The sequence below is a fragment of the Ruminiclostridium papyrosolvens DSM 2782 genome (genome assembly GCF_029318685.1).
Taxonomy (GTDB): Bacteria; Bacillota; Clostridia; order Acetivibrionales; family DSM-1351; genus Ruminiclostridium; species Ruminiclostridium papyrosolvens.
Map to the genome: position 1 here is coordinate 634386 of NZ_CP119677.1, position 57671 is coordinate 692056.

The 57671-nt window shown below is 36.8% G+C and carries 53 protein-coding genes and 1 pseudogene (2 of these 54 cut by a window edge); 41 read left to right on the forward strand and 13 right to left on the reverse strand.

From position 1 onward, the window contains the following. The 6 genes from P0092_RS03020 to P0092_RS03040 form a co-directional block, all read left to right on the forward strand. Positions 1–1408, forward strand: partial view of a CIA30 family protein gene (locus P0092_RS03020; protein WP_004618982.1) — the 3' portion only. Its footprint begins 335 nt before the window's first position; the window shows 1408 of its 1743 coding nt (coding positions 336–1743); the start codon falls outside the window, past its left edge; it ends in the stop codon at positions 1406–1408. Between the two features lie 321 nt (positions 1409–1729). Continuing rightward, positions 1730–2200: an NUDIX domain-containing protein gene (locus tag P0092_RS22200; protein WP_479692052.1), complete on the forward strand. Its 471-nt coding sequence runs from the start codon at positions 1730–1732 to the stop codon at positions 2198–2200. 33 nt (positions 2201–2233) lie between these two features. Continuing rightward, positions 2234–2641 carry an NUDIX hydrolase gene (locus P0092_RS22205; protein WP_479692051.1) on the forward strand — a complete coding sequence of 136 codons (408 nt, stop codon included), beginning with the start codon at positions 2234–2236 and terminating at the stop codon, positions 2639–2641. Between the two features lie 14 nt (positions 2642–2655). Continuing rightward, positions 2656–3327, forward strand: coding sequence for a cysteine hydrolase family protein (locus P0092_RS03030; RefSeq protein ID WP_276187062.1), 672 nt, complete (start codon positions 2656–2658; stop codon positions 3325–3327). Next, the gene (locus tag P0092_RS03035; protein WP_004618980.1) at positions 3328–4770 is read left to right on the forward strand and encodes a nicotinate phosphoribosyltransferase; all 1443 of its coding nucleotides are present in this window, start codon (positions 3328–3330) and stop codon (positions 4768–4770) included. 249 nt (positions 4771–5019) lie between these two features. After that, on the forward strand, positions 5020–5565 hold the full coding sequence (locus tag P0092_RS03040; RefSeq protein ID WP_004618979.1) for a carbonic anhydrase: 546 nt from the start codon (positions 5020–5022) through the stop codon (positions 5563–5565). A 293-nt stretch (positions 5566–5858) separates the two neighbouring features. Here P0092_RS03040 and P0092_RS22210 read toward each other — a convergent pair whose 3' ends face one another. Both P0092_RS22210 and P0092_RS22215 read right to left on the reverse strand, forming a co-directional pair. Beyond that, entirely contained in the window at positions 5859–6050 is a 192-nt protein-coding gene (locus P0092_RS22210; RefSeq protein WP_051132002.1) for a hypothetical protein, read from the reverse strand. After that, complete coding sequence (locus P0092_RS22215) at positions 6014–6262, reverse strand: DUF6551 family protein (protein ID WP_479692164.1); 249 nt, start codon at positions 6260–6262, stop codon at positions 6014–6016. Before P0092_RS22215 ends, P0092_RS22210 begins: the two co-directional genes overlap by 37 nt. 397 nt (positions 6263–6659) lie before the next feature. Between P0092_RS22215 and P0092_RS03050 the strand changes: the two genes are divergently transcribed. The 10 genes and pseudogenes from P0092_RS03050 to P0092_RS03095 all read left to right on the forward strand — a co-directional run. After that, complete coding sequence (locus P0092_RS03050) at positions 6660–7565, forward strand: helix-turn-helix transcriptional regulator (protein WP_004618978.1); 906 nt, start codon at positions 6660–6662, stop codon at positions 7563–7565. 66 nt (positions 7566–7631) lie between these two features. Further along, positions 7632–7895 (forward strand): pyridoxamine 5'-phosphate oxidase family protein, encoded by a 264-nt coding sequence (locus tag P0092_RS03055; RefSeq protein WP_199398944.1) that lies wholly within the window; start codon positions 7632–7634, stop codon positions 7893–7895. Between the two features lie 145 nt (positions 7896–8040). Then, a complete protein-coding gene (locus P0092_RS03060; RefSeq protein ID WP_004618977.1) occupies positions 8041–8736 on the forward strand; it encodes an AlkZ-related protein in 696 nt (231 codons plus the stop codon). Between the two features lie 34 nt (positions 8737–8770). Beyond that, the gene (locus P0092_RS03065; protein WP_040758708.1) at positions 8771–9643 is read left to right on the forward strand and encodes a Type 1 glutamine amidotransferase-like domain-containing protein; all 873 of its coding nucleotides are present in this window, start codon (positions 8771–8773) and stop codon (positions 9641–9643) included. 81 nt (positions 9644–9724) lie between these two features. Next, positions 9725–9871 (forward strand): hypothetical protein, encoded by a 147-nt coding sequence (locus tag P0092_RS03070; protein WP_158498416.1) that lies wholly within the window; start codon positions 9725–9727, stop codon positions 9869–9871. A gap of 28 nt (positions 9872–9899) precedes the next feature. After that, positions 9900–10664 (forward strand): hypothetical protein, encoded by a 765-nt coding sequence (locus P0092_RS03075; protein WP_004618975.1) that lies wholly within the window; start codon positions 9900–9902, stop codon positions 10662–10664. A 26-nt stretch (positions 10665–10690) separates the two neighbouring features. After that, positions 10691–11386, forward strand: a complete 696-nt coding sequence (locus P0092_RS03080) for a response regulator transcription factor (RefSeq protein ID WP_004618974.1) — start codon at positions 10691–10693, stop codon at positions 11384–11386. Between the two features lie 2 nt (positions 11387–11388). Continuing rightward, entirely contained in the window at positions 11389–12780 is a 1392-nt protein-coding gene (locus tag P0092_RS03085) for a sensor histidine kinase (protein ID WP_004618973.1), read from the forward strand. A 175-nt stretch (positions 12781–12955) separates the two neighbouring features. Beyond that, positions 12956–14071 (forward strand): hypothetical protein, encoded by a 1116-nt coding sequence (locus P0092_RS03090; RefSeq protein WP_276187063.1) that lies wholly within the window; start codon positions 12956–12958, stop codon positions 14069–14071. Positions 14072–14323: 252 nt separating this feature from the next. After that, positions 14324–14698 (forward strand): annotated as a pseudogene (locus P0092_RS03095) (transposase); the annotation flags it as partial. A 452-nt stretch (positions 14699–15150) separates the two neighbouring features. On the opposite strand, the gene P0092_RS03100 reads toward P0092_RS03095, so the two are convergent. The 5 genes from P0092_RS03100 to P0092_RS03120 all read right to left on the reverse strand — a co-directional run bounded on the left by P0092_RS03100 (position 15151) and on the right by P0092_RS03120 (position 18080). Further along, positions 15151–15699: a GNAT family N-acetyltransferase gene (locus P0092_RS03100; protein ID WP_004618970.1), complete on the reverse strand. Its 549-nt coding sequence runs from the start codon at positions 15697–15699 to the stop codon at positions 15151–15153. A 12-nt stretch (positions 15700–15711) separates the two neighbouring features. Beyond that, the gene (locus P0092_RS03105; protein WP_004618969.1) at positions 15712–16188 is read right to left on the reverse strand and encodes a TrmO family methyltransferase domain-containing protein; all 477 of its coding nucleotides are present in this window, start codon (positions 16186–16188) and stop codon (positions 15712–15714) included. 159 nt (positions 16189–16347) lie between these two features. Beyond that, positions 16348–17325 (reverse strand): serine hydrolase domain-containing protein, encoded by a 978-nt coding sequence (locus P0092_RS03110; protein WP_004618968.1) that lies wholly within the window; start codon positions 17323–17325, stop codon positions 16348–16350. Between the two features lie 163 nt (positions 17326–17488). Beyond that, positions 17489–17782: a hypothetical protein gene (locus tag P0092_RS03115; protein WP_004618967.1), complete on the reverse strand. Its 294-nt coding sequence runs from the start codon at positions 17780–17782 to the stop codon at positions 17489–17491. Continuing rightward, the gene (locus tag P0092_RS03120; protein ID WP_338054756.1) at positions 17775–18080 is read right to left on the reverse strand and encodes a DUF2089 family protein; all 306 of its coding nucleotides are present in this window, start codon (positions 18078–18080) and stop codon (positions 17775–17777) included. Before P0092_RS03120 ends, P0092_RS03115 begins: the two co-directional genes overlap by 8 nt. 200 nt (positions 18081–18280) lie before the next feature. Between P0092_RS03120 and P0092_RS03125 the strand changes: the two genes are divergently transcribed. The 5 genes from P0092_RS03125 (at position 18281) to P0092_RS03145 (ending at position 25189) form a co-directional block, all read left to right on the forward strand. Continuing rightward, positions 18281–18979 (forward strand): ABC transporter ATP-binding protein, encoded by a 699-nt coding sequence (locus P0092_RS03125; RefSeq protein ID WP_004618965.1) that lies wholly within the window; start codon positions 18281–18283, stop codon positions 18977–18979. Between the two features lie 48 nt (positions 18980–19027). Further along, on the forward strand, positions 19028–21283 hold the full coding sequence (locus tag P0092_RS03130; protein WP_004618964.1) for an ABC transporter permease: 2256 nt from the start codon (positions 19028–19030) through the stop codon (positions 21281–21283). 4 nt (positions 21284–21287) lie between these two features. After that, a complete protein-coding gene (locus P0092_RS03135; RefSeq protein WP_004618963.1) occupies positions 21288–21644 on the forward strand; it encodes an ArsR/SmtB family transcription factor in 357 nt (118 codons plus the stop codon). A 331-nt stretch (positions 21645–21975) separates the two neighbouring features. Beyond that, the gene (locus P0092_RS03140) at positions 21976–24798 is read left to right on the forward strand and encodes an NPCBM/NEW2 domain-containing protein (protein ID WP_004618961.1); all 2823 of its coding nucleotides are present in this window, start codon (positions 21976–21978) and stop codon (positions 24796–24798) included. Positions 24799–25060: 262 nt separating this feature from the next. Next, positions 25061–25189 carry a hypothetical protein gene (locus P0092_RS03145; protein ID WP_004618959.1) on the forward strand — a complete coding sequence of 43 codons (129 nt, stop codon included), beginning with the start codon at positions 25061–25063 and terminating at the stop codon, positions 25187–25189. A 101-nt stretch (positions 25190–25290) separates the two neighbouring features. On the opposite strand, the gene P0092_RS03150 is transcribed toward P0092_RS03145, so the two are convergent. After that, positions 25291–25809, reverse strand: a complete 519-nt coding sequence (locus P0092_RS03150) for a methyltransferase family protein (protein ID WP_004618958.1) — start codon at positions 25807–25809, stop codon at positions 25291–25293. Positions 25810–26112: 303 nt separating this feature from the next. On the opposite strand from P0092_RS03150, the gene P0092_RS03155 reads away from it, so the two are divergent. After that, positions 26113–28344 carry a methyl-accepting chemotaxis protein gene (locus P0092_RS03155; protein ID WP_004618957.1) on the forward strand — a complete coding sequence of 744 codons (2232 nt, stop codon included), beginning with the start codon at positions 26113–26115 and terminating at the stop codon, positions 28342–28344. 73 nt (positions 28345–28417) lie between these two features. Here P0092_RS03155 and P0092_RS03160 read toward each other — a convergent pair whose 3' ends face one another. Further along, the gene (locus P0092_RS03160) at positions 28418–30754 is read right to left on the reverse strand and encodes a helix-turn-helix domain-containing protein (protein WP_004618956.1); all 2337 of its coding nucleotides are present in this window, start codon (positions 30752–30754) and stop codon (positions 28418–28420) included. Further along, positions 30741–33179: a GH39 family glycosyl hydrolase gene (locus P0092_RS03165; protein WP_276187064.1), complete on the reverse strand. Its 2439-nt coding sequence runs from the start codon at positions 33177–33179 to the stop codon at positions 30741–30743. The genes P0092_RS03160 and P0092_RS03165 overlap by 14 nt, the downstream gene beginning before the upstream one ends. Positions 33180–33448: 269 nt before the next feature. Between P0092_RS03165 and P0092_RS03170 the strand changes: the two genes are divergently transcribed. Genes P0092_RS03170 through P0092_RS03180 form a run of 3 tightly spaced genes read left to right on the forward strand, consistent with a single transcriptional unit; the run spans position 33449 to position 38267 of the window. Continuing rightward, a complete protein-coding gene (locus P0092_RS03170; RefSeq protein ID WP_004618954.1) occupies positions 33449–34903 on the forward strand; it encodes an FAD-dependent oxidoreductase in 1455 nt (484 codons plus the stop codon). Between the two features lie 2 nt (positions 34904–34905). Then, positions 34906–37029: an FAD-dependent oxidoreductase gene (locus tag P0092_RS03175; protein WP_004618953.1), complete on the forward strand. Its 2124-nt coding sequence runs from the start codon at positions 34906–34908 to the stop codon at positions 37027–37029. Beyond that, complete coding sequence (locus P0092_RS03180; RefSeq protein WP_276187065.1) at positions 37026–38267, forward strand: NADH-ubiquinone oxidoreductase-F iron-sulfur binding region domain-containing protein; 1242 nt, start codon at positions 37026–37028, stop codon at positions 38265–38267. The genes P0092_RS03175 and P0092_RS03180 overlap by 4 nt, the downstream gene beginning before the upstream one ends. A 136-nt stretch (positions 38268–38403) precedes the next feature. Here P0092_RS03180 and P0092_RS03185 read toward each other — a convergent pair whose 3' ends face one another. Beyond that, complete coding sequence (locus P0092_RS03185; protein ID WP_004618951.1) at positions 38404–38901, reverse strand: VOC family protein; 498 nt, start codon at positions 38899–38901, stop codon at positions 38404–38406. Between the two features lie 426 nt (positions 38902–39327). On the opposite strand from P0092_RS03185, the gene P0092_RS03190 reads away from it, so the two are divergent. The 12 genes from P0092_RS03190 (at position 39328) to P0092_RS03245 (ending at position 52192) form a co-directional block, all read left to right on the forward strand. Continuing rightward, entirely contained in the window at positions 39328–40539 is a 1212-nt protein-coding gene (locus P0092_RS03190; protein ID WP_004618950.1) for a sugar ABC transporter substrate-binding protein, read from the forward strand. A 20-nt stretch (positions 40540–40559) separates the two neighbouring features. Continuing rightward, complete coding sequence (locus P0092_RS03195) at positions 40560–41543, forward strand: ABC transporter permease subunit (RefSeq protein WP_004618949.1); 984 nt, start codon at positions 40560–40562, stop codon at positions 41541–41543. Further along, positions 41543–43051 carry a sugar ABC transporter ATP-binding protein gene (locus P0092_RS03200; RefSeq protein WP_004618948.1) on the forward strand — a complete coding sequence of 503 codons (1509 nt, stop codon included), beginning with the start codon at positions 41543–41545 and terminating at the stop codon, positions 43049–43051. Before P0092_RS03195 ends, P0092_RS03200 begins: the two co-directional genes overlap by 1 nt. Then, the gene (locus P0092_RS03205; RefSeq protein ID WP_004618947.1) at positions 43048–44028 is read left to right on the forward strand and encodes an ABC transporter permease; all 981 of its coding nucleotides are present in this window, start codon (positions 43048–43050) and stop codon (positions 44026–44028) included. The genes P0092_RS03200 and P0092_RS03205 overlap by 4 nt, the downstream gene beginning before the upstream one ends. 39 nt (positions 44029–44067) lie before the next feature. Next, positions 44068–45042 carry an aldo/keto reductase gene (locus P0092_RS03210; RefSeq protein ID WP_004618946.1) on the forward strand — a complete coding sequence of 325 codons (975 nt, stop codon included), beginning with the start codon at positions 44068–44070 and terminating at the stop codon, positions 45040–45042. Between the two features lie 93 nt (positions 45043–45135). Next, positions 45136–46107, forward strand: a complete 972-nt coding sequence (locus tag P0092_RS03215; protein WP_004618945.1) for a flavodoxin family protein — start codon at positions 45136–45138, stop codon at positions 46105–46107. Between the two features lie 27 nt (positions 46108–46134). Next, positions 46135–46662, forward strand: coding sequence for a nitroreductase family protein (locus P0092_RS03220; protein WP_004618944.1), 528 nt, complete (start codon positions 46135–46137; stop codon positions 46660–46662). Between the two features lie 70 nt (positions 46663–46732). Beyond that, the gene (locus P0092_RS03225; protein WP_004618943.1) at positions 46733–47839 is read left to right on the forward strand and encodes an ROK family transcriptional regulator; all 1107 of its coding nucleotides are present in this window, start codon (positions 46733–46735) and stop codon (positions 47837–47839) included. 276 nt (positions 47840–48115) lie between these two features. After that, positions 48116–49075: a sugar phosphate isomerase/epimerase family protein gene (locus tag P0092_RS03230; protein WP_004618942.1), complete on the forward strand. Its 960-nt coding sequence runs from the start codon at positions 48116–48118 to the stop codon at positions 49073–49075. A gap of 14 nt (positions 49076–49089) precedes the next feature. Then, entirely contained in the window at positions 49090–50010 is a 921-nt protein-coding gene (locus P0092_RS03235; RefSeq protein ID WP_004618941.1) for a sugar phosphate isomerase/epimerase family protein, read from the forward strand. A 15-nt stretch (positions 50011–50025) separates the two neighbouring features. Further along, the gene (locus P0092_RS03240) at positions 50026–51015 is read left to right on the forward strand and encodes a sugar phosphate isomerase/epimerase family protein (RefSeq protein WP_004618940.1); all 990 of its coding nucleotides are present in this window, start codon (positions 50026–50028) and stop codon (positions 51013–51015) included. Between the two features lie 25 nt (positions 51016–51040). Beyond that, a complete protein-coding gene (locus P0092_RS03245) occupies positions 51041–52192 on the forward strand; it encodes a Gfo/Idh/MocA family protein (protein WP_004618939.1) in 1152 nt (383 codons plus the stop codon). A 104-nt stretch (positions 52193–52296) separates the two neighbouring features. On the opposite strand, the gene acpS is transcribed toward P0092_RS03245, so the two are convergent. Beyond that, complete coding sequence (gene acpS, locus P0092_RS03250) at positions 52297–52674, reverse strand: holo-ACP synthase (protein WP_004618938.1); 378 nt, start codon at positions 52672–52674, stop codon at positions 52297–52299. 1 nt (position 52675) lies between these two features. Beyond that, positions 52676–53356, reverse strand: a complete 681-nt coding sequence (locus P0092_RS03255; protein WP_004618937.1) for a TetR/AcrR family transcriptional regulator — start codon at positions 53354–53356, stop codon at positions 52676–52678. Positions 53357–53536: 180 nt separating this feature from the next. On the opposite strand from P0092_RS03255, the gene P0092_RS03260 reads away from it, so the two are divergent. The 4 genes from P0092_RS03260 to buk form a co-directional block, all read left to right on the forward strand. Beyond that, positions 53537–55279, forward strand: a complete 1743-nt coding sequence (locus tag P0092_RS03260) for a CocE/NonD family hydrolase (protein ID WP_004618936.1) — start codon at positions 53537–53539, stop codon at positions 55277–55279. 26 nt (positions 55280–55305) lie between these two features. After that, positions 55306–55545: an acyl carrier protein gene (locus P0092_RS03265; protein WP_004618935.1), complete on the forward strand. Its 240-nt coding sequence runs from the start codon at positions 55306–55308 to the stop codon at positions 55543–55545. 81 nt (positions 55546–55626) lie between these two features. Continuing rightward, positions 55627–56628 carry a phosphate acyltransferase gene (locus tag P0092_RS03270; protein WP_004618934.1) on the forward strand — a complete coding sequence of 334 codons (1002 nt, stop codon included), beginning with the start codon at positions 55627–55629 and terminating at the stop codon, positions 56626–56628. Between the two features lie 3 nt (positions 56629–56631). Then, a protein-coding gene (gene buk, locus P0092_RS03275; RefSeq protein WP_004618933.1) for a butyrate kinase crosses the window boundary here: on the forward strand, positions 56632–57671 show its 5' portion. 73 nt of this gene lie beyond the right edge of the window; only the first 1040 of its 1113 coding nucleotides appear in the window; its start codon is at positions 56632–56634; its stop codon lies off the right edge, out of view.

Here is a 57671-nt window from a genome sequence, read left to right on the forward strand (position 1 = left end):
GACGGTAATTAATTCTCATCATGATACTTGGCTTATGGATAACTATAGTCAGAATATCGGCCGGTTTGAAAAAATATGGGAACAAATTGCACAACGTTTTAAAGGCAAGTCTGAAAATCTGGTTTTTGAGATATTAAATGAGCCACATGGTAATATAACAGATAGCCAGATAAACGATATGAACAAAAGAATTTTAAATATAATAAGAAAGACTAATCCCACTAGAAATGTAATTATTGGAGCAGGTTTCTGGAATAGCTATAATTCATTAAGCCAGTTAGAAATTCCAAACGATCAAAATCTTATAGCAACTTTTCACTATTATGACCCATACTCTTTCACTCACCAGTGGCAGGGTACATGGGGAACCAAAAATGATATGGATGCCATAGCAATGGTTTTTAACAAGGTAAAAAAATGGTCTGATAAAAATAACATACCTGTATATCTTGGAGAATATGGTGTAATGGGACATTCAGATAGAACATCTGCTGTAAAATGGTTTGATTTTGTAAGTGATCAGGCTACAGCAAATGGATTCTCTTGTGGAGCTTGGGATAATGGAGTATTTGGCTCTGTTGACAATGATATGGCATTTTACAATAGAGATACCAGACAGTTTGATAAGGAAATCTTAAATTCAATATTAACTACCGGGACCACCTATAATTGGACTCCTTCACCTGAAACAGATCCAGATCCTCCTCATACACCCGCAACACCGGCTTACGGGGAACAGCTTATTGAAAATTTCGAAGGTGCTATGCAGTGGTCGGCATATTCCGGTGTTGATGCTACTGCATCATGTAAGATCTCCAGTGGCAAATCAAATAACGGTATGGAAATAAAATATGCAGGTTCATCAAATGGATACTGGGGTGTTGTAGACAATGGACATAGAAATCAGGATTGGGAAAAATGGCAAAAAATATCCTTTGATATAAAATCCTCAAATACAAATGAAGTTAGACTGCTTATAGCTGAAAAAAGTAAGATTGAAGGAGAGGATGGAGAACACTGGACTTATGTCATAAAACCTAGTACTTCTTGGACTACGATTGAGATTCCATTTTCATCTTTCACAAAAAGAATGGATTATCAGCCATCTGCACAAGATAGCAGTGAAACTTTTGACTTATACAAAGTAGGTTCCTTGCATTTTATGTATAATAACGGTAATTCAGGTACTCTAAATATTGACAATATTAAGTTGATTGGCCTACCCGAAGGAAAAATTGGAGATGTAAATGAAGATGGCAATGTTGATTCAATAGATTCTGCATTGTTAAAAAAATACTTGCTGGACCCATCTATTAGCATTAATAAAGTGAATGCAGACATTAATTTGGATGGAGAAATCAATGCCATTGACTTTGCAAAGCTGAAAATGATGCTACTTGGAAAATAATATCATAAGCATATTTTTATAATTTAATTATGTAAGGTACTCAAGGGTACTAAAAAAGTCGTAGGTATAGCAAATAACCTACGACTTTTTTATGCGTTGTGTGTCCAGCCAAGCTTGGTCACTGATGAAAATATTGTATACCAGAACAAATGCAAAAGTTAACTTTCATATTCAAGGATGGTCTGAAACTGGAATGGATAATATAAACAAAAGTACTTATAAAAATCCAAAAAAATATTGACAAGAAAATATAAATAGTATTATACTGATATTATCAAATTAATAATATCAGTCAATAAATAACAAATTGAGGGTGATGTAATGCAGGATAATATATTAAAAAATAAATTGGGTCTTACCGAAGAACAGTTTTTGGCAACATATGATGCAAGTAATTTTGAGAGACCTTCGGTGACAGTGGATATGCTGATTTTTACAGTAACTGATGAGGAAAAGAAAAGCTACAGGAAACTTCCTGAAAAAGTCTTAAGACTATTGATGATAAAAAGGGGTGACCACCCATATATTGGACAATGGGCTCTTCCCGGCGGATTTGCACAAATGGATGAAAGCTTGGATGAAGCAGCTTTAAGGGAATTAAAAGAGGAAACAAACATTGATAAAATATATATGGAGCAGCTTTATACATGGGGAGATGTGGGCAGAGATCCACGTACAAGAGTAATAAGCACTTCATACATGTCCTTGGTTGAATGTTCAACACTTGATATCAAGGCGAGTGACGATGCAGATGATGCAAAGTGGTTTACGGTTTCCTGTAGGTTATATTAAGAACAAAAGACAATAACTGAAAATGGACATGTTTTGAAAAGACTGTTTAAACTGAGTTTATCCAATGATGAAAATAACCTATCTGCAATAGTGAGAATTATAAAGACTGTTGAGGGTAGGGTAACAAAAGTAGAAAGAGAAGTGGTTGAATCAAACGGAATAGCTTTTGACCATGCAAAAGTTATTGAATATGCGATTGAAAGATTACGCAGCAAAATTGAGTACACGGATATCGCATTTAATCTTATGCCGGAGTTATTTACTCTTACAGAGCTTCAGCAGGTGTATGAAGTTATTCTTGATACCGAACTGTTAAAAGCAAATTTCAGAAGAAAGACAGCCGATATGGTTATTGAAACAAATGAGTTTACAAAGGATGCAGGTCATAGGCCTTCAAAATTATTCAGGTTTAACCCGAACTGGAGTAGAGAAGCAGAGTAAAAGGAGAAATTAATATGAAAATGATAAATAAAAATGAGTTTATAGAAAGTAGTGTTGAAACTCTTGGGGAAATCTTTGACATACTGGCAAAGCTCCCGGCTATTCAATTTAAAGACTTACAGGGTAAGCAAACTGCCCTTGTTATAGTCGATATGATAAATGGTTTTGTCAGGGAAGGGGCGTTAAAAAGCCCGAGAGTGGAAGGCTTGATACCTGAAATAGAGAAATTGTCAAAGACTTGCGATGAATTACACATTACAAAGCTTGCTTTCGCAGACTGCCACACAATAGCATCACCGGAATTTGATGCTTATCCGGCACACTGTATGATTGGTACCAGCGAAGGAGAAATGGTTGATGAGCTCAGGGAACTCGGAGGTTATACGCTCATTCCTAAAAACTCTACCAATGGTTTTCAAGAAGCGGTATTTCAGCAATGGCTTAAGGAAAACGAACACATAAATACTTTTGTAATTACCGGTGACTGTACCGATATATGTGTACAGCAATTCGCAGTAACACTAAAGACCTGGTTTAATATGCAGAATAAGAAAGTAAGGATTATTGTGCCTATAAATACGGTTGACACTTATGATTTAGACCTGCATAACGGGGATCTGATGAATGTAATGGCACTATATAACATGATGATTAATGGAATAGAAGTGGTTCAAGGGGTGGAATAAATGGATAAGATGAATTTAACTATGCTCACGGATTTTTATGAATTAACCATGGCAAATGGGTATTTTCAGAATGGGTTAAAAGATAAGCAGGCGTATTTTGATATGTTTTTCAGGAAGGTTCCTGATAATGGTGGTTTTGCAATAATGGCTGGAGTTGAGCAGCTTATAGAGTACCTGAAAAACCTTAAGTTTGAGGATAAAGATATTGAATACCTGAGGAGTAAAGCTTTATTCGGTGAAGAATTTTTGCAATACCTTAATAATTTTAAGTTCAGCTGTGATGTTTGGGCTATACCTGAAGGAACTCCAATATTTCCTAATGAGCCTGTAGTTACTGTAAGGGGACCTGTTATTGAAGCACAGTTTGTTGAAACTATGATTTTATTAACAATAAATCATCAAAGTCTTATAGCAACAAAGGCAAACCGAATTGTCAGAGCTGCCCAGGGAAGAGATGTTATGGAGTTCGGTTCAAGAAGGGCACAAGGCTATGATGGAGCTATATATGGAGCAAGGGCTGCATACATAGGTGGCTGTGTTGGAACTGCATGCACAATAGCAGAGAAGGAGTTCGACATTCCGACTATTGGTACAATGGCCCACAGTTGGATTCAGATGTTTCAAACTGAATTAGAGGCTTTCCGTGCTTATGCAAGAACCTATCCGGGCAATTGTACATTTCTTGTAGATACCTACAATGTGTTAAAATCCGGTATACCCAATGCAATAAAAGTGTTTAACGAGGAAATAGTTCCGAGAGGATTCAGGCCCAAGGGAATAAGGATTGATAGCGGTGATATTACGTATCTTTCGAAGGAAGCCAGAAAAATGCTGGATAAAGCGGGGTTTCACGACTGCAGCATAGTGGCGTCAAATTCATTGGATGAATATATTATCAGGGATATACTTATGCAAGGTGCACAGGTGGATTTATTCGGTGTTGGGGAACGACTAATCACTTCCAAGTCAGAGCCTGTGTTTGGGGGGGTCTACAAGTTGGCAGCAGTTGAAGAAAATGGCGAAATAATTCCTAAAATAAAGCTTAGTGAAAATGTAGGGAAAATAACCAACCCGGGATTTAAACAGGCTTGGAGACTTTTTGACAAGGAAAGCGGAGAAGCAATTGCAGATGTGCTTACAGTAAATAATGAGACAATTGATGAAAGCAAGCCTTATGAACTATTTGACCCTGAATATACATGGAAAAGGAAGACGGTAACAAATTTTACTGCAAAAAGGCTTTTGGTTAGGATTTTTGATAAGGGAACCTGTGTATATGAAAGTCCGAAGTTAAGAGAAATAAAAAGCTACTGCAAAGCGCAAACCGATACATTATGGGATGAGATAAAGAGGTTCGAAAACCCACATAAATACTACGTAGATTTGTCAAGGCCACTGTGGGAGATGAAGGAAAGATTGTTGCAGGAGTATTCGGTAAAATAGAACGGAGTGGTCGTTATCAACTCCCCATAATTTCCTATGTATGGTTTATAATTGTCATTAAAAGTAAGTAAATATATGTTTACTGTGAAATAAGCAATGGATTTTAAAAGAATATTAGATTGATAAAAAAATGCTAAGTAAAGCAGGAATATTTAATAAAGGATAAGTTTATAAATATTAATAGAATATTTCTACCAGAAAAAGATATTTAAGTAAATTATATATTACTATACAATTATGGAGGGTTATATGAATGGATTGGTAAGAGTGGATAACGAAAGCGATATATTTGAGAAATATATGGGAACACCAATAGAACTGTTATTTAGATATCATAATTTTGCCCAACCTTTCGATAAGTATGTTGATGCTCAGTTATTGATAGGAATGTGCATGGATAACAGAAAACAGCTAAAAATACCAAATAACTTTGCATATGTTCTTCGGTCAGGTGGAGGAAATCTCAGACACAGCGAATTTAAGATATCATATGCTATAGCTATAGGCGGAGTAAAGTGTGTAGCTATTATTGCGCATAATAAATGCGGCATGGTTAATTTGATTTCAAAAAAAGATCAATTTATCCGTGGAATGGTTGAAAATGCCGGTTGGGATGAAAAACATGCCGAAGAGCATTTTATAAGCTTTGCACCTATCTTTGAAATTGAAAATGAGTTAAGTTTTCTTATGGGTGAAATTAATCGCTTGAGAAGTATCTACCCTAAAATATTGTTTGCACTACTGTACTACAATTTGGACGATAATTTTTTATATTTAGTTGCTGATGACAATTGAGTTTGGAAGGAGAATTATCCTTATTTGTACAAAGATAGAGAGCATCGCTGGCTGCTTTTAGCATCACAATATGGAGGGGTCTCATCAAATTTATATAGGCATCATCCGGTGCTGCAAGCCTTGATTTATATAAATCTCTAAAATTAAGAGGAAATTTCATTTTTTTATTATAATATAAAAGCATTGCTTCGGCATAGCCAATGGAGCCAGCATTACGTTCCTTGGCGGTACGACTGATTTCCTTGGTCGAATATCACCCTCCTATGCTCCAACACATAATCGCAAAGTACGATTCAGAACTTTATTTGAAGATATGAACAGACCATAAGATTTACAAGGGATTTTACAATTAACTGCTCATCATTACTTGCTTCGACATTTGCCATAAATATTTCATATGGAAGTAGCGATTTGACATATTTTTGCTGGTTGGCAAAAATATCAGCCTCTATAGCATAATCCAAATCATAATAAACATACACCAAACTGGCGTTTCACGAGAATCAGATACATTTGCAATAATTTCAATTGTGTGCTGACCATTGAAAACATAGTTGATTCCGCCACGACGACTGACTTTTACCGGATTTATCTGATAAACATCAAAATTTTCTACCGTACGTCTTACATGCGTAGTAGAAAGGTTATGTTGATACTCTTGGTTGGATACTAGATTTTTAATAGGTATCTGTTCAATAAAATTTCCTCCCTTATTGCTTTTAGCATAGCGTTTATAGTCTCATTTAGATTCAATAATTCTTTCTCAAGCCGGAGCCTTGCCTGTATTGATGTTTCTTTAAGTTTTGCAGCAGAATGTGTCCTTTTTATTGAACTTGCCCATGATGGAATTGTAAGGGATAGGCTGGAAATTTAGGCATGAGGGTCATAAGCGGGCATATCCAATATAGCTACCAGCTTCATCAGATATCTTTTTATATATAAGCTGGATATGATTTCGGAAACATTATATCAAGATAAATCTACACGTAACAATATAAAAACAAGAACATGACACGTAGTTGTCGTGTTCTTGTGCTATAATGGATCAATGAGTGTAATAATATGGTAAGCATAAAAGTATCGGAGGGTAGTATATGAAACTTGACCGTCTGCTTGGTATTCTCACAATTCTTCTCAAAAACGATCGCGTAACCGCACCTCAGCTTGCCGAAAAGTTTGAGGTTACACGCCGCACTATCGGGCGGGACATTGATACGCTTTGTCAGGCAGGAATACCCATTGTAACACATCAGGGCGGAGGCGGAGGTATTTCGATTGCCGACGGCTATAAACTGGACAAAAGCATTCTCACCACCGACGAGCTTTCCAGCATTATCGCAGCGCTTAAGGGGATTGGCAGCGTATCCGAGAAATCTCATGTTGAACGGACGCTTGATAAGCTGTCAACCAACAAAGACACTGTGGTGTCTTTAAGGGAGCCTATAGTCATTGACCTTGCATCCAATTATAAAGGCAGCCTGACACCTAAAATTAAACTTATCAAGCAGGCCATTTTGGGGCAAAGGCTGATAGAATTTGATTATTACTATGAAAAAGGCCAGACACACCGTCGGATTGAACCATACTTTGTTATTTTTCAGTGGACGTCATGGTATGTATTCGGATTCTGTTTGGAGAGGCGGGACTGGCGGATGTTTAAGCTAGCGCGGCTGTGGGATTTACAGTTGTGCGAGGAAACATATACCCAGCGTGAAATACCGTCGGAAAGGCGGGATTTTAACGCTCACCTGCCTGACGACAAAAAGCTGGTGGTGTTGTTTGAACCATCTGTGAAATATCAGTTGATTGAAACTTACGGCTTTAATTGTTTTACTGAAACAGAGGGCGGCAGACTGCGGCTAGAGATCGGCTATACCAGCCGGGAGTACACAATAAGCTGGCTGCTGGGCTTCGGGAAGAAGGCAAAAGTTATTGAGCCCACTGATATGGGTGATGAGATAAAAAGTATTGCCGAAAATATTATTCAAAACTACAAATGAACAAGACAGGCTGTTATCCTGTTCGGGATGATATGATGGATAAAAATAACGAGGAGGAACAGATGTATGGAAATTATAGCAAAAGCCATAGAGATGCTGGCAAAAAGTAATGAGATTACTCTTGCATCAGTAAACGAAAATGGCTATCCAATAATTTGTGCGCTTTCAAAAATCAAGTCAGAGGGAATAAAGAAATTTTGGGTTGCAACCGGATTATCGTCTACAAAAGTAAGCCATTTTAAGACAAATTCAAAAGCTAGTGCATGCTTTTATAGCGGTGGGAACAGTATAACCTTAATGGGCAAGGTATCTGTAAATCAAGATTATTAGGTCAAGGCTTAAATGTGGCTTGATTGGTTTATCAACCACTTTTCTGGGGGATTGACGACCCAAATTATTGCATACTCAAATTTGTTACTGAGGAAGCAACATTATGGATAGACAATGAATTTATAACATTGAAGGATGAACAGATATGATTCAAAACTATAACGATTTTGTAAATTCTCTGCTTGATGCAGGCTTTTCTATGGGCGGAGGAAACAACGAGGGGATTTTTTCTGTAGTGTCATGGAGCTGGGATGAAGCTCCCCCCTACGACACACCTGTTCGCTGGCATACCGGCGATCCGGAAACCGACCCTTGGGAGTGGCGTATCCGTGTTTTGGACGAACGTGACGATATTGCTTATGCAAAGCTGTTTTACAAAAAGAGTGGATATATTACTAAAGAATGGTACCCATATTTTTTAGCAGTAAGGCGGGGGGGCGGGAATTTTATGGACGAATACTCAGATGGTACGATGAGCCACTTTGCTAAGCGTATTTATGACGTTATCATCGAAAATGAAGCCTTGCCGCTTCATGCAATCAAACAAATCGGCGGCTTTTCGAAGGAGGATACCTCCAAGTTTGACAGGGCTTTAGTTAATCTGCAAATGAAAATGTACCTGACTATGTGCGGAAGGCAGCAAAAGCTCTCGAAAAAAGGAGAGGAGTACGGCTGGTCATCCACAGTATTCTGTACGGTTGAAAGGTACTTCGGTAAAGACATAATTGAAAAAGCGGCTAAAATCAATGAACGGGAAGCCATAGAAAAAATAACAGAACAGATTTATAGCTTAAATTCTGCAGCAGATCCAAAAAAGATTACAAAATTTATTAAGGGTTAGGGTGAATGCTATGAAAATTGAAAGAGGGGTAAACATGATTGATTCACGTTGTGGATTGCACTGCACCGGATGCGAGTGGAAAGAAACTAATGGCTGCGGCGGCTGCATAGAAACAATGGGACATCCCTTTCACGGTGAATGTCCGATAGCGATATGCTGTCAGGATAAAGGATTGATGCATTGCGGTGAGTGTGACATTATTCCATGTGCCAAGCTTTACGGCTATTCATATCTCGACTCGGAACACGGTGATAAGCCACAAGGTGCGCGGGTAGAGGTCTGTCGCTGCTGGGCCGCTGAAAGCGGGAAACCGGCTTGGAGGAATGTTCTGCTCACTTCGGCTGGATTTGAGGATATGGACGGAAAGCAAAAGTCGAATATTGCTGATTGTTTCCGTGAAATGCTTGGCAAGTCTGCAAACGATGCTAAAGTGCTGTTTATCCCAACCACAGCCGTTAATAATGATGCAAAGGAAATGGACGATTGGTGCAGGAGGGAACTAATCCATATTGGTATTTTGCCCGAAAATATTACTACATACGATATTGACGGTAGCTTATACGAGGATGACGCAATGACATATGATGTCATTTACTTCACGGGTGGCGATACCGGTTATTTGCTCAGGAGAATCAAAGAGACAGGCTTTGATATAATCATAAAAAAGATGGTTTACACGAACAAGGTTTACGTTGGCGTAAGCGCGGGCAGTATCATTGCCACTCCAAACATAGGCAACCCATTTGACGAAAGCACAGCGGGACTATGTCTGGTTAACGCTTATCTCTCGGTCCACTGCCCAGAGAATATGGAACTAAGAACAGATCTGCCACTGCCACACATCCCTCTAACGGATAATCAGGCTTTGGTTGTAACATGTGATGGATATAAGGTGGTTGAAGGGTAATAACAAAAGAATATTCACAACTCACAAATCAAAACTCAGCCAATGATTTGTTCTATACTGTTCCTACAAGGTGGTGATAAGGTGTTTGAATGGCGTAAAACCATACAGGCGATGGTTGATATTATTGAGAAGCAGCTTTACAATAATTTTGATGAAGAAACAACTGACCTCATTGGCAAAGGAACTCGGGTATTCAAAATTCCATATATCTTGGGCATAGAATATTGATATAAATGATATTTTAGGGGGACTTTATATGAAATTTAAAGTTGTTATAGTTATATCTATGTTTTTATTATTTGCATCAGGATGTTCTAACAAAGATGAATTAGATAGTCTTATGAAACCTCCAAAGTTATCAGCTTTACAGTCACAAATTTCAGAAATTATGGGTAAATTCATACCTAAAGACGCAAGATTAATTATCCCATCTTATGGTGAAAATCAAAAATCAATTGAATATATAGATATTGATGGTGATAAAAAAGACGAAGCAATTATTTTTTTTAAAGAAGAAGGAAAGCAATCATATGATTCTAAAATAGGATTTCTTATATTAATACAAATAAAAGATAAGTGGACTAATGAAGCATATATAAGTGAATACGGTAATTCCATTGAATCAGTAACTTTTAAAGATGTTGACGGGGACAGGAAAAATGAAATTATTCTAGACTATAAGATGGAAGGGAGTTCTATTAAGAATATTGGTATTTACAAAGAGAATGAAAGCGATTTCAAAAAAATATTTTCAGCGCCTTGTTCCAATTTCATTTTAGAGGATTTAGATATGGATGGAACAATGGAATTGATAGTATTTAATGATGAAAAATGTACTTTATACAAGGATGATAAGCAAGGATTAAGTGAAAAAGATGAGGCTGATTTTCTTGGCTTTGAAGGATGTTCTATAGTTGTACAGGTAGTTAATAAAAGCTCCAAAGCAATTTTTGTAAAATCAGAAAGTTTTTCTAAAGAGATTATGGTAAAAGATAATAAGCTGCAGATTATAGAAAACTAAAGGAAATTTTAAAAAGGGAGTAGATTATGAAACGTGTATTAATTGTAGAGGATGAAGAAGATATAAGAGAATTCATAGTTATTAATTTAAAAAGAACAGGATTTGAAGTAGTTGAAGCTGAAAGTGGAGAAGAGGCACTAGCCATTATACAAAATGAAAAAAATTTAGACATTATGCTTTTAGATATTATGCTTCCGGGCATTGATGGTTATAAAGTTTTAAAGAAGACTAGGGAAAATAATTCTTCAATCGGAGTCATAATGCTTACGGCTAAAAGTCAAGAAATTGATAAAGTAACAGGACTCAGCTATGGAGCAGATGATTATATTGTTAAGCCTTTTAGTCCAATAGAGTTAATTGCTAGGATAGATGCTATTTTAAGAAGAATAAATAATGTAAACAATATAGAAAATAAAAAGATATTAACTTCGGGAATATTTAAACTAGATTTGGAGAGTAAAAGATTTTTCAAAGAAGATAAAGAAATTGAGCTTACACAAACAGAATTTTTATTGATAGAACTTTTTTTGAAAAATGAAGGGAAAGTCTTAAGCAGAAATGAAATTCTAGATAGTGTTTGGGGCAGCGACTATTTTGGTGATATAAAAGTTGTAGATGTAAATATGAGAAGAGTAAGGCAAAAAGTAGAAAATGATTCTTCTTCACCGGAATATATCAATACAGTAAGGGGCTTTGGTTATAAGTGGGGAAAGGATAAGTAAAGATGAAAGGAATTAAAAAGAGATTATTTTTAAATTACTTAATCGGTGTTTGCTTAGTACTTTTTTCTGTTGAATTAATTCTTATGATATCTATAAAAAATTATTATTATAAATCAGTAGAACAAAGTCTTAATGAAAAAGCTCAATCTTCAGCAACATTTTATGATCAATATTTAAACAAAAATTATGCTAATCTTAGTGACTCATTAGCACCACTTGTTGAAAATAATACTGAACAGCAAAATATAGAAATTCAAATTATAGATAAAAAAGGCAATATTCTTTTAAGCAGTGGAATAGTATCGGCTGAAAAAATACAAACGAATGATTTTCAGAAAGCACTTAAAGGTGAAGCATCAACTTGGACAGGTAATAACTTTGATACTAATGAAAAAGTTATGTCTGCATCAAATGCACTTAAGGATTTAGATTCCAATATAATAGCAGTTATAAGAGTTGTTACATCTTTAGAAGATGTGAATAACCTTATTTTAAAGTATTTATTTTTATCAATGACTTTATTAATTGTTATTTTAATTTGTATTTTTATATCAAGCACTATTTTAAGTAAAACAATTATTGAACCTGTAAGAGAAGTTAATGATATAGCACGTAAGATGTCAAAAGGGCAATTCAATGAAAGGATAAACAAACATTATAATGATGAAATTGGAGAACTTTCAGATACTTTAAACTATATGGCTTCAGAAATTTTGAAAGCAGAGGAGACGAAAAATGATTTTATATCTTCTGTTTCCCATGAATTGAGGACTCCGCTTACAGCTATAAAAGGGTGGGGAGAAACAATTATTACCGGAAGTTTTGAAGATAAAGAAGAAATTGAAAAAGGGTTAAAAGTAATATTAAGAGAAACGGATAGACTAAAAAATATGGTAGATGAACTTTTAGATTTTTCAAAATTAGAAGGCAATAAGCTGGTTTTGAATATGGAAAAAACTGATATAAAAGAAGAGATAGAAGAAATATTAAGATTATATGATGGAAGGGCAAAAAAAGAAAGAATTTCTCTTCAGTCAAAATTTACAGAAAATATCCCAGAGTTTTCAGTAGACAGAAATAGATTTAAACAAGTAATTATTAATATTTTAGATAATGCTATGAAATTTTCACCGAAAGATTCAAACATACTAATAAATGTTTCTACTTTAGAAAATGAGCTGATTATTGAAATAATAGATAATGGCTATGGAATAGCTAAAGAAGATCTTCCGAAAATTAAGGATAAGTTTTTTAAAGGTAATTCAAAAAAATCCGGTAGTGGCATAGGTTTAGCTGTTTGTGATAAAATTATAAAATTACATGGGGGCAGCTTAGAGCTAAAAAGTGAGTTAAATAAAGGAACTAATGTAATAATTAAATTGAGGATAAATTAAATAGGTGAAAGAAAATAATAGGCTAGCATACTGGTTTATTATTTTTTTTGTGAATAACAGAAAACAAACATTTTGTTACCTAATTGTAACTATAAAGTATACTAGATGTAATTATTAAGTTTAGAAAATTTTGTATGATAATATTACAAAGTGATTTCAAGTAGTTTTTATAAATATGAAAGGAATGAATATTATCATGAAAAGAAGAGTAATAATAATAGCTTTACTTTTAAGTTTGACAGCTATTTTAGGAGGGTGTAATAAAAGTAAAAGTGTGTTAAATAATACAAAATACACTAGCTCGTCAGTTAAAACTACTGCTAAGGTAAGTACTAACGAAAACAATTCTATTACACAAACTAAGAGTTCAACTGTTTTGACAATGACTGAATTATTAAATAAATTGCAAGGTGAATGGTATAATTTAAATGATGGAAAATCCATTAAAGAAAATGGTGTGCAGCGTTCGATAATGATTGAGAAAGAGGGAAATGATTATAAACTAATAGACACTTTTCCAGATACAGCTCTCTCATACAAAGTAAGTAGTATACGATATCTTGAAAATAATAATTCATATTTAATTATAACTCATAATGGAGACGATAAGAAAAATATTGGCTTTACATTTAATATAAGCGATGATTTTAAAAGTATAAATATTACTTCTGATTATGATAAAAATGTTAAGTATGTTAAGGCCACTGATGAGACTAAACAATATGTACAAATGCTTCAATTGGTAGGAACTTATAAGGATGGTCAAGATAAAGAATTTGTTTTCACAGATGGAGGTATTGCTGCATGGCCAAATAAAACATTTAAGTTCTCAGTTTCATTTATAGAAAAGCTTTTTCCAAATTCATCACCGTGGAAAGCAGTATATAATTATATAATAGTAAATGATAATAATGGAAAAGAGACTATGAGATATCTTTATGAGATTATTGGTAATAAACTTACTATATATAAAACAACATTAGACAAAGAAAATAACTATATAAAGGGTGCGCTGGTTGTAACTTTAACAAAGTCAAATGGAATAACAGATTTAATTCAAAAGGCAATTGATATTGTAGGTAAAAAATATAATGCAGTTGTAGACTATAAAGTTGAAAGTGGAGATATGATTTACAAATCAGATATAGGTGAAATTTCCTTTGATTGCTCAGGTCCAGATAAAACAAATAAATATAAAGTCAGTATATTTAAAGAAAGTACCAGTGGTTCAGATATCTTTAAGGAATTCAATGTAGATGTTATAAGTGGAAGTGTTGAGGAGATTAAATAAAGTTTTTCATAGGAGCATATTGAAGTGGTGCTTAATGTGGTCCTTAAGTTTAAACCCACTGATATAGTATTTTACGCTTATATGGTTTTGGGCAGATTTCTTCTATTTCAGGTTATAATGAACCCATAAAGCTGACACGGTATTGAGAGATTTAAGTTGTATGTGGAATCAAATAATTCATATAGCTATCGTGCCTCAATGGTTGAGTGGAACAATAAGCAAATTAACATCAAACGCCAGGCGGATCATACCTATCCATATCTGCTTAGGAACCTTGAAATAACCCGTCCTAATCAAGTTTGGAGTATCGATTTGACCTATATCCCTATGAAAAATGGCTGGATGTACATGTTTGCTGTTATTGACTGGTATTCGCGCTGTATCGTTGCATGGGAGTTATCCAATACCCTTGATACTGCATTCATTGTCAGATGCTTGATGAAAGCATTTGCAAAGGCTAAGCCTGAGATTATAAACAGTGACCAAGGCTGCCAATTCACAAGCCACAAATACATTGACCTTCTGAAGTCCAATAATATTAGGATCAGCATGGATGGCAAAGGAAGGGCTACTGACAATATTGTCATAGAACGCTTCTTCCGAAGCCTCGAATACGAGAAGCTATATCAGGATGTACCACACTAGCTCTTAAAAAATTTGTGTCTTGACAACGGGGTGCATTATACTTTGACAGCCTGTGACTTAATCGCTTCAGAGTAAAGTTTATTATTAGATAACGTCTGTAGTCCCTGTTCTCTATGTAATCTATATATACGGAGCCAATCAGAAAAGGATTTTTTACTAATTTGCAGTTCAAAACAGATTTGAGAGGGTCCTCTTTTGCCAGACAAGTAATCTTCGATTGCCCTTAATTTTTCATTTATTAAAATTTTAGCTTTTCTCCCAAATAAATATGCCCCCTTTTAGAAACAGTTTTATTATTTAAACTGTCTACCATAAAGGGAGCATATCATCTTAACCATAAAAGAGTATTTCCTATGTTTCATACACAAAATTATTTACAGCGTTGCTTTTTACAGTAGTTTTGCGACACTCCCTCAATAATGTTTAATTCAATACTACTTTGCAAGGTCTGTCTTCAACAGTCCATAGATGTAATAATCACACCATGTACTGACCATTTTGCCTTGCCTGATAAGGCCTTCTCTATAAAAACCACATTTTTCAAGAAGCTTGACGGATGCTTCATTTCTGACATCCACATCGGTCCAGAGCCTTTGAAGCTCCGTGTTTTCAAAGCAGAACGTGATTGCAGCTATTAACGCTTCAGAAGCGATTCCTATCCCATGGTATTCATTGGAGAGGCGTATCGCTACCTTTCCCATCCGGTCATTCTCAATCAGATAAATCCATAACTCACCGATTGCTTTTTGATTATCTTTTATAACAATTCCAAGATGAAAACTCTTTGTGGGTTTTTCCTCTTTTTCAAATAACAATTCAGGATTCTTATCCGTCCTCCCAGGTCCTTTTCCCCAATAAGTGTATAGGGACTTATCCCGCATCCATTCTTTCAGAGCCGGGATGTCAGTGGCCTGCAATTGTCTTATAAAAAGCCGATCAGTTTCGATAGTGGGTTTATCATAAAAATAATCTGCTAATGCCATGTTGCCTCTCCTTTAAAAATTGAATTCGGCTTCCCAGTCAAAATCTCCACTATCTTCAACCGATTGTGGCCAATGATGGCACCACGAAGGGGTAATCGGTCTTTCAACTCTGTCAAGGCTTGGTGTATAGGGTTTGATATCAAGTACCATACTTCCATCATTGGCATCAATATACGCAAGCCCAACAGTACCGTTTTCTTCATCCACATAAGTGACAAAGGCATTTGATACGGCTATTGGGTTTGGTCTTTCAGGAGATCTGAGTGCAAATACGCCAATTTGTTCCGGTCCATTCTTGTAAGGCTTGCATTCAACAAGTGTATTTCGATCTGCCTGGTTGTCACAGCCGTCCAACCACCAAATAATCTGGGCGTATCCATAATCAGCAAGTCCTTTCAAGCCTGCCGCATACTTTGGCTCAAGGGTTACCGAAACGTTACCATTTTTATTACTAATTCTTCCGATGGAAAATACTTTTATACTGTTCATGTTGAACCTCCATTATATTCTTTTCGGGCCCGATATCCTAATTGTAGCAAGTATTATTTATACTTCAACCCCTATTTTTAAGGCAAACAAAATGGGAAACCAATTTTCTCGGTTTCCCATTTTGCTTATATGTGACTTATAAGACAGGATTAACTATGGTCAGTTTTCAAATATTGGCTCAATATATCCCTTAATGAATTCTATTCTATCCTTGGCCTCCGGGGTAAAAAGAGAAGCGATAGAAATAACCAGTTGTTTTTTCGTATTGACATAAATCACATTTCCTCCGTCTCCCATAGCTGCATAACTATCTCTATCAATGAGCCACCAAAGATAGCCATAGGACAGATTGCCCCATTGAACACATTGGCTATGCTCCCTTGTGCTTTCTGATATCCACCCCGCCGATACGATTTGTTTGCCATTCCACACTCCGCCATTCAGGTATAATTGCCCTATTTTTGCCATTTCCACAGGTGTCAGGAAAAGTCCCCAGCTTGCCGTGTTTATCCCCTGTGGGTCGACAGCCCAGCCACGGGTGTTTTTGTCGTTCATAACAGAGAAATGCTCTTCTTCACTACGCAGCACAACATTATGAGGAACACTGATTTCCAGCTGCGAGAATAAATTTTCTGTGGCAAAATCAAGTATGGAGCGTCCAGTCGCTTTTGCAAGGACACCTGATAAAATATGGGTTCCTCCAATGGCTGAATAATTAAATTCCCCGATAGGATCATCCCCTCCCAATAGGTCCAGCGCATCTTGAATGGGATTCCGGCTGGCGAAAAACATCTCGTACGGTTCTGTTTTATATTTATATGGCGCAGTCATAGTAAGTAAATTTCGAATAGTAATGTCTTGTATTGTTCTCTCTCCAGTATGAACAGTGTAATCTGGAAAAAAGTCCAATACCTTCTGGTCTACACTTTTGATATCACATTTATCAATGGCGATGCCAATCAAAGCCGAAATAATGCTCTTTGTCACCGAGTACACATGAACGGCGTTATCTGAGGTATATTCATTGAAGTAATTTTCATATAATTTTATGCTGTTTTTTTGAATAACGATGCCCGTAATATTGCTATAATCATCGCTGATTATCTTTTCAAACTCTTTGATTTTTTCTTGGTTCATACAATTAAATCTCCTTCTGTCAAGTTATGAAGGATATCCTCAAATAAAGGATAAGGCCATTAAAAATCAATTTCAAGCCCAATTTAAAATAAATATTAAATAAATAATTTTCCATCAAACTGCATTCCAAGCAAAAGATATGTTGTCTGACATTTAACTCATATTAATTTTCAATATCTTTTGCCTTCATTTTGTCTAATTCTCTTTGCTGGTTCTTTTTATACTTTTCACGTCCGGAAATCCAATCTCCAAGCATAAAAGAAATAAGCAAGATGAATGGAAAGAGTGAGTTTTTGCTTGGTTGTATTAAGCTGCTTGCAAAAATGTAAATGGTGCCGACTATTAGGATTAATGGAATAATTCCTCCCCACATGGGGTTTCTCAGCTTTGCACTAAGGAAATACTCTACCGCCATCAATATTGCAGCAATGCTAAGACCAATAACCATATCAATCATTATTTTTCTCCTTTTCTTTTTTGTATTTTTCAATGATGATTTTTGCGGTTTCCAAATCAATTCGAGAATCAACAGCTAAACCTTTGATAAAGGTTTGGAAAGGTTCTTCTTCCTGTTGGTCGTTCATTTCGATTTTTTGAATGAGTTTATCTAATCTTAGCCGAACAGTGGGATAAGAAACGTCATATAGTTTTGCTATCTCTTTTAAAGACCCCGACTTCAGAGCAAAATTTTTAAGAAAAGTAGCATCCTCTGGTTCCAGAGCAAGCAGCCAAAGAGGGATTTTATCAATATCCAATTTAAAATCTCCTTTCATATTTACTTTAATAAAATTCATTATATACTAAATATTATTAAAGTCAATATACATATATAAATGAATATTATTACAAAGGGACTATCTGCACCAGACTTATCAACAAGAAATACTTCTTGACAGTTGAAAATATACTCAACTATAATACAGTTGAATATACTTTCAATTGAAGGAGGATTTACATGAAATTATCTATAAATGATGTACGTAAGTTTTATGGAGAAGGAGGGAGTAGGGTTGAAGTCTTACGAGGAGTAAATTGCGAAGTGGAGAATGGACAGATATGCGTTCTCTTGGGACCTTCCGGTTCGGGAAAATCTACGTTGTTAAATATCATTGGAGGAATTGAAAAGGCTGATTCCGGTTGTATAGATATTGGAGGTGACTGTACTTCAGAAATGACGGAAAAGCTGTTATGCCAGTATCGCAGAGAGCATCTTGGATTCGTGTTTCAATTTTATAACCTTGTGCCTGACTTAACCGTTAAAGAAAACATTGAAGTATGTGAGTATCTTAGTAAGAAACCACTGAATATTGATGAACTGATAAAAACATTAGGCTTATGGGAGCATAAAGATAAGTTGCCTAATCAGTTGTCAGGTGGTCAGCAGCAAAGATGTGCAATCGGAAGAGCTCTTGTTAAGAATCCTGATATACTACTTTGTGATGAACCTACGGGAGCGCTTGATTATAACACTTCTAAGGAAATTCTTGAACTAATAGAAACTATTAATAGAAAGTATCAAAATACAATAATAATTGTTACCCATAATAGCGCAATCAGGCATATGGCACATAAGGTTATGAAAATGCGTGATGGCCAGATCATAGAGAGTTATATCAATGAAAATATCGTATCTGCGTGTAATCTGGAGTGGTAAGTAAATTTTATTAATCAAACTGAGTACATATGGGAATGGAGAGTGAAAATGAAAAAACCGCTGAATAAAAGATTTCCAAGAGAGCTGAAAAAGAATAAAGGCAGATATTTGGCAATATTTCTCCTTATGACATTGACCATTATTTTTGGATCTGGGTTTTTAGTAGCATCTGACAGCGCCAAATATACGATGGAACAGGACTGGAAAGATAATCATGTGGAAGATGGTCAGTTTACATCATTCTATGAATTAGATGAAGCTAATCTAAAAACAGTAACAGAGCAGGGAGCTTTTGTTGAAAAAGAATTTTTTAAAGATTTTACTATAAATACGAATAAAGGTTTGAACTTGCGTGTGTATAAGAATCGAAGTTACATTAATGCAGTAAGCGTTCATGAAGGTAAGCTTCCGTCAAACAGCGATGAGATAGCAATAGACAGATTGTTTGCAAAAAATACTAATATTTTAGTTGGTAATAGTCTTAAATTGGATGGAATAAAGTTTAAAGTTGTTGGTACGATATCCATGCCGGACTATTCCTCACTATTTAAGAGTAACAATACAATGGTCATGGATGCGCTTCATTTTGGTATTGCTGTTGTGAATGCAGATGCATTTAAAAGCTTTGCAAATAAGAATTTGATTTACCGATATTCTTATTATTTTAATGAGCGTGATTTAGGACAGAATGAAATTGGCAATCGCAATAATGAAATAAGGAAGAAGCTTGCAGCCACAAAGATGCTATCTTCCTTCGTAACTGCCGAAGATAATCAAGCAAGAACATTTTGTAGTAATGATTTTGGTGGGGATATCCCAATGATGAAGACACTAATTTTTATCATAATCACTATTATGGCATTTGTATTTGGAATAATCAGCAATGCTACAATTGATGAAGAAGCTTCTATAATTGGAACCTTGCGGGCTAATGGTTATACAAAAGGAGAAATACTTAAACATTACATAGCACTCCCGGTTATTGTGACAATTGCAAGTGCAATTGTGGGGAACATTATTGGATACACGCTGATGGTTAAACCTTTTGCAAAAATTTATTATAATAGCTACTGTCTTGCTCCACTTGATATGCGCTGGAACTTGGATGCATTTATATTAACTACAGCGATTCCAGTTTTTATTATGTTAACTACTAATTATCTAATGCTAAGGAATAAACTGTCAATTTCTCCACTTCGTTTTTTACGTAAAGATTTAAAAAAAGGTACAAATAAGAAACCTGTTAAACTTCCTAATTGGAAATTCATACATAGATTTCAGACAAGAATTATCTTACAGAATAAAGCAATATTCTTAATGCTTTTCATTGGAATATTTTTTGCTAGCTTGTTATTGGTGTTTGGTTTAGGATTGTTACCTATCGTAGAAAATTATGTAGATACTGTTGATAAAACAATGATGTCAGAATATCAGTATATTTTGAAATCTCCTGTAGAAGTTGATGGCGGTGAGAAAATGACAGTCTCCACGTTTAAGACGTTTTATAAACTGGGAAGCAGAGATGTAGATGTAACAGTATATGGATTATTGGAAAATTCCAAATATTTCTCTTCAAAAGTATTACCCGATGATAATTCAATACTTCTGGGAAGTGGTTTTTCAGGTAAACTGGATTATAATACAAATGATACAATAACTTTTACAGATTCCTATGATAAGGAAATAAAATATAAACTAAAATCTTCAGGCATAGTAGATTATAATTCCGGCTATGCAATATTTATGAGCCAAAATAAACTTAACAAATTGTTGAATAAGGATGCAAACTATTATAATGGTTATTTATCAAACAAAAAACTGGATATAGATGAAAATTATATAGCCATGACTGTAACAAAATCAGATATGGTAAATGCAGCACAACAGATGACGGCATCTATGAATGATATGATGATAATGGTAAAGTCGTTTTCAGTGCTAATCTATATAGTTCTTATGTATATTTTGACTAAGGTTGTAATTGATAAAAATGCCATATATATGTCGTTTATGAAAGTGTTTGGGTATGAATCAAAGGAAATTAGAAGATTATATCTTAATGCATCAACATTTACGGTAATGATATCCTTAATTTTATGTCTTCCATTAGAGATGCAGGTAATGAAGGCTTTGCTTGTATATGCAATGAGTGATGTCGAAGGTTATTTGCCTTTTTATCTTCCTTGGTATCTGTTGATTGAAGTAATATTAGCAGGAATGATTTCTTATTTATTAATTAACATAAGACACATTAGAAAGGTAAACCGCATACGGATGGGAGATGCGCTAAAGAACAGGGAGTGATTAAATGAGACGAAGCAAAAATGGTTGTGATTGTGAAGCTATTCACGGTGATGTTATTGAAACCGTTAAGAGGAATATACCAGATATGAATAAAACTGTAAGTATTGCTGATTTCTTTGCAGTATTCGGGGATCGCACAAGAATAAAAATTCTACTTGCACTGGACCAAAGTCCCATGTGCGTTTGTGATCTGGCAGTATTACTTGATATGACAAAATCAGTAATTTCTCATCAGCTTAGCAGCTTAAAAAAGATTAACTTAGTTAGCAGCCATAAAGAAGGGAAACACAGCTATTATGCCCTTGCCGATGATCATATAAAAAAAATTATAGAAATGGCAGTAGAGCATTTAGAGGAATGAACAAATGGCTTTAATTGTACAGTTAATGACGGGGGAGCCTGCACTGTTAAAACTCACAAAGGATTTAATAGTCAAAAGAAGTGGAAAGGTAGTACCATGTGGAGGAAAGTCCTGAGATAATTGAGAAGGAAATGTGGGAAATAGTGAAGTTTGAAAGACGAGACAGTTTGCCTTTACTGAAAAATATGGTTTAAAGATGATAATGCTACAGATAAACTGTTCAGTAGTCAGGCTGCTGTTCAACTATAGGGAATAATGCTTATAAATAACATTGTTGACAATAAATGTAAATAATATATAATTTTCATATAAAAGAAGGAGGTTATATGAAATGAGAAAAAAATTCAAGCTTGTACTTTCAGTTTTATTGTCATTGGTTATTGCAGTTGTCTTTCAGATGAAAATGGTGGTTCCGGCAAATGCGACTGTAATGGATTACAGCTATTTTTTAAGTGATTATCCTTACAATTCTTCACTCACAACGGCTGCCTTCAACCCTATCCGAATGGATCAAAGTTTTAATGCAAACAGTATACGGTTAAATGGCAATACCTATGCCAAAGGAATAGGGACACATGCAAATAGTACAATTGTCTACGACCTCAAGCAAAACTTTAACACTTTTACTGCTTATGTAGGCGTAGATAACGAAGTAGGAAGTGGTAATGGGTCTGTAAAGTTCATTGTAAAAGTAGATGGTGTTCAAAAATATCAGTCCCCCACATTAACCGCAAGTTCCACAGCTCAAAAGGTAATGGTTGACATAACTGGAGCTGGTAAATTGGAACTCATTGCAGATACAGCAGATGGTTCTACTTCAAATGACCATGCTGATTGGGCGGAGGCAAAAGTAACCAAAACACATCCCTCAAGCACCTTGACACTGACAGCAGATACCAGTATTGCCGATAGCATAGACCTTCAGTCAAAATTTCAGTGGGCAAAAGATAAGGCATTGAGCTATGTAAGAACTGCTAACAAATTTGATTATATTCCAAGTTACTTTGCTGCCATGACAGATGATGGAACCAACAGCCAAGGGCAATTTTGTGCACGAGATGTAGCTCATTATATGGAAGGGGCACATTTGCTGGGCTTAGATTTGGAGAATTTCTCTATGATGAAGGTATTTGCCACAGGTGCAAACGGCAGAGTAGGACAGCAAACCACGGATTATTACTGGCCGCGCTGGTGGTATAATTATAATTTAAAAAATCTGGACGGTACACCCAATGAAGATTTTAGAAGCAGTCAGTGGCGAACGTTGCCTACTGCGTTTGACATGATATGGCGGAGCTATGAACAGTATCTTTGGACAGGTGACAACAAGTGGATTAATGATACTGAGATGTCAAATTTCTATACCAATATAAATACTAATTTCATGAATAGTCAAGGGAAAAATACAGATGGAGCTGCTACAGAAACCACTCAATTAGCATCCTATTATGAGTTTCCAAACCCCAGCGAGCACTTTGTTGTTGCCGGAGATTCAATTGGATGTCAGTACCAGTCTCTATTGGCGTATGCAAACATCCTTACATGGAAAGGACTCACTGCTGAATCGCAAACCTACAAAGCCAAGGCTGATTCCCTTCGTTCCAATTTTGAAGCACACTGGTTTGACAGTACGAATAACCGTTATGTACGGGGATTTGGCCCGGGCAAGGTTACAGGTACCCAATTTGGTACATCAGGCTCATTTGGTAACGACTCTTCTACAACTTCTGACAAAGCCACTGACGGCAACATAAATACATGGTCGGATAGTGCAAACGCCAACGGCGCATATACCGGGATAGATTTGGGAGCCGGAAATGAGAAAAGAATATACAAAATCAGATACTATCCAAGGAACGGCTGGGCAAGCAGAATGTTGGGAGGAAGGTTTCAAGGTTCCAACACCAGCCAGACAGCAGGATATGTTGATTTGCACACAATAACCACCATGCCTGCTTCAGGTATCTTTACAGAAGCAACTGTGTCAGATACAACTCAATACAGGTACTTGCGATATGTATCTCCTGACGGAGGCTACTGTAACGTTGCGGAATTGGAGTTTTATTCGCCTTCTGTTGTTCCAAATACATCCACCGATAGTCTGATTGGGCCTGTTAAACTTGGAGGTACCCAATTTGGTACATCAGGCTCATATGGCGATGACCCTGTTGCTACTTCTGACAAGGCAACAGACGGAAACATAAATACATTTATGGATAGTGCAATCGCCAACGGAGCTTTCACTGGGATTGACCTTGGGGCAGGAAATGCCAGCAGTGTATCCAAGATAACCTATTATCCCAGAAACGGATGGGCAAGCAGAATGGTAGGAGGAAAGTTTCAGGGCTCCAACACCAGCCAGACGTCAGGCTTTGTGGATTTGTATACCATTGGAACTACACCTGCTGCAGACACCTGGACAACGGTGGAGGTATCTAATCCAACTGCCTATAGATATTTGCGCTATTTGTCACCAGACGGAGGCTACTGTAATGTTACAGAAATCGGATTCTATACATCAACAGGAAAGAATTTCAGATCCGACTGGGGACATGAGAATAGTTTCTTTATGCCTATGACTTTAATAACAGATAATGCTTCAAGAACAGATACCTATCTGGAATACATAAAGAACTCTGTTGATAGTATGGAGACTTCCGGTAACTCACTGAATATTGAAGCAAAAACATATTTGCCTGAAACATTCTACAAGCATGGGAAGAACGAATACGGATGGAAATATTTAAAACAAATTCTGGATTCCAATGCAACTTATCCAGAGGTACCATTTGTCTGTATAGGAAGTACAATCTCAGGATTGATGGGAGTAACTCCGGACGCACCCAACAATACTGTCAGAACGTTGCCCCAATTACCTGCTGCTACAAAAATTCCATGGGTAGAAGCCAACCATATTAAAGTTGGGAGCAATGACCTGAAGATTCGTCACGATGGTAACACACAAACCACCTTGACAAACAACGCGGGAGGCTCAATTACATGGAAAGCGTGTTTTGACGGAAGAATAAGCAAACTCTATATAAATGGTTTGGCTAAAAATGCTGTTCAAGAGACATCAAACGGAAGACCAATATCCTCTGTGAACGTTAGTGTGTCCTCAGGTAAAGCAGTAACGGTAAAAACAACACCATAAGGTGAAAAATAAAATTAATTAAATATGTTCGCTAAGGTCTGATTCCCATATTCCATGGGGGTCAGACCTTTTAGCTTATTTTGAGAGTTTTTTGAGAGAACTCATTGATAAAATGTCATAGTAAATACAGAAACAAAAGGAGTGTAAGAAGATTTATGAGCAGATTACATAAAAAAACATCTAAAGACCTCCTTAAAGGATTTAAAACTGGCAAAGACAGACAAAAAATATTAAAAATGATAAAGGTAATGTTGATGTTAACGTGAAGTTTGATAAAGCGGTTGTTGATAATATCAGTGACAGTGAGAGTCATACAATAAAGCTTTCGGTACAGGGCAAAATTGGCAAACTGAAAGTGGAGCTGAATGTTAAACTAGTAAATACGTTATGAAGTAATGACGTAAATATAGAAATTGAGACATATATGGGAACATATTTACTGCCTGCTTCACAAATCAAAACACCAAACAGAGACAGACCCTTTTTAACCTTTTAAATATAGCGCCTTACTTCATTCATATAATTTTTGTACTCTCCTCCAAATTTATTTATGCACCATCTTTCTTCAGACAAGATAATCCAATGAGCTGATATTTGAAAAACTATTAATAATGTTAGCAGGATTATCGACTGAGTAAGAAAAACACAGCCTAAAAAATAAATAAAATAAGCTACATACATAGGGTTACGAGAAATCTTATATAATCCGTTAACATTGATGCCATTTTCCTCTGGTTTAGCAAAATTGTATACTGATGTAAGACATAGCAATAACCCTAATCCGGATATCACTAAACCTGCACAAAACCAATACGAGTCAGTTGTAATCTTAAGGAAGAATAAATAGACAAAGAATAAGAGGTTTGAAATCTGATAAAACCAGTATATTACCTTTTCTTTTCCAATCAGCGGAGCGAATAAGGCCGCACGTTTTATCCCATCCTTGTTTAATATGTTTAATAAACCGAATCTTATCAGTATAAATGCAATTAATAAAAGAGAGGCGTTCATTTTATCTCCTTGTACTTAAAAAATAATGAGGGGTCTAAGTCTATGTATATGGTAAAGTATACCATAAGTTTATGTGTAACAAAATAACGGTAATAACCTAATTTATGCTGACATCAAATAAATAATTTCCTTTAAGAAGCGGTAGACATTGAATTGATTCTTTGTATTATATAATTATAAAATTAAAACAAGTGTAGAATTCTAATCTGGATGTAATTTTTTATTGAGATTAGTGCCAACTATAACTGTATTTAAAATTCTATTTCTAAACACTCAAAAATATTTCTAATAGGAGTGATACTCATGAAAATTCAACAGATAACAAAAAAAACCAGGTTACTTATCAATTCATTTACTGCATTGCCGGCCAGAATAATTAAAATTGGAAAGCACGGTGAAATTATTCAAACTGAAATAAATAAAAAAGGTAAGAGAAAAAATGTAACTGATTATCCGAGTAAATTTCTTATATTGAGAAGATTTGGAATCAAGATGCGGCTAATAGCCGCTTTCAGCCTGGTATTGATTGCAATTTTAGTCATTACAGGGATAACATCGTATAAAAGTTCTACAAATACCATTGATGAAAAAGTCAAAAGCTATTCGTTGGAACTAATGAATCAAATCAGCATAGTTTTGGATAGAAAAATAGCGGAGGTTGAATCTAAATTTGTTGACATAATGGTGGCTCCTGAGGTTCAAGGTGATCTTGACAAAATTGATGGCAGTGATAAGTACGATAGTATAGTAAGACAGGGAAATATTAGGGTTTTTATGACAAACAAATTCATAGCAACACAGAACATATTAAATTGTACTTTATTATATGGTAAAAACTTTTCGAAGAGTATAGTTTATAATAGCGATAATAATATTAATATAAATACTGATCAAATTATTAAAACAACTACAAATAAGCTGACATGGGTGGATTATGATATTGATATGGAAAGCAAAAAGAATAAATATTTTGCACTCCAAAAGGACATAACGGATATAAAAAGCGGAAATGTAATTTCAAAGATGGTATTGATCCCTAATTTGAATTTCCTTGTAGAATTATTTCAAAATATGAATATAGGAAAAGATTCAAATAACACAAAGGGTTTTCCTATTATAGTTATAAATAAGGACGGAAAAATAATATCATCCAGAACTACAGAAAGTTATGCTGTTGGAGCTGCTAATGCAGCGTCAAAATTAATAGCTGATGAGATAATTAAGACTGAAAGTAAAAATCATGGAAACTCTTCGGCTAATATGGAGCTATATATAAACAAGCAAAAAAGCTTGGTTACATATTCAAAACTAACAGCATCAAGTGATAACTGGTATGTTGCATCGATTGTGCCATATTCATTTTTAAATAGTGCTGCAGAGACACTTAAAATTCAATATATAGTAATTGGGATAGTATGCCTTTTTATAGCACTAGTAGTGTGCCTATTGATTGCAGGAAGCATTTCAAAACCTTTGGATAGACTTATTGTATCAATGGAAAAGGCTAAAGAAGGTGAGCTGACGTGTCGGATATCTGACTATGGAAGAGATGAAATATCTAGAGTATGTTATAATTTTAATGATATGCTTTTAAATATAAATACACTTGTATCACAGGTAAGAAATACTTCCGAGAGTGTACTTAGTGCTGCAAACACTATTTCATTAACTTCAAATGAAACGCATAGTGCATTAGAACAAGTAGCGGCAACTGTTGATCAAATAGCAATTGGAGCAGTAGATCAAGCCTCTGAGATAAACGATAGTGTCGTTAATATGGACAAGCTTTCAGAAGGTATTACTTATGTAGAGAATGATATATGTGAGGTTATGGAAATTGCAAAAAAAGTAAATGATCTGGATAGTAATGCATCAAAATCAATTGAAAATTTAATTGCAAAGTCAGACCAAGTATATAATACAAGTAAAAAAGTGACGCTAACTATTAATGAGCTAAGCCATAGCATGAATAAAATCAAAGATATACTGAAAATGATAATAGGAATTTCAAGTCAAACTAATTTACTATCTTTAAATGCGTCGATAGAGGCAGCTCATGCGGGAGAGCTTGGTCATGGATTTGCTGTGGTGGCAAACGAGGTCAAGAAGCTTGCAGATCAGACAAAAGAGTTTACAGAAAATATTAACAATATTATTACCGATATTGAAAGGAGAACTGCGGAAACAGTTGCTGAAGTTATGGTATCCAATGATGCAGTTAATGATCAAATATTTGCTGTTAAAGAAACCGATACTTTCTTTAAAATGATATTTGATTCTATGGACAATGTTATAAATAGCATTGGAAAAACAGAAATATCTGTTAAAAATATTATGAAATTAAAGGTTGACGTTAATGAATCACTTGAAAATATTTCAGCAGTTGCTCAGGAATCAGCAGCTACCACTGAAGAGATTTCTGCCAGCACAGAGGAACAGATGGTGTCAGCACAAGAGCTTTCCGGCAAGGCAAAAGAGCTGCGTGACTTATCGGAGGTCCTGATGGTAGAGGTTAATAGATTTATAACTGAATAATAGGCCTTTTTTGAACAGCACCTTGTTTGTTTTATCAATTAAAAAGACAAGGTGCTGTAAACAGCTTCATAAGTTATATTTCTCTGACGATATCCCACAGACATACTGTATGTGCAGATAGCGTTGTGATAATGTTGAGGTCTGCTGTGATATCCAGATAGATGGTTCGCTCTTCAGGAATGCACGCCTGCGACAGATATTGAAGCTGCTTGGGCGAAGGATTATCTATTTTGTGTAAGTAAATATCCTCAGTAATATTGTTGCTTGCCAGCAAGCCACCTAATTGAATGTCTAGTGCACTTCCGTGACTTCTATCAAGAAGATAGCGGCGAATACGATATACTCCCGGTTTCAAGCCGGTCAGTTGAAAATTTATTTGAACTGGCGGAACTTCTTCAAATATAGTATAAACATTTTTAAATGATTGTAAATCAGTTTCCTGCAAAAAAGTATGATTTGATAAATAAGCAAATTGATAAGCCAAAATTTGATAGTGGTTATATTCACTTTGCGTTATACAGAAGTTTTCACCTTGTTCTATCAGCGAGCCTCCGAGTTTGTTTAGCAGTTCGTACGCGTAAAACGCAGGCATCTTTATTCCGCTTTTGGCAATAAGGCTAATACGGGACTGTGGACCAGTAGTTAGTTTTTTAGGATTGTAAGCTAAGTCACTTAACATCCTGTAGCCGATAAGCTCTGAGTGTTCATGAAGATTTAGCAGGTTGTAGCAGAGAAATGCCGCTTGATAACAGGAATAATCAATAAATGTATCAGCTAAAATTGATGAGTTGAATTCTGTAATATAAAGTGGTATTTCACGTCTGAAAACTTCTTTAATATTCTTTAATATCCATTTTTGTTTTTTTAGTAATGAATCTTTATCAGGTGGCAATATAGGCATATTTTTATTAACTTCATTATAATGCTGAATTTCGAAAAAATATGCAGAAACAAAATCCGGAAATATATTCTCATTATAAAACGCCTCTAAACAAGAGGTGAAATCTTCCTGTTTCAAGCAGGTATCATATCCTGGCCCCCCCAACTTGGCGGAAGGAATATACTGGTGAATAATAAAATGTATCTCTTGATATTCTTTAATATAGCTTGCCACCGATTCAAATTGAACCTTCCCAAACTCAAAAATCCACTGACTGTACCAGTTGGAATCATAACGCAGTGTTATAAATTCAAGGAAAGCCGATAGCATCGACTGAAACTGTCTGTTTTTATGATATGCTCCTTTTCCTAATTCAATAAATGGAAGAGTGTTTTGTTCATAAAGAAAATCAAGGATTGCAGTGACATCTGCAAAATAATATTGATTATTCGGAGCAAGTGTTGGAATTAAAGCGTCACTTATAAGATTCTCTAAACGGACAAAGCAAAAGCTTAGCTTAATTTTGGCGTCGGCAAACTGCTTCTGAAAGCCGCTGAACAGCAAATTGCCTGCAGAGCCAATATTAATAAGTTTACAATAATTACAGTTTACCGGGGTGGAATGTTGCACATCAACGCAGATTTGTCTGCTGTGTATAAAGTTGCTGGAAATCAGATGTGTAGTTTCGGTGCTGTCCATAGGAAAATCATAATCCAGAGTTGTTGTCTGATGGTATTTTTTACGGTAATTCCTTGGAGAAATATGGTAAACTGAGCGGAAAAGCTTACTAAAGGTAGTCGCATTGAAAAATCCATGGCGTAATGCGATATCAGTAATGGAATCATTAGTGTAGCAGATATCACGTAAGGCATGCTGGATTCTAAGATGGTTTAAATATTCATTGAATTTTACATGAAAATGCTTCTTAAAGTATTTGGAAAGATACTGCTGGCTCATGGAAAGAGAATCTGCCAATGAGGCTAAAGTAATAGGCTGATTATAATTCCGATAAATATAATTTTGTATTACCTGAATTCTATCCTGATATTTTTCATTTTCCGTAATAGGGTTATCAGGTAATGATATCAGGTAATCTTTATGTAGGCAGTCCATAAGCTGAAATAGAAGCCCATAGATTGACAATTTATGGCTTGAGAAGTTGTCCAGATATTGAGAAGCTATACTGGATAGTAATCTCTTAAGAATTATATGATTACGGTTTGGCTCTAAGACAGAGTCACAGACAATCAGGCTATCCTGCCCAACATATTCTTCTAAAAAAGAGAGTAGGATACCTAAATGCAGAATTATGTTGTTTCCTGCCGGTTCTAAGACATAGTCCTGATTACTATGCAGAGTAAAGACATTTCCGCTGGCATAAGTACGGCTTAACGATTTGCTGGAAGAGATTATTATCTGACCTGAGATAATATAAATAATATCAAATGTCTTAGGTACTATATGGGTAGTCTGTGTAAGCTGGTATTGATGTAAAAAGGAAATTGGGAAATTTAGGTCATGTTTCATCATTAATGCTCCTCTCGGTATTAGGTAAGGGGATGCTGTAATCTATTAACAACAGATGAATCTCCTGTGGGTTAAGTAGTATAGAAAACTCCAGAATTTTTTGTTCTGTAACCTTGATTGTGTACAGACTGAAGGCTGGTTTAGCAAGGGATTTAAAAAAATCGATATCTTTTTTTTCATAAATATTGATAAAGGCACTTTTGTACCAGTTATATAAAATGTTGCCGTGTGTATGATTAATTGTGTTTACTTTAACTAAATAATAACCCGGTTGCACATTATGCAAGCGGAAACGCATAAATTGCGGTGGAACAGCTTCAAAAAGTTGTTCTCCCAAAGTTAAATCTTGTAAACTAAGGTTATTACTTGAAACTGCTTCCGTTATATGAGCATAATTAAAAAAGAGGCCCTGAAAACTGGTGCTTGAGCCGGAGGTGATGATATAGTTATCGCCCTTACTCAACATCGAAGCCCCTAGACTCTGGAAAAAAGAGTATATATAAAATGCGGGCTTGGGAATTCCTTGGTAACTATATAACCCATTTCCGCCAAACAGCATATTATCTGAATCTGTATAACGTGTACTAACATCAGATAAGGAAAAGTAGGCTAAGCTATCTGCAATATCCAGATTTTGAATTAAATAGCGAGCCAGAAAGGTTGCCTGAAACAGAGTGTCATTCAGATGATTCCTGGCTGTATGGCAGGAATTAAATTCGCTTACCAAAATAGATACCCCGGGATATTTTTTATGGATAAATTCAACGACATTTCTGGTTCTGTCATTTACTGTTTCCTTATCAAGTGAAAGATGCATATCCGCGCCGTAGCCTGTTGCAGAAAAAACCTGCATGCTTATAAAGTCAGGATGTATTTTGAGAGAGTCAAAGCTGCTCAGAATATTTTCCAGTTTTGTTAACGGCTCGTGAGTATTAAATCCCGGTCCGCCTACAATGCATTCAGGAACGATTGAGTGGATTACGGTCGTAATATTTTTAAAATAATTTGCATATTGTCCAAAAGTTAACTGTGAGGTATTATCGTAAAAATCATAGCAAATTTCAAACCTCCATTTTTTTACATAACTTATACCATAACGGTTACAGCTGCTCCTTATAAATTCAGGGAGGATTTGTAATAACCGATTATAATATATAATGGGCTGTTCTGCGTTATTTAGAACCTGTGTTTCCTGAAAATTAACGTTAATTTTTACAGGTCTGTTGCTCAACTCAAGAAAAGGAATCATATTCAGAGAGTCCATCAGATCAATAATTTGATAAATGAGTTCAAAGCTGTATAGTTTTGTCCCATGAACCTGTTCAATACCAGCTAAGTCAAAAATTCTACAAATACGTCCATAATTAAAGTGTACTTTTTCCTGAATTTCCCTAAGTTGACTTTGAAGATTCGGACTTATAAGCTGATAAGCAAATCCAAGATTTATGAGATACTTCCAAGAGTCAGAAACAGGCCTATGTTTAAGAATATTTATATCTGCTCTGGTGACCAGAGGTACCTGCCCTCTTTTTACTATCTGAAAAGTAGGGGGATCATCCGGCAGTTCTGAAAAAATGGAGTCGGGTTTTAAAATAATTGTCGCGTCATCAAAAGTTGACGGAACAGAAGGTAACCTGCTGTTTTTGCGAATATCATCTGCTGAACAGTGATAATATAGCCGGATTGCTTTATGATAGCTTGTTAAATTCTGAAACCCCATAAAATCAGATATTTCTTGATCGGACAATTGTGTATAAATTAACCAGAAATAGCACTTTGATGCTTTTAACCGGTGAACGTATTCAATGAAAGTACATCCAAAGGATTTTTTAAAAAAAGCGGCCAGATATTGAGGAGTCAACCCGATTGCCTCAGCAGTATCCTGCAGTCTTAAGAAATCTTTTGAATGCATCTGTAAATATTCAAGGATTTCTCTATTTCTCTTTCCGTTTTCCCGGGTAGCAGCATCTGTACAAACTGATTCTGACACAAGGTGTTTCTGAATTATTGAGATACAGCAAAACAATTCAGAAAGGATTTCGTATTCATGCTCGTTTATGTTCATATAATAACGTGCAATTAAAATTGCATGCGGATACAGGGTCTGTAAGTAAGGAGTCTTAATACTGCCATAAATCTTATCGAATAGGTTCTGACAATCCAGTGTGTTTAACAAAAACCAAGGCTTTATCTGAAGAATCAGACATAGAGCATATTTATCAGGTTTCAGGTTTACCGAAAGACCGGGGGGCAATAAAATTACATCTGTCTGCAGATAATGAGAATGTTGATTTTCAAACTCAATACGAAGGCTTCCTTCTAACGTACAAAGTATTGAATAATCACAGAGACAGAGTGTAACCGGGTTAGTTATTTGGTGTACATTCAGTTGAGAAATTATTTGGGATATACGGTATTGTGGCTGCATAATACCTCCTGAATTAATAAAGCTTTTTTATATTATATAAGATTTCAGATAAAGTATTCAATAAGTCTAAACAAAAAAATTAATAATATTACATAAAAATTAATATTTTTAGATGGAAAAGAAACAAAAATTGATTTAGTTCAAAAAATGATAGTATTAATAGAGAAAAAGAACTGCTGTGAACAAGAATATTGTCTGGTTTAAACCTATAATAAGAATAAATCAACTTACTATTATGTTGACATAAGAAAGTGGAAGGTGGGGATATATTGAAAATATATGAAACACAAATTGCTATAATTGCTGCCGGTCCTTCAGGTTTGTCTGCTGCTGTGCAGGCAGCGCAGGATGGCGCTAAAGTGATTTTGCTGGAAAAAGCAGCAACAATCGGAGGGGCGGCTAATATGGGAATGGGGCCGTTGGGAATTGGTTCACGCTATCAAAAAGAACAGATGATTGATCTATCTGTTGAAAAGGCATTTAATATGTTCATGGACTACACACATTATAATGTAGACGCACGCTTGATTAAACGCTATTTTTCACAGTCTGCTGATACAATTGCATGGTTGGAGGATATAGGTGTTGAATTTGAAGGAGCTTTTCGCTATTTTCCACAATCAGAAGCTACCTGGCATATTGTAAAAACAGATAAGGGAATAGGTCCGAGAGCAGCCTCTTTTATGAACAGAGCTTTATATGAGAAAGCGCTGGAATTAGGAGTAACAGTATTGCTGGAGCACCCTGTACAGGAAATACTGAAAAAAGATGGGAAAGTCATTGGTGTAACAGCAAAAGATCCATCCGGAGAGGAGGTACGCATCAACTGTAACGCAGCTATTATCTGTACCGGAGGGGCAGGGGCAAATAAACAGATGATTAAAGAAATGACTGGGCTGGAACATGGAAAAACAGTGTTTAACTTCGCTATTCCGGGAGTCGTAGGCGATGGACTAAAGATGGCTTGGGAGGCAGGAGCAGGCAGGATGCCGGTGCGTATTGAGGCCGCAGCGGATACAGGAGGCGGTGAAGCAGTAACAGCAGGGGTTACCAACATCATGCGGCAGCCGAATTTGCTGGTAAATAGGTTTGGAAAAAGAATTATGAATGAAGATTATATGCAAAACACTACTTATTTGAGTAATGTTGCCTGTCACCAGAAAGATAAAGTATGCTTCAGTATCGTTGATACATCGATAGTAAAATATTATATTAAAAACGGAGTAGATGTTACCAGTCTTGTGCAGCCTGATGCGGATGTATCTGATTTTTATGAAGGAATTGAAATGGTGATCAAGAACGGTTCAAAGAATTACTTTGTGGCGGATTCCATTGAAGAGCTGGCTGAAAAAGCAGGGATAGATGTGGAAAACCTGAGAAAAACCATAGACGATTATAATTATTTCTGTGACAGCCGTGATCAGGAATTCTTTAAAAACCCAAAATATCTACGTCCGCTGTTTAAGCCGCCTTATTATGCGGCTGCCATTCATCCGGGAGGATATGGTACTGTAGGCGGTGTGAGGATAAATGAAAACTGTGAGGCATGTGCCGATGATTATTTGCCTATTCCGGGCTTATATTGTGCGGGTGCAGACTCCTGCAATATTTATGATGACAGCTATATGTTTTTACTTCCCGGTAACTCTATGGGATATGCAGTAAATACAGGAAGAATTGCCGGAATGAGTGCGGCAAACTATATAAAAGGGGAGGAGGCATAAGTATGGCAGTCCTAACAATTGATGGAATTCAGCTTGAGGTACCGGAACATAAGGGTGTTTTAGAATGTGCACTTGAAGCGGGCATTTATATTCCACATCTTTGTCATCATCCGGATCTTCCGGAGAATGCCTCCTGCAGGATGTGCATTGTGGAAGTAGAAGGAACAGAAGGTGTTGTTCCCTCCTGTACATTACGTGCAAAGGATGGAATGAAAGTAAAAACAAAAAGCCAACGGTTGGCAAAACTACGTTCTTTGGCTCTCGAACTGCTTCTGGCAGGGCATCCCGAAGACTGTTCGACTTGCCCTAAATATGGAAATTGTGAACTTCAGACATTGATTCAGTATATGGGTGGTGCAGGAGCGGATATGAAGTACCGTGTAAAAGGCTTCAAAACACAAGAGGAAAATCCTCTGCTTGTCCATGATATGAACCGATGTGTGCTCTGTGGACGCTGTGTAAGGGCATGTAATGATTTGCGAGGGGTTGGAACTTTACAGTATCAGAAAAAAGATATGGAGACTTATGTAGGAACTCTGCATGACAAACTGTTAATTGATGCCGATTGCAGATTTTGTCAGGCGTGTTCGGAGGTGTGCCCGACAGGTTCCATATGTGACAAACTTATGATGGCTAATTCAGATAACAAGCCCAAGGAGGAGGTTGTCGTACCTTGCCGCGCAGCATGTCCGGCCCACACAGATGTACCTCGTTATATAAGGTATATCAAAGAGGGCAGGTTTAATGAGGCGGCAGCAGTTATCCGTGAAAAAGTACCATTTCCGAAATCACTGGGTCGTATCTGTACAAACGTTTGTGAATTTCAATGCAAGCGTGGTAATGTTAATGAGGCCATGGCAATAAGAAATCTGAAGCGCTATGCAGCAGATCAGGATACAGGAGAAATATGGAGAGGAAAGGGAAAACAGTTACCTGATTCGGGGAAGAAAGTCTGCGTTATTGGTGGAGGCCCTGCCGGAATGACAGCGGCATACTATTTGAGAAAGCAAGGTCATGACGTTACAATAAAAGAAGCATTGCCTACCATTGGCGGAATGATGTGTTATGGAATACCTGAGTATCGTCTTCCAAGGGAAATTGTGTCAGAGGAATATACTATTATTGAAGAGACAGGTATTCATACAGAAGTAAATACCAGAGTGGAATCGCCAAAAGCGTTGCGGAAAGACTATGATGCTGTATTGATGGCGATAGGGACACATAATGGTATTTCTCTGCCTATAGAGGGTAACGAGCTTGCAGGGGTATTGTTAAATACCGAGTTTTTGCGTAAGGCAAGTTTGCATCAGGAAACAGGAATTGGGAAAAAAGTTATTATCCTTGGTGGTGGTAATGTAGCTTTTGATTGTGCAAGAACAGCCAAGAGGCTGGGAGCACAAGAAGTACATCTTGCCTGTCTTGAGGCGAGAGACAAAATGACAGCTTCTGAAGAAGAAATACTGGAAGCGCAGGAGGAAGGTATTAAAATTTATCCTGCAAGGTCTTTTGAACGGATTACCGGTATTGATTCTGTAACAGGTGTTGATTTTATGAAGGTTTTATCTTTTGAATTTGATGCCAATCGCAGAGCAGTTATTAAAAAGGAAGAAGGGTCCGAAGAGCATATTGACGGAGATACGGTTATATTTGCTACAGGACAGCGTCCTGCTATTACGGAAGAGGCGGGTCTTGCACTTGGAAGGGGCAATTGCATTGCCGTAAGGGAAAGAAGTCTTATGACATCTGAAGAGGGTATCTTTGCAGCAGGGGATGCCGTATATGGAACTAAAACGGTGATTCAGGCAGTTGCATCGGGGCGTGAAGCAGCTATTGAAATTGACAGATATCTTGGTGGCGATGGAAATATTAGTGAAATACTGGCACCAATAGAAAAAGCAGATGGATTTATAGGAAAGCAGAAACAATTCGGATATGAAAAGAGAGCAACGGGACAGATTGTTGCTGCAGAAAAGCGGCAGGATAATTTTAAAGTGATGGATTACGGAATTTGCAGTGAAGATGTATGTCAAGAAGCTGGAAGATGCCTGCAATGCGATTTGCGTCTTCAGATAACTCCTCCAAGGCTGTGGGGTGACTTTAAAGGCAGAGAGGAGGACGTTGTATGACAATTTTAGAGAAAGCTCAAAAATATGGAAGAGAAGCTGTATTAAAAAAAATACAAAAGGCTGATATTCAGGAATATGGACTATATCATAGTTCGCTTTATCATAAAATACATACAATAAAGGAAGAATATTTCAGTGAGGATGGTCCCATGCGGGTGGCTGGTGGGCTCAATAATAATGACTTCAGACATATGATTCTTAAAATACTCAAGGATACACCGGAAAAAGTACTTCAGGGCTTGGCAATCTTGTCATGGCTGATGGAGGCCTCAGAAATGTTGTTATATATTCCGGAGGGTGAAGAAGGCTTAAAACAAGAAGTATTGAAAACAGCTCAAGAGTTGAAGATAGACGTTGATATTCGTACCGAAATTGTAGATATGCGCCTCATGAGTAACGGCTGCATTTGTCATATTGAAACATTGTGCATGCTTGCAGAAGCAGTAAATGATACCTATGTTCCCGGTACTTGGGTAAGCATACTGAAAATATCGGATTTCGGCTGCACTGAGCTAAGAGAAGCAGAGTATGTTAAATTCGGAACAAAAATAGGGTGTCTGGTTAAAATTGATGCAAATGATATAAAAGCGGTACAGATTGGCAGTAAGTTGTATGATGCTTCGGTTCTGGAGAAGGAAATTACTCCGGAGCTTGTCATGGGGGACGGAGTAATAACTATCTATGATAAGTCATGCTGTATGATTGCCCAAGCCGAGAAAGCTCTGTTGGAGAGCAGAAAAAAGAGCTGTGGCAAGTGTACCTTCTGCAGAGAGGGACTTAATCAGCTTTTTGTCAGGATAAATGAAATTACAAAGGGAAAAGGTGAATCAAATGGTCTGAGAATCATGGAGGATATAGGCGAAGCGATGAAATTTAGTACCATATGCTCTATAGGGCAGTATGGCAGTGCGTTTACATTGGATACTATACATCTTTTTTCAAATGAGTACGAGAATCATATCAAAAAGAAGAAATGTACTGCTGGAACTTGTCCTAATTTTATTAATGTTTATATTAATGCTGCAAAATGCGTGGGATGCGGGATATGCATCAAAAGCTGCCCGGTAGACTGTATAGAGGGGCTTCCGGGATATATACACATGATTGAGGACATAGACTGCACAAAATGCGGAAAGTGTATAGAAGTCTGTGAAGCAGGTGCCATTATTAAGACTATGGAAAAGGTTCCTGAACTTCCGGATAGGTTGACCCGCATAGGGCGTTTTAAAAGGTATTAGTATGTAACAAAAGCAGGCGAAACTTATTTTCGCCTGCTTTTGTTAAATAAAAAATGTGTATTGTGATATTGGAATATAAACAAAAAAGATTACCGTATTTTTAGCGGTAATCTTTGATGATATTATCTTAAACTGTTTATTTTTGTGGATCATAGTCAAGAGCAGGACGTCCCGGTGCGATATTTCTGTAGCATTCTACAATCAATCCGAGTTGATCTCTTAAATCCAAATAGGAGAAATCCATAAGATTGTTCATAGCCTGTCCACGTATCCAAGGTTCTTTGCCTGTTTTTTCTTTGTATTTTGCAAGAACATCATCGTAAGCATCTTCTGTAACAACAGCAATATGATGAATGCCAGGGCCATGTTCCTCAAGCCATTTCTTGTATGGTGTATCTCCGATTGGCTGTATTAATTCAAACTCCATTCCAAATCTGCGAAGGAATGCCATCTTTGATACTTCACCATCAAATGGTTGTCCGTCAATCTTTAAATCAGCTAAATGCCCTTGATTGGACATAACGGAAACTTCCCAAGGACCCATTCCAAATTCCTCTTCAAATAGTTTTACTGAGGCGTCTACGTCTTTAACGATAATTCCAATTTGTAATAATTGTTTAAATGCTGGTTTCATAATGTTACCTCCTGAATGAATTGTTATTATGGTGTTATCATATCGTTAAAAAAAAGACATGTCAATACTTTTTTTTATAAATTTGCAAAAGTAAAAAAGAAAGATATACAATAAAATTTGTATTTATATCCGAAGTAACTTAAAATTCCATATTGGCATATTGGAATACCAAATCTTACCACAAGAAATTTATACTTTTTATATCTTGTGTAAATAAGGTTTAGTAGGCTTTTCCAGTATTCAATGACTTTATTTTATATATTTACAAAAGTAATAAATTAAGATTGACAAATTAACATGCTTATGAAATAATAGAGACACATTATTTATTAATAGAATTAGAGGAGGGTAGTAAATTAAGAAAAAGTATAATAATAAACAAAGCACTTAATTTGTATTAATATTCGTAAAGGAGGAAGTTGTATTATGAAGTTAATGAAAAAGGCTCTGACGGTTTTACTAGTGGGTGCAATGTGTACTGGTCTATTTGGATGTGGTTCTAGTCAAAATTCTACTGATTCCACTAAAAAAGAAGGTGAGAACACAAGCGCTACAAGTACAAATGTAAAAACTGGAATGACTATTGCTCAGAATAGCTTCGTTGCTGGAGATTATGCATTTAGTACAATGGCAAAAGCCTCAAAGGTTATAGTAGAAGGAACCAAAAATAAATTTAAAGAATTAACTGATAATGCAAATATCAATAATGTACAATCTGATGTTGAGAATATGATTAACTCCGGAGTAGATGGAGCTTTATGGTGGGGCGTTCTGGATTCTTATTTCCAAGTTGGACCGCAGAACTTCAATAATGCCGGTAAATATTTTGCATTTTTTGATTGTGCGCCTTCAACAGCAAAAATACAGGATCCAATTAATAAAATGCAATATTATGCAGGTAGCTGTATCGGCAATGACGAAGAGTTTGGCAAACAGATGGCAGAACAGGCGCTTAAGGATGGATGTAAAGAAGCTATTGTATTTGCAAACGAAATTGGAAGCAGTGTAGCAAAACGTGCAGATAAATTTAAAGAAGTATTTGAGGCCGGCGGTGGAAAAGTAGATGAAATTTCTCATGTCGGTACTGCTGCAAATGCACATATTGAAGCAATACAGAATATGCTTGCTACTTATAAAAAGGCGGATTGTATTTATGGAGTATCTATTGCATATGCAACAGGCGCGTATTCCGTTACATCACAGATGCCGAATCGCAAGGTAAATATTTATGCCACAGATATTACTCCAGATGCGCTTAAGTATTTGAAAAATAATAATATTCAGGGTTTGAATGGCGGTGCATGGGTAAATGCATATGTTGCTTCAGCTTTGTTAATAAATGCAATTGACGGAAATACGATTAAAGATAGTTCCGGGAGCCCGGCGAATCTTGTTGTTAATCCTGTTGCTATCACACCTAAGCAAGCGGAGCTTTATGAAAAGTTCTGGATAAATGAAATGCCATATGCATATGACGACTTGAAGAATCTACTGTATCGCGAAAATTCAAAAGTTACCTATGATGATTTCAAGAAGTTTGTTGATGAATATTCTTTTTCAACTGTAATGGAAAATAAATTAAAGCAAGGCAAGGTTACTCAGAAAGAGTTGGATGATGCAGGCGTTAACTTGAAGTAACTTGAGAAGGGGTATACTATATGTCGGAAAATAAATTGTTTTTATCACAAGAAACACGACAGGGAAGAATAATAAATATGCTGATTTTTCCGGCAATATTCCTTGCTGTATCTGTCATCATGAATATTGCTATTAAGGGAGAATTGCTTACGCCTCAAAATTTAAGTATTATTATGGTCAACTGCGTACCTAATGTATTTGTAGCTTGGGGAGTAAGTTATATATGGTCAACAGGTCCTGATTTTTCAAGTGCTGCCAGCATGGTGCTGGCAGCACAGGTAGGCGGCATTCTTGCAGTAAATTTCCATCTTGGATATTTAGGCATGTTTGGAGGAAGCATAGTTACCGCTGTTGTTCTTCAGCTCATATCAACATTTTTGAGGCTAAAGCTTAATATGCGTCCATGGGTGATTGGGATTGCTATGTGTTTGATTTATGAATCATTTGGAATTATGTATGCTACTGTATGTGCTGCAAAAGGGCAGGAAACGGTATCATTGCCGGTAGGTATGTGCTCGGGTATCATAAAGATGCCCCAGATTATTATTTTGTTGGCTGTCGGACTTATCTTTATGTATTTGATACATACAAGAACAAGTTTTGGTATGAATTATCGGGCAATTTCCTGCAACGAGTATATTTCGGAATCTATGGGCATCAAGCGTACAAAAACCATCTACATCGGAGTTGGTATTGGTGCAGTGATGCTGGCGATTGCAGGAGCCCTTACAATGATTTTAAGCAGCCGTATAACAGCACCATCAAATCTTGGAAGTTTTGCAACTATATCAAAAGGCTTGTGTGCATGGCTTTTATCAGCAGGTATGGACAAAAAGGTCAATCCTCCTGTAGCAATTTTTATAAGTGGTTTGTTTATTGCGATTATATTTAATTTCTTTACCAGACTTGGAGTACCTCAGGGCACTTGGTTGGATACAGTACTTGGAGGATTTATATTACTGTTTCTCTGTTTGGCATCACGTGCGTCAAAGGAGGATGTTTAATGAGCCAGAATGAAATTATTTTTGAAGCAAAAGGAATAAATAAATATTTTGGCCCTACTCATGCAAACCGTGATATTGATTTTGCAGTAAAGCGGGGAGAAATCCATGCATTAGCTGGTGAAAATGGTTCAGGTAAATCCACATTGTTAAGCATAATTTGCGGAATTCAACAGTGTGATATTGGAAGTATGGTTATAAATGGTGAAGAATATTCACCAAAAAATCCAATTGAAGCAAATGCAAAGAAAATAGGATTTGTTGTTCAGGAATTAGGTCTTATCAATACTTTATCCGTTGCAGTGAATATGTATATCGGACGTATGGAAAAGTATAAAAAGTTTGGAGTCCTCAATATGAATCGGATTTATGAAGATGCCAAAAAGGAACTGAAAAAGTATGATTTCGAAGCTATTAATCCAAGATATCCTGCGGGAGCTCTGTCTGTTGAGAATAGGAAAATTGTTGAGGTAGTAAAAGCACTATCAGTTGCACCTGATATTCTGATACTGGATGAGACAACGCAAGCATTATCATATGATAATCGAAAAAAGTTATATACAATCATTCAGAAAGCAAAAGAGTTAGGAGTAGCTGTTTTACTTGTAACACATGATCTGGAGGAAATGGTAGAATTGGCGGACACTGTTACTGTTCTCAGAGATGGTGCCGTATCGGCTAATCTGTCCGGAAGTGATATTACTGTAGATAAAATCAGGACTGCGATGGTAGGACGTAAAATGGTAGGTAGCTATTATCGTACCGATTATGGAGTGCCAATAGATGATGAAGTTACACTGCGTGTAGAGAATTTGTGCGTAAAAAATTGCTTCGAAAATATTAGCTTTGATTTACATAAGGGAGAAATTTTGGCACTTTGCGGATTATCTGATGCAGGAATCCATGAAGTGGGAAAAGCATTAACAGGTGTAATAAAACCTTCATCAGGTAAAGTTCAAGAAATGGAGAAAAAAACGTTCATTAAAAACCCCGGAGACGCAATTGCTGCTAAGATTGCATATGTTCCAAAAGACAGAGATCGTGAAGCTCTTATGATGAATACAACTATACGAGCTAATCTCTATATGCCATCTGCAAAGGAACTGGCTGGAAAGCTAAGATTTATATTACCTAGAGCCGTTTCAAAATTAGCAAAAGATGCTTCTGAAAAGTTTAATGTACGGTGCCTTGGGATTGATCAGGCAATAAGTGCACTGTCTGGTGGAAATAAGCAAAAAATAAGTATTGGTAGATGGCTCATCAAGGATTTAAATATACTGGTTATGGATTGCCCTACTCGTGGGGTAGATGTATCAGTTAAACAATATATTTATAGTTTGATGCAGGAACTGAAGGCAGAAGGAAAATCTATGATATTGATTGCAGATGAAATGGCAGAAGCAATCGGTATGGCGGACAGACTGTTTGTTATGAAAAATGGAAAAGAATCCGGTATTCTTGAAAGAAGTGAGCAACTTACGGAATCACAGGTAATTGAGGTGATGATATGAAAAATAAAATTAGAATCCCTTGGGGGAGTTTTGCACCGGCACTTTTTATATTATTTCTTATAACAGTCTTTGCTGTAATAACCGGTGGAAAATTGGTACAAGCCAATACACTTAAATCTTTATTGACACAGTCTATCGGATATTTGATAGGTGGTCTTGGAATGATTTTTGTTATGGCACTGGGAGAAATAGATATGTCGCTTGGTGTCAATATTGCCTTTTCTTGTACGACTGCCTCAATGCTGGTTGGGGATAAGGGGTGGCTTGCAGTTGTTTTAGTGAGTCTTGTTATAGGTGCATTGGTTGGAGGCATTAATGCATTTTTTGTTTCAGTGTTTCATGTACAGGGCTTCATGGTTACAATTGCTCTGCAAATTGGACTTAGAGGAGCTATAAAAGGATTGTTTTTATTATTGCCGGAGGGGCGTATAGCATTTTCTCCAGAAATTCTAGCGTTTAATACATTATCAATAAAGCTAACTATACTTCTGATTGTTACAATAGTTGTTATATATCTTATGGAATTTTCGACTTTTGGAAGCTGGCTGAAGGCGGTTGGAGAAAATGAAGTATGTGCTTATATAACGGGAATTCCGGTAAAAAAGATTAAGGCAGCAGCATATATCTTATGTGGTCTTTTTACAGGTGTTGCAGCACTATTTATGTGCAGCCGTCAAGGCGGTGTGACAAGTGATACCGGTTCAGGGTTTGAAATGACAGTAATGCTTGGAATGTTTTTAGGCGGTATCCCTGTAGAAGGTGGTATGGAAACAAAAGTATACAAAGCAATTATTGGTATCCCCTGTCTTATTATTATTCAGAGTGGATTAACAATACTTGGTGTAAGTGCCGGTATTTATCAGTTTGTAGAAGCTGTAATTCTATTGGCAGTAATTATAATGTCACATTTCTTTAAAGATTATTCAAGAAAGCGTGATGATAAGATTATGGCACAGATTTCTTTAGAGAGTAAGTAAATGTAATTATAATAACATATACAAAGGAGATTAAAAAATATGGAATACTCAAAATTTAATTCGATTGACAAGAAAGTGAGCCGCTTTATCGTTGGTACTATGTCGATAGTTGACAAGGAAGACCTTAAAGAAGACTTTGAAAGACTGGATACCGCAGTAGAGATGGGCATTAACACTCTCGATACTGCGATGGGATATGGAAGGGGTACAACTGAAATAGCTCTTGGTAAGTATTTCAAAAGCAGAGGAAACAGAGATCAAATTTTCCTGATTAGTAAAGCTTGCCACCCGTCACCATGGAGAACACGTGTAAATACGTTTGATTTGGAAGCAGATTTAAATGATGCACTTGTAAAAATGAATACAGATTATATTGATTTATATATGCTTCACCGCGATGATGTTACCAAACCTGTAGGACCTATTATAGATACGTTGTACAAATATTATAAAGCCGGAAAAATTCTTGGTTATGGTGTTTCAAACTGGACTGTTGAAAGAATAGAAGAAGCCAATAATTATGCAAAGGCTAATAATATGCCTGCACTTATTGTATCAAGCCCAAATTACAGCTTGGCACAGCAATACGCAGAACCATGGGCACCAGGATGTATTACAATCAGCGGACCTGAAAACAAAAAGTCTCAGGATTGGTACATAGCTAATCAAATGCCTGTGCTTGCATATTCCAGCATGGCACGTGGTTTATTCTCAGGAAGAATAACTCGTGAACAGTGGTTGAACCGTCCGGAGGAAATTGATCCTGTATGCATGAAAGCATATTGTGGTGATACAAACTTTACCAGACTTGAACGTGCTGAACAGTTAGCAAAAGAAAAGGGTGCATCCATTCCTCAGATTGCACTTGCTTTTATCCTTTGCGGTGAAATGAATGTATTTCCAATAATAGGTGCTGCTAATAAAGAAGAGTTGACATCCAGTATCGGATCATTGCTTGTAAAACTTACCAAGGAAGAAGTAGAATGGTTGGATTTAAAAAGAGATAACAGATAAGTAAGTGTTAAAATAGGTGATACTACTAAATATGAAATAGCATCACCTGTTTTAATATTGGAACATCTTTAAACGAGACAAGGTAGGTGTAAAATGAAAGTACTTGGAATTTCTTTTGGAAGAAAAAATGGCAATTGCGATATTCTAATGAAGCAAGCACTTCTAGGTGCAATAAAAACAGGTGCAGAAGTAAGCTTTATGAATACCTGCAACTTGAAAATTGACCGGTGCACAGGATGCGGTGCTTGTGACAAGGTAAGGGACAGAGGCGGAATGTCTCTGTGTGTACTGAAGGATGATTTTTTGTTCGTACGTGAAGCGATTATGGATGCGGATGCATTAATGGTAGCGGCTCCTGTATATTCAGTAGGACCGACAGGCCAGTATAAAAATCTTGTGGATCGTATGGGGGCATCTCATGACCGTGCAGCTCTGTTGAAAGAAAATCAGAGAAGGCGTAGTCTTGGGTGGGGCGAGGATAAAATGTTAGATCCCCGGGTATTTAAAAATCGTCCGTTTGCTGTGATTTCAGTAGGAGGTGCCCGCACAGAAGGATGGACATCCCTGGGACTTCCAAACCTGCATTTGCTGGGATTTTCAAATCAGATGATACCGGTGGATCATATTAATGCATACGGAATGGGAGATAGAGTTAATCCGGCCTTTGATGAAAAATTTATGAACCGTCTTTTTAAATTGGGAGAAAATGTGGCAGGAGCAGCAGGTATGCCGGAAGAGCAGATAGAATGGAAAGGTGATGATGCGGGTATGTGCCCAACGTGTCATTGCAGGCATCTGTTCATAAAGAGCGGAACAGAGGTGGAATGTGCTGTCTGTGGTTCGGCAGGAACTCTGAGGATTGATGGCGGAGAGATAAAGGTTGATTATACGGAAGAGGAAATAAAACGCTCAAGGTATCATATGGGCGGGTTGCTAGAGCATCAAGAGGAAATTTCCGATATGATGGTGAATGTCTCAAAAGTACTGGCAAAGCGTGGAGGAGAACTGGAGCAATTGTTATCCCCTCTAAAGGACATACCGGAGATAAAACCGACAAAGCTTTGAGAAATCCTTGAAAGAAGGTGCGTTGAATTGAAAGAGACGTTAGTTGACTTAAAAAACAGACGCAGCGTAAAGAAATTTAAAAAAGAGCAAATTAAGGATGAAGAATTAATGGAAGTAATACAGGCTGGCATGAATGCTCCTACAGGTGGAAACAAACAGTCACCCGTATTTATTGTGGTTCAGAATCCTGAATTGTTGCATAAATTGTCCGTACTGAATGCACAAATAGCAGGAGCACCGGAGGGAGTGGATCCTTTCTATGGTGCTCCTACAGTAATCCTTGTTCTTGCAGAAAAAGGTCTTGGAAATCCTGTAGAGGATGGCAGCCTTGCAATCGGTAATATGCTTAATGCAGCTTATTCTATTGGTCTGGGCAGTCGCTGGATTAATAGGGTACGGGAAACTTTTGAAACAAACCTCGGAAAGGAAATTATAAGGGAAAGCGGATACATAGGAGAGTATGTAGGGGTTGGATCGTGTATTCTGGGATATCCCGAGGGAGGATATCCGGAGCCCCTACAAAAAAAGGATAATTATTTTAAAATAATAAGGTAGACTTAAAAAAACTTAAATTTTGTATGTTTACCAAATCCTTGCAATATGATATTCTTTTTACGGTGATTATATGGAAAATAAAAATAATAGCGAAGTTAGAATTAATAACATAAAAAGAGTGATTAATATACTATTTCATCAAGGACCAATGACAAAGCAGGAACTAGCATTTAAGCTTGACATAAGTTTGCCTACTGTTACAGTAATCATGAAAGAATTATCGTCAAGGGGTCTGATTACTAATGGAGAGGTACTTAAGTCAACAGGTGGAAGAAAACCAGTCCGTATAACACCTGTGTTTGATGCAAAATACTCAATTGGTATTGAAGTCTCTATGAATGAAATGCGGATAGTATTAGTTGATCTGGGTCCGAAGAAGGTTGCTGTTGAACGGTATCCTCTAGGTGTTCAGAACACAAGAGAATATTGGGAGCATGTTAATACTATTCTAATGGATTTTATTAATAGGAATTTAGCAGAAAAGGAAAAATTGCTGGGAGTAGGTATAGCTCTTCAGGTGCCGATTAAGGAGAAGAAAGTAGTATTGTCAAAAAACATGCCATCAAATCTAAGTATTGATCTTAATATGGCAGAAGCTTGTTTTGAACTACCGGTTGTATTCTACAGCAGCGGAAAAATGGCGGCTATATCTCAGATATGGGCACTGAATGAATGTGATAATTTCATTTTCCTTTCAATTGGTTCCTATATGGCAGGTGCAATTATTCACAATGGACAGATTGTAGGATTCTCTGACAGAAACGGAGAATTTGGAAATATGCTTATCAGTAACGATAACAAAAATAAAAAATTTGAGGATTATTGTACCAGTCGTGCAATTTGCGAAAAATCCGGCTTATCGGTTAAAGAATTCTTTAAATTATTGGAGCAGGATAATGAGGAATGCATAAAAATATGGGATGAATATCTAGATATGCTTAGTGTGTGCCTGCATAATATCCATTGTGTTTTTGACTGGAATATTGTTATCGGCGGTGAAATGAGTGAATACATTGATAGATATTGGTCTGAAATTAAGTCACGGCTAGATGATTTGACAGATTATAACGATGAGTCTACATCTTATGTGAAGATTAGTGACTTGGGTGTATTTGGACCTGCGGTAGGTGCGGCATTGACACAGAATGACAGATTCCTTAATTTTGATTATGAATAAATAGTACATGAAAAGGAACTAAATATTGAACTGCTCACTCACTATTTTAAAGTGAGCGGTTCTCTGATAAGCATACCCTTTTTGATTGTTAGTCTTTAAACTCACATCTGAATTTATCATTTTTATTTTAAATAACCCATTTATTTAACACCGTAAAATAACGTAGAATATTTTAACTAGACTTAATTTTATAGTTTTGCAAAAGTGTTGACGATTCAATAATAATCTTCTATTATTATAATAGATATAACAAAACGAAAATCAGGAGGTAGCGATATGAAAACTAGCATTAGCACTGAGTTGGTTGATCTACATCATCAAGCTCCTAACCGCAATCGACGTGAAAGCAAATACTATTGGGATGAGCTTTATTCACACATTAGTGCGGCAGGATTTACATCTATTGAAATTCCATATGAACCTAAATGGGATTTTGGGGGCAGATCAGGTATTCCGCTCACTTTACGTTCTATAACAACTAAGTTTGAAACTGTAGACAACTATATACGTACACTGAATTCTTATGGCATTGATGGTATAGTAAGTGTTCATCTTGACCCTACTATTTTCTGTTCAGGAAATATGCAGATGTATTTTGGAGCCTTTTCCCACTTTGCTACAGATGCTATCACTTTTGCAAAAGAGGCAAATGCAGAGGTTGTTACATTAACTGCTACACCTTCCTACTATGCTGTTTCTTCACTGTGTGGTAAGGATCAAGCATTTGACATTTTTGAGGAAGAATTTCTTAATAAAACAGCGGAAGCTATTGATTCACTCGCTGATATTGCTGAAAAGGCGGGTATTAAGTTATGCGTTAAAAATGAGTATTGGGGCTTGCTCCGTGGAGATAAAATCGTATCATTCCTTAAAAGATTAAAGAAACAAGTTTACCTGGATATTGATACAGCAAATATACAAATAGCCGGTGTGGATGTACCTTCTTTTATATATAAAAATATAGATAAGATTGGAATTGTACATTTTACTGATACTTCTTTTGTAGATTGTGAAGAAGCTTATAAGCAGCCGCTTCCTGAATTCCCATCCCAAAATGCAACGAAGGTATTTCGTGATATAGGACAGGGGAATGTAGATTTTCAGGCAATATACGCTGCATTAAAAGATGTTAATTATGGCGGGTGCATTGTCTATAATTGCAGACATTCGTATAATTCCTGTCGTTCACTTTTAAGAACACGCTACTATATCAAGAATACGCTTGGTGAAAAATAAAGGGAGGTTGTCACATGTCAAATATAAAGCTTTCTCATATGAGTCATTGGAAAACAATACCTTATAAGAAAATTAACAATTTTAGAGATTTTTATTATGAGGATAAAAGTAATGTGCCATACTACATGGACTGGGATAAAATTCTACGCTATCATGCGGCAACAGGATATGAGGGAATAGAACTGGCACCGTGGGATTTATCAGAAATACTTGGTTTGTTCCATACGCCAAAGGAATATGTTGATTTTGCAGCTGGCTATGGTATTAGCGTCAGCGGTATGTTCCACGGAGCGGATAATTCATTTATTGCTGATAAATATGACGAAGTCCTTCAAGCTGGCAAGTCAGCCATTGATACGTGCAAAGCATTCGGAGGCAAGCATTTGAATATGTGTCCTGCAAATAACTACTACGGTGTTGGTCCTCTTGATGATGAGGCACTGAAAAATGCTGCCAAGGTAATAACAGATATCGGACGTTATGCGGTAGACAATGGTATACAAATTGGTCTACATAATGAGTTTTTCTGTGCAGTTAATAAAGAAAACCATCATAAGTTTATTGAAATGACAGATCCTCGATATGTGTTTTATTGCTTAGATACAGCGCAGATAGCAATTTTGGGAGATGACCTTCTTAAATTCTATGATACCTATCATGAACGCATCTGTACATTCCACCTGAAAGATACTGCTTCCATAGCAGTTCCGGATGAGATTCGATACGACAAGGACGTGGAAATACGAGATGATGGTTGGAGATGGTTTTGGGAGCCAGGCGAAGGAGTGCTTGATTTTGATGGACTCTGGAAGCTGCTTAAGAAGTATAATTTTAAGGGTTGGGTAACTATTGAAGATGACGGAACACCGGATTTATTGGCATCCATGGCATTATCCAGTTATTTTGTAAAGCATGAGTTAGGGAAAATTTATTAGGAGGGGGATTTCAAAATGAGCAGACTATTAACACTTATGACATGCCAGTGGGCAGATATGAGTATGGAAGTTATGTGTCAAAAGGCAAAAGAAATGGGGTACGAAGGACTTGAACTTGCGACCTGGGGCGAACACTTAGATGTAAAGCGTGCTGCGGAAGATGATGGGTATGTGGAAGAGATAAAAGCTGTTTTAAAGAAGTATAATTTAAAATGTGAAGCACTTGCCACACATATTATTGGACAATGCGTTGGAGATTACAATGACCCGAGATTGAACAACTTTGCACCGGTAGAGTTGGCTGATAAACCAGATGAAATCAGAGCATGGGCTGTTAAAACCATGAAATATTCCGCAATTGCTGCTAAGAAGCTCGGCTGCTATGTAGTGACAGGATTTGTAGGCTCACCTATATGGAAATATTTATATTCATTTCCTCAGACTAGTGAAGCAATTATAGAAAAGGGATTTCAGGAGATATATGATCTTTGGACACCAATTCTTGATGTATTTGTAGAGAATGGGATTAAGTTCGCTTTAGAAGTTCATCCAGGTGAGATTGCCTTTGATTACTATTCTACAAAAAGGCTGCTCGAAAAATTTAGTGACAGACCGGAGTTTGGCTTGAACTTTGATCCGAGCCATCTTATATGGCAGGGAATAACACCACATGTATTCCTTAAGGATTTTATAGACAAGGTATTTCATGTCCATATGAAGGATGCGGCGGTTACTTTGGATGGTAGAAGTGGACTACTGGGTTCTCATATTGATTTTGGCGATTTGAGAAGAGGCTGGAATTTCCGCTCACTTGGACATGGAGATGTAAACTTTGAGGAAATTATCCGTGTATTAAATGCTTATAATTATCAGGGTCCTCTTTCGGTAGAATGGGAAGATAGTGGCATGGAACGTGAATATGGTGCGAAGGAAGCAGCTGAGTTTGTTAAAAAGATTGATTTCAAGGCTTCTGATTTCAAATTTGATAATGCTATTTCAAATTAACCCATAGAGAAAGGAGCGCACAATTATGGACAGAAAGTTGCGTTATGGAATGGTAGGCGGTGGACCCGGTGCTTTTATAGGGGCAGTTCACAGAAAAGCTATTGCATTGGAAGAAAATGCAGTTCTGACAGCAGGGTGCTTTAGTTCAAAACTGGAAAAGAATCTTGAATGTGGAAATGCTTATAATATTGAAAAAGACCGTGTTTATGCTGACTACAAAGTGATGGCAGAAGAAGAAGGCAAACGAAAGGACAAAATTGATTTTGTCTGTGTAGTAACTCCGAATTCAACTCACTATGAAATTTGTAAAGCATTTTTGCTAGCAGGGATAAATGTATTATGTGAAAAGCCGCTGTGCTTTACCATTGAACAGGCAAAAGAATTATCGGCACTTACAAAAGAAAAAAATCTGTATTTCGGTGTTTGTTATACCTATTCGGGATATCCAATGGTAAAACTGGCGAAAAAACTGGTTGAGGATGGAGAAATAGGCAATGTTATAAATGTAAATGCTGAATATTTGCAAGATTGGCTTATTGATGAAATAGGCGGCGGTGATCAGAGTACAACTAAATTGTCGGTGTGGCGTACTGATCCTGAGAAATCTGGCATTTCCAATTGTGTTGGTGATATTGGCACACATATTGAAAATACCGTTGCTTACATTACTGGACTGCATCCTAAGAAAGTATCAGCTGTGCTGGATAGCTATGGGATGGAACTTGACTTAAATGCGAATATGCTTGTGGAATACGAAAATGGAGTTCATGGTGTGTATAGCTGCTCTCAAGTTTGTGCCGGGCATTTGAATGGTCTGGCAGTACGGATATTTGGAAGCAAAGGAGCTATTGAATGGGTACAAGAAGATCCGAACTACTTACGTGTGACTAAAAAGGGGCAGCCAGTACAGATTTATCACCGCGGTACCGGTTATGTGACAGGAAGAGCGGCAGAGCTGAATCATATTCCATCGGGGCATCCTGAAGGACTTGTATTTGCTGTAGCAAATATCTATCATTCATTTATGAATGCTATTTGTAATAAGCTTGATGGTAAAGAAAATACAAAAGACGATCTGGATTTTCCAAGTGTAGACGATGGTGTGGAAGGCGTTTGCTTTGTACATGCATCTGTTAAAAGCAGCCAAAATCATGCTGCATGGACAGAACTGCTTTAATGGCAGGGTCTAGGCAGTAATAATATATTATATACCTCTCTAAGTGGAAAAAACACTGCCTTATTTCTGATAATGGCAGTGTTTTTTTGTTTAAAATGTGATAATTATTTACTCAAAGCAGTAGCAAAGGCAATTGCATATTCAGTATCATAAGATAAAGAAATTAAAATGCTGTTAATGCTTTTTTGTTCTGCAATGTTTTTAGCATTACCATGTAGAGTAACAATTGGCTGACCGACTTCATTTTCAAGAATTTCGATTTCATTTAACCGTATTGCATTACCGTCTGCGGAAAATGTTTTAAACACTGCTTCTTTTCCCGCAAACCGTGTGGCAAAGCTATACAATGGAATCTGGCGAGAGCAGATTAAATCTAATTCCCGTAAAGTAAACGTCTTTTTTATAAAAGGATCCGATAAATCTGAAACGGCATGCTCAATATTGCTAATCTTCAAGATGTCTGTCCCTATTCCTATTATCATGTTAAGTTCCTTCGGGTAGCTCCATTTTCGTGTCAAAATCAGACGAAGACAATTTTTTATAGGTAAGGTAATTGGCTCCAACACGCATGGTATTAAGCAAATTGATAATTTCATGTATAGATAAAAAATTATCGTCTTCTGATTCCAACCAGGTGCGTGCAGAAAGAAAATGAAGTTCTACAAAAATTTTTGTAAAGTGGGAACGCAGCCAGTCATGTGGCATTCCGTCTCCATCCATCATATTATTAATTTCATCATTTAAAATGACTTTCAACTTTTTTACAAAGTAAGTATCTCCGTGTTTTGGATCTAAAAGTACTAGTATTGCCTTTTTGTGCGTTTTGCAAAAATCAAACCAAGTTAACAATGACTTCGGTGGAGCGTAATCGAATTTATCCTCAAACAACTCAGGAGGGAAAGAGGTGGAAAGCTTTTTTGGAAGCAGTGAATACCGATGACGGATATCATCCAGCAAAGGAGTTTGGATTTGCTCCATTAAATCATAAATATCATTAAAGTACAGATAAAATGTACCCCTTGCAATGTTGGCACAATCACAGAGCTCTTTCACAGAAATTTTATCCCATCTTTTGGTGTGAATTAAATCTAAGAAAGTATTAATAATTTTTTCATTTGTCTGTTCAGATTTTGAAATCTTACCTGAGCCTGCAATTATGGACACAATGTTTCTCCTTTTTTGAACACTTTTTATCGTAGTGTATAAATTAAACAAAAAGAAAAAAAGTGTTCTGTTGTGTAAAAATTAATTAATATAAACTTGTTTTAAAGGGTTTTATAAATAAATTATACAATACTAATTTTGCTTAATCAAGTTGCAGGAAATAATAGGGGGGACTATATTTTGTCGGAAAAAGGAAGAATTTTAAAAACTGTGGATATGTCAGGGGAACAGGTTGAAATCTATATGACAAAAATGATGACACCATGTACTCCGGAAGAATATCAGGCGATGTCGGTGGATGAACGAGAATATGCTAAAATTCAGCCACCGCTCAATCAAAGAACATATATGCCGGAAGACGGTATTATATGTATGCAGGACGTACCTGTAAAAATGCGCGACGGTGTAACTATTTATGTGGACATTTATAAACCAGAGTCGGAAGGAAAATATCCATTAATTATCTCATGGAGTTTCTATGGGAAAAGGCCATTTGATGGACAATCCGAGTGGCAGATTATGGGGGTTCCACCTCAGACTGTATCAAATATGTCGAAGTTTGAAAGTCCGGATCCGGGCTATTGGTGCCGCCGAGGTTACGCCGTGGCAAATGTTGATCCGAGAGGAATTGGTCACTCTGACGGTGATTTTGTGCAGTTTGGAACACAGGACGGAAAAGATGGCTACGACTTTATAGAATGGGCAGCAGAGCAGTCATGGTGTAATGGCAGAACTGCTCTTTCAGGAAATAGCTGTGTTGCAATGACACAGTGGAGAATAGCATCACAGCAGCCACCGCATCTGGCTTGTATGGCACCATGGGAATCAACCACGGATATGTACAGGGAGTCACTCTGTGAGGGCGGCATTCCGGCACATTCTTTTGTAAGGCTGGTAATGAAAGAAGCATGTGGGCCAAATTACATGGACAGTACACCGGATAATTTTGAAAAATATCCATTTATAAATTGTGCTTATTGGAAGGACAAGGATCCAATGTGGGACAAGGTAACAATTCCTGTATATCAGACAGCTTGTTGGAACCATTTCCATCTTAGAGGTTCCATCAATGCATTCCGTAAATGTAAATCTCGTAAGAAATGGCTTCGTGTGCATAGAAACTTTGAGTGGCCGGATGCTTACAGCAATGAAAACCTTGAGGAATTGGATAAATTCTTTGCTCGGTACTTAAAGCTGGAGAGAAATGGCTGGGAGTTGACACCCAAGATAAGAATTGAAGTTCAGGACACAGATGAATTCAATTATATGACAAACAGACCTGAGGAAAGCTTCCCGTTAAAACGTACAGAGTATAAAAAGTTATATCTGGATGCAAATGACATGTCCATGAAGGATAAGCCTGTAAATAACGAAGCAAGTGTATCATACGACAGCGAAACAGGAGAAGTTACTTTTGATTACTGCTTTGATGAGGATACAGAATTAACAGGTTACATGAAACTCAGATTATATGTTGCTGCAGAAAGCTATAACGATATGGATTTGTTTATTAATATACAGAAATTGAGCACTGATGGTAAATTCCTTCCAGTAACAATATTTGGAGAGCCTCACCCTGGAGTATGGGGTAAGATGAGGGTATCACGCCGTAAGCTGGATGAAAAATTATCTACGGATTATTGCCCGGTTCAGGCACATACCTGTGATGAAAAGCTGGAGCCAGGCGAGATTGTGCCGGTAGATATTGAAATTGCTCCTACAAGCCGCTTCTGGCACAAAGGACAGCAAATCAGGGTTCAGGTAGCAGGACGATATATCCGTAATGATTGGTTCGAGCCATTGATGTGGGATACGGATAATAAGGGAAACCATATCATTTATACCGGAGGCGGGCATGAGTCATACCTGCAAATACCTGTGATTCCACCAAGATTTCAGGATGGAGATATTATTATCCGTTAATTAAATAAACAGAAAGGAAGATAAAAATGAAAGAAAAAGTATTACAAAAAATAATTGAAAGAGCAAGCGAAATATGGGCAGTTGATGCATCAACATTAAATTGTGATACGCAATTTGCAGATATGAATCCTAAATCAACGCATTATTCACAGATTACCACCTATTTGGAAGATGAATTTGATATAGAAGTTCCGTATATAAATTTTAAACGATGCAAAACACTTGGTGAAGCAGCTGATTATGTTGTTGAGTTATTAGAAGAATAGGGACAATTAAGTAGTTAATATGGGAGTTCCGGTGGTGAGTATTTAGCTGGAACTCTACTTCTTTAGCAGGAGGTTTATAGTATGAATGATTTCCTAAAAAAAATGACAGATAAGGCAAAAGAAAATCCAAAGATAATAGCTTTTCCAGAGGCTACAAATGTTGATATTCTGAGAACTGCTCAGCAAGTGGTAATAACTGGCATAGGGTTCCCGATGATGATTGGAAACAAAGAAATTATAGAGCAGATTGCTGATAAAAACGGCGTATCTACGAATGGTTTTCAATATTTTGATTTTAATGATGAAGAGGTACGTCAATTGCTGGCAGAAGAATATACTGGTAAGTTTTCAGATTTTTCTGCCAAGACAGTTGCAAGGAAAGCAAAAGATCCGGTACGCTGCGCAATGTTTCTTCTGAAACTTAATAAGGTGGATTGCACTGCGGCTGGAAAAGAGTATTCCACAGGAGATGTTATTTTTGAAGCAATGAGTATTGTAGGACTGCAAGAAGGCGTAGAAAGTGTGTCAAGTCTTGGTATTGCAGATATTCCGGGATTTAACGGGTCGGAAGGCACGATGCTTGGATTGGCTGATTGTGCAATTACAGCACAGCCAGATGCAAAGGATCTGGCTGGTATTGCTATTGCTTCGGCAGATACGGCGAAGGCACTGCTTGGATGGGAGCCAAGGGTTGCAATGCTATCATTTTCAACCTGCGGAAGTGCCGAGCATGAAAGTCTTGAAACAGTACGTGAATCAGTAGAACTTGTCCATAAGCTGAGACCTGAAATAAAGGTGGATGGTGAATTCCAGCTGGATTCTGCAATCATTCCCGGAGTTGCAGAAAAAAAAGTAAAAAGAGACAGTGAAGTAGCCGGTAAGGCCAATATTGTTATTTTTCCAAACCTGCATGCAGGAAACATCGGAGTAAAAATGATTCAAATATTTGGACATGCAAATGCGTATGGCCCGGTACTTCAGGGATTTGCTAAGCCAGTGTGTGACTTCTCCAGAAGTGCCCCGGTAGAAGAAATGTTGGGAAATGTTGCAATGTTGGTAATTCGTGCAGCAGGGGGTAGATAAGTTATGAGTATACATAAAATTTTTACAATCAACCCGGGTTCAACATCAACTAAAATAGCATTGTTTGAAGGAAAAAAAACTGTATATTCAAAAAATGTCAGTCATGATGCGGCTTATCTGGCAAAGTTTGATTCCATATCAAGCCAGTTGCCGTACCGCAAGGAAATGATTGAAGGATTGCTGCGTGAGGATGGAATTGATTTAAACGGAGTGGATGCATTTGTTGGACGAGGCGGAGGCTTACTTGCTATGGAGGGAGGCACCTACGAAATTGATGAGCTGGTGCTTGAACACTCTTCTAAAGGAGCAAACGGAGTACAGCATCCGGCTATGCTGGGGCCGCAGATAGCAAATGAATTTGCCGCTATATATAAAGCAAAAGCTTATGTTGTAAATCCTCCTGATGTAGATGAATTGCAGGATCTTGCGAGAATGACAGGTATAAAAGGAGTTTACCGTATAATACATCTTCATGCATTGAATCTGAAGGAGACAGCGATACGCCATGCAGAAAGTATGGGAAGAAAATATGACGAATGTAATTTTATAGTGTGCCATATTGGAGGAGGAATTTCTATATCCGCCCACAGAAACGGAAAGATGGTAGACGGATATGATATCGTAGGCGGCGAAGGCCCAATGGCACCTACAAGATGCGGAAGTGTCGCTATTGCAGATTTACTGAATTATTGCAAAGGTAAGGATTTAAAAGAAGTCAAGCAACTATGTACTAAGAGCGGCGGGTTTGTCAGTCATATGGGAATATCAGACGCAATAGAACTTACCGAAAGAGCAAAGCAGGGGGATAAATATGCAGAGGTACTCTGGAATACTATGATTTATCAGATTGAAAAGTGTATTGGTTCTATGGCAACAGTTCTGCATGGAAAAGTTGACGGTATTCTTCTAAGTGGAGGAATGGTTTATAGTGATGACCTCGTAATGCAAATAAAGGAAACATGTAACTGGATTGCACCGGTAACTGCATACCCGGGAGAATTTGAAATGGAAGCAATGGCAGCGGGAGCAATCAGAGTACTGGA

Excerpts from the sequence above, each read along its gene's own strand:
- P0092_RS03230 (WP_004618942.1), top strand. The coding sequence starts at position 48,116 with ATGAAAACTAGCATTAGCACTGAGTTGGTTGATCTACATCATCAAGCT.
- P0092_RS03160 (WP_004618956.1), bottom strand. The coding sequence starts at position 30,754 with ATGATGAAACATGACCTAAATTTCCCAATTTCCTTTTTACATCAATAC.
- P0092_RS03210 (WP_004618946.1), top strand. The coding sequence starts at position 44,068 with ATGGAATACTCAAAATTTAATTCGATTGACAAGAAAGTGAGCCGCTTT.
- P0092_RS03195 (WP_004618949.1), top strand. The coding sequence starts at position 40,560 with ATGTCGGAAAATAAATTGTTTTTATCACAAGAAACACGACAGGGAAGA.
- P0092_RS03130 (WP_004618964.1), top strand. The coding sequence starts at position 19,028 with ATGAAAAAACCGCTGAATAAAAGATTTCCAAGAGAGCTGAAAAAGAAT.
- P0092_RS22200 (WP_479692052.1), top strand. The coding sequence starts at position 1,730 with ATGCAGGATAATATATTAAAAAATAAATTGGGTCTTACCGAAGAACAG.
- acpS (WP_004618938.1), bottom strand. The coding sequence starts at position 52,674 with ATGATAATAGGAATAGGGACAGACATCTTGAAGATTAGCAATATTGAG.
- P0092_RS03225 (WP_004618943.1), top strand. The coding sequence starts at position 46,733 with ATGGAAAATAAAAATAATAGCGAAGTTAGAATTAATAACATAAAAAGA.
- P0092_RS03235 (WP_004618941.1), top strand. The coding sequence starts at position 49,090 with ATGTCAAATATAAAGCTTTCTCATATGAGTCATTGGAAAACAATACCT.
- P0092_RS03065 (WP_040758708.1), top strand. The coding sequence starts at position 8,771 with ATGATTGATTCACGTTGTGGATTGCACTGCACCGGATGCGAGTGGAAA.
- P0092_RS03105 (WP_004618969.1), bottom strand. The coding sequence starts at position 16,188 with ATGAACAGTATAAAAGTATTTTCCATCGGAAGAATTAGTAATAAAAAT.
- P0092_RS03090 (WP_276187063.1), top strand. The coding sequence starts at position 12,956 with ATGAAAGGAATGAATATTATCATGAAAAGAAGAGTAATAATAATAGCT.
- P0092_RS03060 (WP_004618977.1), top strand. The coding sequence starts at position 8,041 with ATGATTCAAAACTATAACGATTTTGTAAATTCTCTGCTTGATGCAGGC.
- P0092_RS03270 (WP_004618934.1), top strand. The coding sequence starts at position 55,627 with ATGAATGATTTCCTAAAAAAAATGACAGATAAGGCAAAAGAAAATCCA.
- P0092_RS03110 (WP_004618968.1), bottom strand. The coding sequence starts at position 17,325 with ATGAACCAAGAAAAAATCAAAGAGTTTGAAAAGATAATCAGCGATGAT.
- P0092_RS03125 (WP_004618965.1), top strand. The coding sequence starts at position 18,281 with ATGAAATTATCTATAAATGATGTACGTAAGTTTTATGGAGAAGGAGGG.
- P0092_RS03055 (WP_199398944.1), top strand. The coding sequence starts at position 7,632 with ATGGAAATTATAGCAAAAGCCATAGAGATGCTGGCAAAAAGTAATGAG.
- P0092_RS03040 (WP_004618979.1), top strand. The coding sequence starts at position 5,020 with ATGAATGGATTGGTAAGAGTGGATAACGAAAGCGATATATTTGAGAAA.
- P0092_RS03190 (WP_004618950.1), top strand. The coding sequence starts at position 39,328 with ATGAAGTTAATGAAAAAGGCTCTGACGGTTTTACTAGTGGGTGCAATG.
- P0092_RS03185 (WP_004618951.1), bottom strand. The coding sequence starts at position 38,901 with ATGAAACCAGCATTTAAACAATTATTACAAATTGGAATTATCGTTAAA.
- P0092_RS03050 (WP_004618978.1), top strand. The coding sequence starts at position 6,660 with ATGAAACTTGACCGTCTGCTTGGTATTCTCACAATTCTTCTCAAAAAC.
- P0092_RS03240 (WP_004618940.1), top strand. The coding sequence starts at position 50,026 with ATGAGCAGACTATTAACACTTATGACATGCCAGTGGGCAGATATGAGT.
- P0092_RS03265 (WP_004618935.1), top strand. The coding sequence starts at position 55,306 with ATGAAAGAAAAAGTATTACAAAAAATAATTGAAAGAGCAAGCGAAATA.
- P0092_RS03085 (WP_004618973.1), top strand. The coding sequence starts at position 11,389 with ATGAAAGGAATTAAAAAGAGATTATTTTTAAATTACTTAATCGGTGTT.
- P0092_RS03215 (WP_004618945.1), top strand. The coding sequence starts at position 45,136 with ATGAAAGTACTTGGAATTTCTTTTGGAAGAAAAAATGGCAATTGCGAT.
- P0092_RS03150 (WP_004618958.1), bottom strand. The coding sequence starts at position 25,809 with ATGAACGCCTCTCTTTTATTAATTGCATTTATACTGATAAGATTCGGT.
- P0092_RS03155 (WP_004618957.1), top strand. The coding sequence starts at position 26,113 with ATGAAAATTCAACAGATAACAAAAAAAACCAGGTTACTTATCAATTCA.
- P0092_RS03205 (WP_004618947.1), top strand. The coding sequence starts at position 43,048 with ATGAAAAATAAAATTAGAATCCCTTGGGGGAGTTTTGCACCGGCACTT.
- P0092_RS03180 (WP_276187065.1), top strand. The coding sequence starts at position 37,026 with ATGACAATTTTAGAGAAAGCTCAAAAATATGGAAGAGAAGCTGTATTA.
- P0092_RS03080 (WP_004618974.1), top strand. The coding sequence starts at position 10,691 with ATGAAACGTGTATTAATTGTAGAGGATGAAGAAGATATAAGAGAATTC.
- P0092_RS03030 (WP_276187062.1), top strand. The coding sequence starts at position 2,656 with ATGAAAATGATAAATAAAAATGAGTTTATAGAAAGTAGTGTTGAAACT.
- P0092_RS03100 (WP_004618970.1), bottom strand. The coding sequence starts at position 15,699 with ATGGCATTAGCAGATTATTTTTATGATAAACCCACTATCGAAACTGAT.
- P0092_RS03165 (WP_276187064.1), bottom strand. The coding sequence starts at position 33,179 with ATGCAGCCACAATACCGTATATCCCAAATAATTTCTCAACTGAATGTA.
- P0092_RS03135 (WP_004618963.1), top strand. The coding sequence starts at position 21,288 with ATGAGACGAAGCAAAAATGGTTGTGATTGTGAAGCTATTCACGGTGAT.
- P0092_RS03035 (WP_004618980.1), top strand. The coding sequence starts at position 3,328 with ATGGATAAGATGAATTTAACTATGCTCACGGATTTTTATGAATTAACC.
- P0092_RS03075 (WP_004618975.1), top strand. The coding sequence starts at position 9,900 with ATGAAATTTAAAGTTGTTATAGTTATATCTATGTTTTTATTATTTGCA.
- P0092_RS03245 (WP_004618939.1), top strand. The coding sequence starts at position 51,041 with ATGGACAGAAAGTTGCGTTATGGAATGGTAGGCGGTGGACCCGGTGCT.
- P0092_RS03140 (WP_004618961.1), top strand. The coding sequence starts at position 21,976 with ATGAGAAAAAAATTCAAGCTTGTACTTTCAGTTTTATTGTCATTGGTT.
- P0092_RS03175 (WP_004618953.1), top strand. The coding sequence starts at position 34,906 with ATGGCAGTCCTAACAATTGATGGAATTCAGCTTGAGGTACCGGAACAT.
- P0092_RS03115 (WP_004618967.1), bottom strand. The coding sequence starts at position 17,782 with ATGATTGATATGGTTATTGGTCTTAGCATTGCTGCAATATTGATGGCG.
- P0092_RS03200 (WP_004618948.1), top strand. The coding sequence starts at position 41,543 with ATGAGCCAGAATGAAATTATTTTTGAAGCAAAAGGAATAAATAAATAT.